54 protein-coding genes, 1 pseudogene and 1 riboswitch (1 of these 56 cut by a window edge) are annotated in these 57,052 nt (G+C 60.2%); of the genes and pseudogenes, 35 read left to right on the top strand and 20 right to left on the bottom strand.

What is annotated here, in order from left to right:
* Window positions 1–594, bottom strand: the 5' end (the start) of a protein-coding gene (gene thiC, locus PYR65_RS19485) for a phosphomethylpyrimidine synthase ThiC (protein ID WP_276119157.1). It extends 1,242 nt beyond the left edge of the window; only the first 594 of its 1,836 coding nucleotides appear in the window; the start codon lies at window positions 592–594; its stop codon lies beyond the left edge, outside the window.
* Between the two features lie 87 nt (window positions 595–681).
* A riboswitch (TPP riboswitch) is annotated at window positions 682–820 on the bottom strand.
* Window positions 821–972: 152 nt separating this feature from the next.
* Between thiC and PYR65_RS19480 the strand changes: the two genes are divergently transcribed.
* From PYR65_RS19480 to PYR65_RS19450, 7 genes and pseudogenes are all read left to right on the top strand, one after another.
* Window positions 973–1,641 carry a GntR family transcriptional regulator gene (locus PYR65_RS19480; RefSeq protein ID WP_113316222.1) on the top strand — a complete coding sequence of 223 codons (669 nt, stop codon included), beginning with the start codon at window positions 973–975 and terminating at the stop codon, window positions 1,639–1,641.
* Between the two features lie 283 nt (window positions 1,642–1,924).
* A pseudogene (gene bioB / locus PYR65_RS19475) lies at window positions 1,925–2,845 on the top strand (biotin synthase BioB); the annotation flags it as partial.
* The gene (locus tag PYR65_RS19470; protein ID WP_276119156.1) at window positions 2,842–3,987 is read left to right on the top strand and encodes an 8-amino-7-oxononanoate synthase; all 1,146 of its coding nucleotides are present in this window, start codon (window positions 2,842–2,844) and stop codon (window positions 3,985–3,987) included. The pseudogene bioB and the gene PYR65_RS19470, both read left to right, overlap by 4 nt.
* Complete coding sequence (gene bioD / locus PYR65_RS19465) at window positions 3,984–4,619, top strand: dethiobiotin synthase (RefSeq protein WP_276119155.1); 636 nt, start codon at window positions 3,984–3,986, stop codon at window positions 4,617–4,619. The genes PYR65_RS19470 and bioD overlap by 4 nt, the downstream gene beginning before the upstream one ends.
* On the top strand, window positions 4,616–5,881 hold the full coding sequence (locus PYR65_RS19460) for an adenosylmethionine--8-amino-7-oxononanoate transaminase (protein ID WP_276119154.1): 1,266 nt from the start codon (window positions 4,616–4,618) through the stop codon (window positions 5,879–5,881). The genes bioD and PYR65_RS19460 overlap by 4 nt, the downstream gene beginning before the upstream one ends.
* On the top strand, window positions 5,878–6,867 hold the full coding sequence (locus tag PYR65_RS19455) for a beta-ketoacyl-ACP synthase III (RefSeq protein ID WP_276119153.1): 990 nt from the start codon (window positions 5,878–5,880) through the stop codon (window positions 6,865–6,867). Before PYR65_RS19460 ends, PYR65_RS19455 begins: the two co-directional genes overlap by 4 nt.
* Before the next feature lie 114 nt (window positions 6,868–6,981).
* Entirely contained in the window at window positions 6,982–7,206 is a 225-nt protein-coding gene (locus PYR65_RS19450; RefSeq protein WP_276119152.1) for a hypothetical protein, read from the top strand.
* A 50-nt stretch (window positions 7,207–7,256) separates the two neighbouring features.
* Here PYR65_RS19450 and PYR65_RS19445 read toward each other — a convergent pair whose 3' ends face one another.
* The 9 genes from PYR65_RS19445 to PYR65_RS19405 form a co-directional block, all read right to left on the bottom strand.
* Window positions 7,257–9,611 (bottom strand): polysaccharide biosynthesis tyrosine autokinase, encoded by a 2,355-nt coding sequence (locus PYR65_RS19445; RefSeq protein WP_407951339.1) that lies wholly within the window; start codon window positions 9,609–9,611, stop codon window positions 7,257–7,259.
* Between the two features lie 91 nt (window positions 9,612–9,702).
* Window positions 9,703–10,608 (bottom strand): UTP--glucose-1-phosphate uridylyltransferase, encoded by a 906-nt coding sequence (locus PYR65_RS19440; protein ID WP_276119150.1) that lies wholly within the window; start codon window positions 10,606–10,608, stop codon window positions 9,703–9,705.
* A gap of 4 nt (window positions 10,609–10,612) precedes the next feature.
* A complete protein-coding gene (locus PYR65_RS19435; protein WP_276119149.1) occupies window positions 10,613–11,632 on the bottom strand; it encodes a glycosyltransferase family 2 protein in 1,020 nt (339 codons plus the stop codon).
* Window positions 11,632–12,555: a glycosyltransferase gene (locus PYR65_RS19430; protein WP_276119148.1), complete on the bottom strand. Its 924-nt coding sequence runs from the start codon at window positions 12,553–12,555 to the stop codon at window positions 11,632–11,634. The genes PYR65_RS19435 and PYR65_RS19430 overlap by 1 nt, the downstream gene beginning before the upstream one ends.
* An 8-nt stretch (window positions 12,556–12,563) precedes the next feature.
* Complete coding sequence (locus tag PYR65_RS19425) at window positions 12,564–13,562, bottom strand: glycosyltransferase family 2 protein (protein WP_276119147.1); 999 nt, start codon at window positions 13,560–13,562, stop codon at window positions 12,564–12,566.
* Entirely contained in the window at window positions 13,559–14,758 is a 1,200-nt protein-coding gene (locus PYR65_RS19420; protein WP_276119146.1) for a glycosyltransferase family protein, read from the bottom strand. Before PYR65_RS19420 ends, PYR65_RS19425 begins: the two co-directional genes overlap by 4 nt.
* A gap of 88 nt (window positions 14,759–14,846) precedes the next feature.
* Window positions 14,847–15,629 carry an endo-1,3-1,4-beta-glycanase ExoK gene (gene exoK / locus PYR65_RS19415; protein ID WP_276119145.1) on the bottom strand — a complete coding sequence of 261 codons (783 nt, stop codon included), beginning with the start codon at window positions 15,627–15,629 and terminating at the stop codon, window positions 14,847–14,849.
* Complete coding sequence (locus tag PYR65_RS19410; protein WP_276119144.1) at window positions 15,626–16,738, bottom strand: acyltransferase family protein; 1,113 nt, start codon at window positions 16,736–16,738, stop codon at window positions 15,626–15,628. The genes exoK and PYR65_RS19410 overlap by 4 nt, the downstream gene beginning before the upstream one ends.
* Window positions 16,739–17,203: 465 nt before the next feature.
* Entirely contained in the window at window positions 17,204–18,661 is a 1,458-nt protein-coding gene (locus PYR65_RS19405) for a lipopolysaccharide biosynthesis protein (protein ID WP_276119143.1), read from the bottom strand.
* A gap of 121 nt (window positions 18,662–18,782) precedes the next feature.
* Here PYR65_RS19405 and PYR65_RS19400 point away from each other — a divergent pair, with 121 nt between their 5' ends.
* Window positions 18,783–19,742, top strand: a complete 960-nt coding sequence (locus PYR65_RS19400; RefSeq protein ID WP_276119142.1) for a glycosyltransferase family 2 protein — start codon at window positions 18,783–18,785, stop codon at window positions 19,740–19,742.
* A gap of 100 nt (window positions 19,743–19,842) precedes the next feature.
* Window positions 19,843–20,793, top strand: a complete 951-nt coding sequence (locus PYR65_RS19395; protein ID WP_276119141.1) for a polysaccharide pyruvyl transferase family protein — start codon at window positions 19,843–19,845, stop codon at window positions 20,791–20,793.
* A gap of 39 nt (window positions 20,794–20,832) precedes the next feature.
* Here the strand turns inward: PYR65_RS19395 and PYR65_RS19390 are convergent, their stop codons facing one another.
* Both PYR65_RS19390 and exoX read right to left on the bottom strand, forming a co-directional pair.
* Entirely contained in the window at window positions 20,833–21,846 is a 1,014-nt protein-coding gene (locus tag PYR65_RS19390) for a glycosyltransferase family 2 protein (protein ID WP_276119140.1), read from the bottom strand.
* A 150-nt stretch (window positions 21,847–21,996) separates the two neighbouring features.
* On the bottom strand, window positions 21,997–22,284 hold the full coding sequence (exoX, locus tag PYR65_RS19385) for an exopolysaccharide production repressor ExoX (RefSeq protein ID WP_276119139.1): 288 nt from the start codon (window positions 22,282–22,284) through the stop codon (window positions 21,997–21,999).
* A gap of 804 nt (window positions 22,285–23,088) precedes the next feature.
* Between exoX and PYR65_RS19380 the strand changes: the two genes are divergently transcribed.
* From PYR65_RS19380 to PYR65_RS19370, 3 genes are all read left to right on the top strand, one after another.
* The gene (locus PYR65_RS19380) at window positions 23,089–23,769 is read left to right on the top strand and encodes a sugar transferase (protein ID WP_060636060.1); all 681 of its coding nucleotides are present in this window, start codon (window positions 23,089–23,091) and stop codon (window positions 23,767–23,769) included.
* 70 nt (window positions 23,770–23,839) lie between these two features.
* Window positions 23,840–25,114, top strand: a complete 1,275-nt coding sequence (locus PYR65_RS19375; RefSeq protein ID WP_276119138.1) for a polysaccharide biosynthesis/export family protein — start codon at window positions 23,840–23,842, stop codon at window positions 25,112–25,114.
* 10 nt (window positions 25,115–25,124) lie between these two features.
* Window positions 25,125–26,429, top strand: a complete 1,305-nt coding sequence (locus tag PYR65_RS19370; RefSeq protein ID WP_276119137.1) for an O-antigen ligase family protein — start codon at window positions 25,125–25,127, stop codon at window positions 26,427–26,429.
* A gap of 3 nt (window positions 26,430–26,432) precedes the next feature.
* Here the strand turns inward: PYR65_RS19370 and PYR65_RS19365 are convergent, their stop codons facing one another.
* On the bottom strand, window positions 26,433–27,653 hold the full coding sequence (locus tag PYR65_RS19365; RefSeq protein WP_407951253.1) for an adenylate/guanylate cyclase domain-containing protein: 1,221 nt from the start codon (window positions 27,651–27,653) through the stop codon (window positions 26,433–26,435).
* Between the two features lie 230 nt (window positions 27,654–27,883).
* Window positions 27,884–28,924 (bottom strand): glutamine synthetase beta-grasp domain-containing protein, encoded by a 1,041-nt coding sequence (locus PYR65_RS19360; RefSeq protein ID WP_060636057.1) that lies wholly within the window; start codon window positions 28,922–28,924, stop codon window positions 27,884–27,886.
* A 114-nt stretch (window positions 28,925–29,038) separates the two neighbouring features.
* On the opposite strand from PYR65_RS19360, the gene PYR65_RS19355 reads away from it, so the two are divergent.
* Both PYR65_RS19355 and PYR65_RS19350 read left to right on the top strand, forming a co-directional pair.
* On the top strand, window positions 29,039–29,182 hold the full coding sequence (locus PYR65_RS19355; protein ID WP_276119136.1) for a hypothetical protein: 144 nt from the start codon (window positions 29,039–29,041) through the stop codon (window positions 29,180–29,182).
* Between the two features lie 238 nt (window positions 29,183–29,420).
* On the top strand, window positions 29,421–29,612 hold the full coding sequence (locus tag PYR65_RS19350; RefSeq protein WP_276119135.1) for a DUF2735 domain-containing protein: 192 nt from the start codon (window positions 29,421–29,423) through the stop codon (window positions 29,610–29,612).
* A 1,227-nt stretch (window positions 29,613–30,839) separates the two neighbouring features.
* Here PYR65_RS19350 and PYR65_RS19345 read toward each other — a convergent pair.
* The 5 genes from PYR65_RS19345 to rhaI form a co-directional block, all read right to left on the bottom strand.
* Window positions 30,840–31,229 carry a DUF930 domain-containing protein gene (locus tag PYR65_RS19345; protein WP_060636055.1) on the bottom strand — a complete coding sequence of 130 codons (390 nt, stop codon included), beginning with the start codon at window positions 31,227–31,229 and terminating at the stop codon, window positions 30,840–30,842.
* A gap of 136 nt (window positions 31,230–31,365) precedes the next feature.
* Complete coding sequence (locus tag PYR65_RS19340) at window positions 31,366–31,827, bottom strand: YbaK/EbsC family protein (RefSeq protein ID WP_276119134.1); 462 nt, start codon at window positions 31,825–31,827, stop codon at window positions 31,366–31,368.
* Window positions 31,828–31,899: 72 nt separating this feature from the next.
* Window positions 31,900–32,088 carry a hypothetical protein gene (locus PYR65_RS19335; protein ID WP_060636053.1) on the bottom strand — a complete coding sequence of 63 codons (189 nt, stop codon included), beginning with the start codon at window positions 32,086–32,088 and terminating at the stop codon, window positions 31,900–31,902.
* A gap of 95 nt (window positions 32,089–32,183) precedes the next feature.
* Window positions 32,184–32,438 (bottom strand): GlsB/YeaQ/YmgE family stress response membrane protein, encoded by a 255-nt coding sequence (locus tag PYR65_RS19330; RefSeq protein ID WP_060636052.1) that lies wholly within the window; start codon window positions 32,436–32,438, stop codon window positions 32,184–32,186.
* 198 nt (window positions 32,439–32,636) lie between these two features.
* The gene (rhaI, locus tag PYR65_RS19325) at window positions 32,637–33,932 is read right to left on the bottom strand and encodes an L-rhamnose catabolism isomerase (protein ID WP_276119133.1); all 1,296 of its coding nucleotides are present in this window, start codon (window positions 33,930–33,932) and stop codon (window positions 32,637–32,639) included.
* A 77-nt stretch (window positions 33,933–34,009) separates the two neighbouring features.
* On the opposite strand from rhaI, the gene PYR65_RS19320 reads away from it, so the two are divergent.
* The gene (locus PYR65_RS19320) at window positions 34,010–34,168 is read left to right on the top strand and encodes a YqaE/Pmp3 family membrane protein (RefSeq protein WP_082546579.1); all 159 of its coding nucleotides are present in this window, start codon (window positions 34,010–34,012) and stop codon (window positions 34,166–34,168) included.
* Here the strand turns inward: PYR65_RS19320 and PYR65_RS19315 are convergent, their stop codons facing one another.
* A complete protein-coding gene (locus PYR65_RS19315; RefSeq protein WP_276119132.1) occupies window positions 34,169–36,268 on the bottom strand; it encodes a bifunctional rhamnulose-1-phosphate aldolase/short-chain dehydrogenase in 2,100 nt (699 codons plus the stop codon).
* Window positions 36,269–36,481: 213 nt separating this feature from the next.
* Between PYR65_RS19315 and PYR65_RS19310 the strand changes: the two genes are divergently transcribed.
* The 20 genes from PYR65_RS19310 to fliF all read left to right on the top strand — a co-directional run bounded on the left by PYR65_RS19310 (window position 36,482) and on the right by fliF (window position 56,653).
* Window positions 36,482–37,294 (top strand): DeoR/GlpR family DNA-binding transcription regulator, encoded by an 813-nt coding sequence (locus PYR65_RS19310; RefSeq protein WP_060636049.1) that lies wholly within the window; start codon window positions 36,482–36,484, stop codon window positions 37,292–37,294.
* Window positions 37,295–37,415: 121 nt separating this feature from the next.
* Complete coding sequence (gene rhaS / locus PYR65_RS19305) at window positions 37,416–38,405, top strand: rhamnose ABC transporter substrate-binding protein (protein WP_060636048.1); 990 nt, start codon at window positions 37,416–37,418, stop codon at window positions 38,403–38,405.
* Between the two features lie 220 nt (window positions 38,406–38,625).
* The gene (locus tag PYR65_RS19300; RefSeq protein ID WP_276121111.1) at window positions 38,626–40,122 is read left to right on the top strand and encodes a sugar ABC transporter ATP-binding protein; all 1,497 of its coding nucleotides are present in this window, start codon (window positions 38,626–38,628) and stop codon (window positions 40,120–40,122) included.
* Window positions 40,119–41,099, top strand: a complete 981-nt coding sequence (locus tag PYR65_RS19295; RefSeq protein ID WP_276121110.1) for an ABC transporter permease — start codon at window positions 40,119–40,121, stop codon at window positions 41,097–41,099. Before PYR65_RS19300 ends, PYR65_RS19295 begins: the two co-directional genes overlap by 4 nt.
* A complete protein-coding gene (locus PYR65_RS19290) occupies window positions 41,099–42,100 on the top strand; it encodes an ABC transporter permease (protein WP_060636045.1) in 1,002 nt (333 codons plus the stop codon). Before PYR65_RS19295 ends, PYR65_RS19290 begins: the two co-directional genes overlap by 1 nt.
* 8 nt (window positions 42,101–42,108) lie before the next feature.
* Entirely contained in the window at window positions 42,109–42,423 is a 315-nt protein-coding gene (locus tag PYR65_RS19285) for an L-rhamnose mutarotase (RefSeq protein ID WP_276119131.1), read from the top strand.
* 4 nt (window positions 42,424–42,427) lie between these two features.
* Entirely contained in the window at window positions 42,428–43,825 is a 1,398-nt protein-coding gene (locus PYR65_RS19280) for an FGGY-family carbohydrate kinase (RefSeq protein ID WP_276119130.1), read from the top strand.
* A gap of 891 nt (window positions 43,826–44,716) precedes the next feature.
* Window positions 44,717–46,351, top strand: coding sequence for a globin-coupled sensor protein (locus PYR65_RS19275; RefSeq protein ID WP_276119129.1), 1,635 nt, complete (start codon window positions 44,717–44,719; stop codon window positions 46,349–46,351).
* A gap of 148 nt (window positions 46,352–46,499) precedes the next feature.
* On the top strand, window positions 46,500–46,793 hold the full coding sequence (locus tag PYR65_RS19270; RefSeq protein ID WP_060636041.1) for an STAS domain-containing protein: 294 nt from the start codon (window positions 46,500–46,502) through the stop codon (window positions 46,791–46,793).
* Window positions 46,794–46,796: 3 nt separating this feature from the next.
* Window positions 46,797–47,162, top strand: coding sequence for a chemotaxis response regulator CheY1 (cheY1, locus tag PYR65_RS19265; RefSeq protein WP_056329642.1), 366 nt, complete (start codon window positions 46,797–46,799; stop codon window positions 47,160–47,162).
* 16 nt (window positions 47,163–47,178) lie between these two features.
* A complete protein-coding gene (locus PYR65_RS19260) occupies window positions 47,179–49,452 on the top strand; it encodes a chemotaxis protein CheA (RefSeq protein WP_276119128.1) in 2,274 nt (757 codons plus the stop codon).
* A gap of 4 nt (window positions 49,453–49,456) precedes the next feature.
* Window positions 49,457–49,924, top strand: coding sequence for a chemotaxis protein CheW (locus PYR65_RS19255; protein WP_060636039.1), 468 nt, complete (start codon window positions 49,457–49,459; stop codon window positions 49,922–49,924).
* The gene (cheR, locus tag PYR65_RS19250) at window positions 49,921–50,829 is read left to right on the top strand and encodes a protein-glutamate O-methyltransferase CheR (RefSeq protein ID WP_060636038.1); all 909 of its coding nucleotides are present in this window, start codon (window positions 49,921–49,923) and stop codon (window positions 50,827–50,829) included. The genes PYR65_RS19255 and cheR overlap by 4 nt, the downstream gene beginning before the upstream one ends.
* A gap of 38 nt (window positions 50,830–50,867) precedes the next feature.
* Entirely contained in the window at window positions 50,868–51,881 is a 1,014-nt protein-coding gene (gene cheB / locus PYR65_RS19245) for a protein-glutamate O-methylesterase CheB (RefSeq protein WP_060636245.1), read from the top strand.
* Complete coding sequence (locus PYR65_RS19240; protein WP_037105534.1) at window positions 51,882–52,271, top strand: response regulator; 390 nt, start codon at window positions 51,882–51,884, stop codon at window positions 52,269–52,271.
* Window positions 52,268–52,822, top strand: coding sequence for a chemoreceptor glutamine deamidase CheD (gene cheD / locus PYR65_RS19235; RefSeq protein ID WP_060636037.1), 555 nt, complete (start codon window positions 52,268–52,270; stop codon window positions 52,820–52,822). Before PYR65_RS19240 ends, cheD begins: the two co-directional genes overlap by 4 nt.
* A 106-nt stretch (window positions 52,823–52,928) precedes the next feature.
* Window positions 52,929–53,321 carry a chemotaxis protein CheT gene (cheT, locus tag PYR65_RS19230; protein ID WP_060500261.1) on the top strand — a complete coding sequence of 131 codons (393 nt, stop codon included), beginning with the start codon at window positions 52,929–52,931 and terminating at the stop codon, window positions 53,319–53,321.
* A 380-nt stretch (window positions 53,322–53,701) separates the two neighbouring features.
* On the top strand, window positions 53,702–54,022 hold the full coding sequence (locus PYR65_RS19225) for a PepSY domain-containing protein (RefSeq protein ID WP_060636036.1): 321 nt from the start codon (window positions 53,702–53,704) through the stop codon (window positions 54,020–54,022).
* A 46-nt stretch (window positions 54,023–54,068) separates the two neighbouring features.
* Complete coding sequence (locus PYR65_RS19220) at window positions 54,069–54,674, top strand: general stress protein (RefSeq protein ID WP_060636035.1); 606 nt, start codon at window positions 54,069–54,071, stop codon at window positions 54,672–54,674.
* A 290-nt stretch (window positions 54,675–54,964) separates the two neighbouring features.
* Window positions 54,965–56,653, top strand: coding sequence for a flagellar basal-body MS-ring/collar protein FliF (fliF, locus tag PYR65_RS19215; protein WP_276119127.1), 1,689 nt, complete (start codon window positions 54,965–54,967; stop codon window positions 56,651–56,653).
* Window positions 56,654–57,052 lie beyond the last annotated feature (399 nt).

Raw genomic sequence — 57,052 nt, 5'->3', positions numbered from 1 at the left:
GGGATGGTTGATATTGGCGGGGATGACGGCGCGGCCGCGGGCAATTTCCTGGCGGACGAATTCCGGGGTCACGTGATCGGGAATGCTGGCGCCGAAATTCTCGCCGTCGCGGATCAATGCACCGTTGGGCGGCTTGCGGCCGAGATTTTCGCGGATGGCGATATATTCCATTTCCGGTGTGATGATACCGGCGCGGGCATAGGCGATCTGGGTTACGGCCTTGCCGTTTCTGGCGCGCAGAGGCTGATTGCGGATCGGAAATTCCGGCGTCAGCCGCTCGCCGGCGGCAAAGCCGTTATCCTCCGGTTTGACATGGCGGCCGTCATAGGCCTCGACGTCGCCGCGTGCGGTGACCCAGTTTTGGCGCTGCCGGGGCAGGCCGGCATCGATCGAGACGAGATGCGCCGGATCCGTATAGGGGCCGGAGGGATCGTAGACGGACACGGGCGGTTCACCGGAGGTCGGGTGCACGGCAATTTCGCGCATGGGAACGCGGATATCCGGATAGAGTTCGCCGGGAATATGCACCTTGCGCGATGCCGGCAGCGGGCCAGTGGTGACTGTGGGGGTAATGTTCTGTGCGGCAATAGTCATGGTTGAGGCTCCAAAGTTGGAGACCCAGTCATCAGAGCCGGAATGATGAAAAGACGCCGACGCGAATCCGCGAACGGAATCCGAATCTCAGCAGCGCTTGCACCGTCCCTACGCCAGTATGAACTGGATCAGGTTCAACGGGTCACTGCGCTGCTTGAGGGTGGCAAAGCCACCTGTCATGCCAGCAGAATCTCAGCCCCTTGTCGGGACCCCCCTGGTGAATACGCCAATCTAGGCACAGTTTTGGACGAAGCGTCAAGGGCCGTTTGGCGCGGTAGCCGCCACGCAACCCGCTTGAACGGCCGCAAGACTGTGAAGATATCCAATGATTACAATCGCGCCCTCGACAGCGTCGCCCCGGCAAATTATCTATAAAACATGACCTCAGCGAGCGAAGACACGATTGCCAGCCGCATCAGCCGCATCCTTGCCGACAGGATCGTGACCGGACAATTGGACCCGGGCACGAAGCTGCGCCAGGACCATATTGCCGAGGAGTTCGGCACCAGTCATGTGCCCGTACGCGAGGCTTTCCGCCGGCTGGAAGCGCAGGGTCTGGCGGTCAGCGAGCCGCGCCGTGGCGTGCGGGTCGCCTCCTTCGATCTGAAGGAAGTGCGCGAAGTGGCGCAGATGCGCGCAGCCCTTGAGGTTCTGGCGCTTCGCCACGCGGCCCCGCATCTGACGGCCGCCATCCTCGACCAGGCCGAAGAGGCGACCGTTGCCGGCGACAATTCCCATGATGTCCGCTCCTGGGAGGAGGCAAACCGGCGCTTCCACACGCTGATTCTCACCCCTTGCGGCATGCCGCGCCTGTTGGCCGCCATCAGCGATCTGCATGCGGCCAGCGCCCGTTTCCTGTTCGCCAGCTGGCGGTCCGAATGGGAAGTGCGCACTGATCACGATCACCGCGCCATCCTGACATTTCTGCGCCAGGGCAATATCGAAAACGCCGCACCTGTTCTCGAACGTCATGTGCAGTGGATCGGCCAGAAACCCGTCCGCAACGCGTCTGGCGCCACGCGCGACGCCTTTGCGATCGTCGGCTGACGATTTTTTCCAGTTTTCTTTCTCGCTGATTTAACCAGCTTGCGGCGCGTGTTGCGGCCGCTCGACGGCGCGCGATGCGCGACTTTATCCGCCTCCAATCAAAAAGGCTCTTGCGATTTTCCACTCTTAGAGAAATTATAGATAATTATTATTTTTAATCTATTGAAGGATGCGTTGAATGCTGAGAGACGAAGATCCGACCGATTTCACGGCGGAAATGCCTGTTGAAGCCGGAGTTCACCCTGCAAACGGTTCAGGTAAACCGCGATTTTCACTCGACGATGCTAAAATTATCTATAATTTTCCATTCAACGATCTGCTCTTTCAGGCGCAGTCCGTTCACCGGCAAAATTTCGATCCCAATGCGGTCCAGATCAGCCGGCTTTTGTCGATCAAGACCGGCGGATGTGCCGAGGATTGCGGCTATTGCAGCCAGTCGGCGCGCTCGCCCACAGGGCTGAAGGCCTCCAGGCTGATGATGGTGGAAAAGGTGCTGGCGGAGGCCCGCAAGGCCAAGGCCGAAGGGGCCAGCCGCTATTGCATGGGGGCCGCCTGGCGCAGCCCCAAGGACCGCGACATGGACACGCTGGTGGATATGGTGGCAGGCGTGAAGGCGCTGGGGCTGGAAACCTGCATGACGCTCGGCATGCTGACGCCGGAGCAGGCCGGAACGTTGGCCGGCGCCGGGCTCGATTATTACAATCACAACATCGATACGTCGGAAGAATTCTATCCGCAGGTCATCACCACCCGCACCTTTGCCGACCGGCTGGAAACGCTGGCCAATGTCCGCGATGCCGGCATGAAGGTCTGCGCCGGCGGCATTCTCGGCATGGGCGAGACCACGGATGATCGCATCTCGATGCTGGTCACGCTCGCCAATCTGCCGGAGCCGCCGGAAAGCGTGCCGGTCAATATGCTGATCCCGATCCCCGGATCGCGGCTTGCCAATGCCGAACCGGTCGATCCGATCGAATTCGTCCGGACCATCGCGCTCGCCCGCATCCTGATGCCGCGCGCGCATGTGCGCCTCTCGGCCGGGCGCACCCAGATGAGCGACGAGATGCAGGCACTCTGTTTCTTCGCCGGCGCCAATTCGATCTTTTCCGGCGATACGCTGCTGACGGCGGACAATCCGGGCGAGGATCATGACACCGCCCTGTTTCGCCGTCTTGGCCTGAAGCCGATGGACCTGCCGCAATGATGTCTTCAGGGCTTACCCGCTACGAGACCACGCTGGCGGGCCTGGAGCGTAAGGGCAGGCGGCGTGTCCTGATCGACCGGGCCGGGGCCGATTTCAGTTCCAACGATTATCTGGCGCTGGCCGGATCGGAGCGTCTGGCTGCAGCGATTGCATCCGCCGTTCAGCGCGGCGTGCCGGCCGGTGCCGGTGGGTCGAGGCTTCTGCGCGGCAATCATCCGGAGCATGAGGCGCTGGAGGCGGAGGCCGCCGCGTTCTTTGCAGCCGAGCGTGTGCTTTATTTCGGCAGCGGTTATGCCGCCAACACCGCCCTGTTCTCCACCCTGCCGCAAAGGGGAGATCTCGTCATCTATGATGCGCTGGTGCACGCCAGTGCGCATGAGGGCATTCTGGCCGGCAAGGCGCAGGCGGTGGCCGCCGCCCATAACGATGCCGCATCCTTCGAACACGCGATTAAGCGCTGGCGGGCCAACGGCGGAACGGGCCATCCCTGGATCGCGGTTGAAAGCCTCTATTCGATGGATGGCGACCGCGCACCCTTGACGGCGCTTGCCGCAGTCGCTGAAAGGCATGACGGTTTCCTGGTGATCGACGAGGCGCATGCAACCGGCGTTTTCGGCCGGGATGGCCGCGGTTTTGCAGCGGACTTGAAAAACCGCGCCAATGTCATCGTGCTGCATACCTGCGGCAAGGCGCTCGGCGTGTCCGGTGCGTTGCTGGGTGCCAGTGCAGTACTCTGCGATTATCTCGTCAACCGGGCACGCGGTTTCATCTATTCCACTGCACCATCGCCATTGATGGCGGCAGCGGTTCGCCAAGCCTTGGCGATGCTCGTGGACGAGCCGCAGCGCCGTACCGATTTCGACACGTTGCGCCGTTTTGCCAATAGTGAACTGACAGAAAAACTCGGCGTCGCCGGCAGCGGATCGCAAATCCTGCCGGTGCTGATCGGCGATAACAGCCGGGCCGTGCGGATTGCCGCGCGCATGCGAGAGGCAGGCTTTGATATCCGCGCTATCCGGCCGCCAACGGTGCCGGAGGGCACCGCAAGGCTGCGGATCGCCATCACGCTGAATGTCGATCGGGCAACGATATCCCGCATGTTCACCAGGCTGGCAGCCATTATTAATGAGGAAAAACCATGATGCGCTTCGTGGTGACGGGTACCGATACCGGCATCGGCAAGACGATCTTTTCGGCTGCCCTGGCGTCAGCACTTGGCGGTTCCTACTGGAAACCGGTGCAATCAGGGCTGGACGAGGAGACCGACAGCCAGGCCGTCCACCGGCTCGGCCGCCTGCCGCCAGAGCGTATCTTCCCGGAAGCCTACCGTTTGCGCACACCGGCTTCGCCGCATCTCGCCGCGCGGATCGATCATGTGGCGATCGGCACCTCACAATTGACCCCACCTTTGACGGACGCGCCGCTCGTCATCGAGGGTGCCGGCGGCTTGCTGGTGCCGCTCACGGAAACGGAGGTCTTTGCCGATGTCTTCGCACGCTGGCAGATCCCGGTCATCCTTTGCGCCCGCACCGGGCTCGGCACGATCAACCACACGCTGCTGTCGCTCGAAGCACTGCGCCACCGCGCCATTCCGGTTTTCGGCATTGCCTTCATCGGCGATGAACAGACGGAAACCCAACGGATCATCGCGTCGATGGGGCAGGACCGCATTCTCGGCCGCCTGCCACGTCTCGATCCGTTGACGCCGGAAAACCTCAGTCAGGCCTTTCTGGAAAACTTCCCGCTGTCCTCGTTCACCGGGAGCACGCCATGAACTCGCCCGTCTGGCACCCCTTCACCCAGCATGCACTCGAACCGGCGATGCGGCGGATCGTCGAGACCGGCGGCGCCTGCCTGATCGATGACGGCGGATCGCGCATTCTCGATGCCATTTCCTCCTGGTGGGTGATCACGCATGGCCACCGCCATCCAGCGATCATGGCGGCGATCCAGGCCGCATGCGACCGCTACGACCAGATCATTTTTGCCGAATATACCCATGAACCGGCCGAGGAACTGGCGCACGGCCTGTTGCGGATCGCTCCGCCGGGGCTTGCGCATGTGTTTTATTCCGACAGCGGATCGACCTGCGTCGAAGTCGCGCTGAAAATGGCGCTCGGCTTCTTCCACAATTCCGGCACCCCGCGCCGGCGCATCTGCGTTCTGGAACACGGTTATCACGGCGACACGATCGGAACGATGTCGGCCGGGCAACGCGGCGTCTTCAACGCTGCCTATGAGCCGATGCTGTTCGGCGTCGACCGCCTGCCGTTTCCGCATGCTGGCCATGAGCAGGAGACGCTGGATGCCTTCGAGCGGTTCTGCGCTTCCGGCGACGTCGCGGCCCTGCTGATCGAGCCGCTCATCCTCGGGGCAGGCGGCATGCTCATCTATTCACCAGACGTCCTCACCGCGCTGAAACGCATCGCCGAACGGCACGGCACGCTGCTGATCGCCGATGAGGTGATGACCGGCTGGGGCCGCACCGGCAGCGTCTTTGCCTGCGAACAGGCCGGGTTGGCGCCCGATATTCTGTGCACATCCAAAGGCTTGACCGGTGGCACCCTGCCGCTTGCCGCTACCCTTTGCACGGCCGAAATCTTCCAGGCGCATCTGTCGGGCGACCGCCGCAAGACGTTTTTTCATTCCAGTTCCTACACCGCCAATCCGATTGCCTGCGCCGCCGCCGTCGCCAATCTGGCCGTCTGGGAAAACGAACCGGTGCGCGAACGCATCGGCGCATTGGAGGCCATGCAGGCCGAACGCTTGCAGCACTTTGAGGCGGATCCCCGCTTTGGCAATGTCCGCCGGATCGGCACGATCACGGCCCTGGATCTCACGGTGCAGAGCGCGGGCTATCTGGCAGATGTCGGGCCGAAGCTGAGAGCGTTCTTCCGCGAGAGAAGACTGCTGATCCGGCCGCTCGGCAATATCCTCTATCTGATGCCACCCTATTGCGTGACGGCAGGCGAACTCGACCGCGCCTATGATGCGATCGACGAGGCAGCGGACTGGTTTACGGCGGGACGCCTGTGAGGCGCGTGCGTTCCTCCCGCCTTGCCGGTTTCGGCCATAGCGTGCCGGGTCGCTGTGTCGAAAATGCCGAGATCGAGGCGAGGCTCGGCCTTGAGCCGGGATGGATCGAACGCCGGACCGGCATCCGGAGCCGCTATTGGGCTGGGCCTGGCGATACGCTGTCTGCGCTTGCGGCACGGGCGGGGGAGGCGGCGATCGGCAATGCGGGCGTCGATCGTGCGGATATCGCGCTGACGCTGCTTGCCACCTCGACACCCGATCATCTGCTTCCGCCGTCAGCGCCGCTGCTCGCCCATCATCTCGGATTGGCCAATTCCGGTGCCGTCGATCTCGCCGGGGCCTGTTCCGGCTTTCTCTATGCGCTGACGCTCGCCGATGGTTTCGTGCGTACGCAAGGGCGGCCGGTGCTGGTGGTTGCCGCCAATATTCTGAGCCGCCGCATCAATCCCGTCGAGCGGGCAAGCTCGGTCCTGTTCGCCGACGCTGCCGGCGCAGTTGTCCTCATGCCGTCCGAAGACGAGGATACCGGATTGCTGGGCGTCGATCTCGCCGCCGACGGCAGCCGCTATGACCTCATTTCTATCCCCGCCGGCGGCAGCAGTCGTCCCTTTGCAGCCGGTATCGCGGCAGAACAGTGCCTGATGACGATGCGCGACGGGCGCGACATGTTCACCCAGGCTGTCCGGATGATGAGCGATTGCGCCCGCCGGGCTCTGGACCATGCAGAGATCGGCGCCATGGAGATCGACCGGTTCGTTCCGCATCAGGCCAACGCCCGGATCTTCGATGCCGTCTGCAGCGATCTCGGGATCGCACCGGAAAGAACTGTCCGCACGATCGATACCTATGGAAACTCGTCTGCGGCAACGATTCCGTTGTCGCTCTCGCTTGCCCATCAGGCCTCTCCATTCGTATCCGGGGAGAAATTGCTGTTGACGGCTGCTGGTGCCGGATTGACGGGCGGCGCCTGCGTCATCGGTATGTAAGTATAAACTTACGTTATATCATCCGTGATCAGGCGATTTCGCGCACCTGTATCAGTTGCGCCGCACCATCATCTTTGGTAAATTTTGTGTAAAGATTGATGGAGCCATCATCCCATGTCGGGCATTACGCAGCGTTTCGAAAGTTACATGAGAAACGGCATGGGTGGCTGGGCGCGGTCTCAGCCGGTTTTCATCCGGGCGCGGCTGTTCCTGCCGTGCTTTGTGGAATATCTGTTGGTCTATGCGCTTACGGCCCTTGCCATCGTGGCCGTGGTTATACTCATGGCGCTTGTGGCCATCTTCCGGCTGGACGCGGAGCGCCAGCCCGGCCTGCGCTGAAAAAATCGTCAGCGCAAGCGTTGAAGCTCCCGTATCTGGGCCTTCAACATCTAGGCCTTCAACGGTTTCTCGATATAGTAGCTTTCATAGCTCTTGCGGTATTTTTCCGCCGCGCCGAAATCGCTGTATTTCCCAAGCTCGTCCATATCCGTCTTGTTGAGCATCACACCGAGGATCTTGGCGTTGAATTGCGGATCGGAATTCAACACGTCGCGGACCAGGCGGGCAGGGGTCTTGCCCCATTCGATCACCATCAGGAACCCGTCGGCAAAGGGCGAGAACGCCTTGGCATCGATGACCGGCGCCAGCGGCGCCAGATCGACGATGACATAATCGAAATTCTTGCGGGCATTGGCAATCAGGGTTTCCATGCCCTGCGAGGCCAGCAGCTCGTTGGTGTGGTAGAGATGTTCGCGCGGCGCGATCGGCAGGATTGCCAGCCGCGTCTGCGGATCGACCCTCAAGCCGGCGGTCCAGTCCTCTTCACCCAGAACGGCTTCCACCAGTCCGGTTTTCGGCGCCGGCGAAATCATCCGGCTGATGGCCGGATTACGGATATCGGCATCAATCAGCAATGTCCGCTTGCCGCTGGCGGCCAGAAGCCCGGCAAAATTCGCAGCAATGGTCGATTTGCCCTCGCCAGGCAGCGCCGAGACGACGCCGATCACCCGGTTGGGGCGTCCCTGAAGGATCACGTCACTGGCAAGCTTGGCATTGCGCAACGTTTCGGCAAATGCCGATCGCGGCGCATCGACGGCAATCCGGGTCATGCGCGTCAGCGGCATGTCGGCTTCCGGCGGCTGCCCGGCCTTGTCCGCTTCCGGTTTGGAAAGCCGCTCGCGCGTCTTGCTCCACATGCTCACCGTCTTCTTGCCGATCAGCGGCAGGTAGCCCAGCGATTTATGGCCAAGGACGGAGCGGATATCTTCTTCCAGCCGGAAGAACCGCTCGCGAAACTCCTGAAGGCCGGCAATGACGGCGCCCAGCATGAAGCCGAGCACGATGGACAGCGCCAGCACCATCGTCCGCTTCGGGCTGGAGGGCGAGACGGGAACGCCGGCATCCGAAATGATGCGGGCCTTTGCGATCGGGAACGAGCGCTGTTGGGCGGCCTCCTCGAAGCGTCCGAGATAGGATTCGTAGAGCGTCTTCAGCGCGGTCGCGCGCTGTTCCAGCCCGCGCAGTTGGACGAGCGACCGGTTGGCCTGCGAATTGTTGCCGACCACGCCTTCGATACTCTTGCGCAGAGATGCCTCGCGCGATTTGGCGACTTCCATTTCGTTGCGGTAGCTGCCGGTGATCTGCTGCAGCTCCCTGAAGATCTGGCCGGCCAGTTCCGTCTTTTCCGCTCTTAGACTCACGGCCTGGGGGTGATCGGCGCTGAAATTCTGGGTCACGGCCTGTTCGCGCTTGCTGACGGCAAGGTAGCGCGTGCGCAAATCCTGGATGACCGAATTGTCGGTCTGGTTGGACGAAATCGTTGCATTGTTGACGGCGTTTTCAGCGCCCTGATCGATGATCGACTGAAACTGGTTGTAGCGGGCCGACGCGCTGGCGCTATCGGCCTGCGCGACGATCAGCTGGCTGTTGAGGTCGGAGAGCTGCTGTTCCGACATCAACTCGCCGCGCGTCGACGTGAGCCCGTTTTCCGCCTTGAATTTCTCCGCCTCAAGCGAGGCCGCCTGCGCGCGCTGGCCAAGGTCGGTCAGGCGTTCCTGCAGCCAGACCGAAGCGCGCTCGGTGGCATCGAAATTGGCGTTCAGCTGGTCGGTCAGATAAGCATTGGCATAGGCGCGGGTAATGGTCGCGGCCAATTTCGGATCGGTCGATTTGTAGGAAACGGCAACGACCGAGCTGCGTGCCACCCGCTCGACCGTCAGCCCTTGCTGGATATAGGCGGCGGCCGTTTCCCGCTTACCGTTGCGCGCCGCCGCTTCCGAAATTTCCGGCCGGGAACCAAAGAGGCCGGTCACAGATTTGACCGCCCCTTTCACCATCGACATCAAGGACTGCGGCGGATTGAGAACGGTCTCGTTCTCACCGAGATTTTCCGCATCGGTGACGCGCAGCGCCAGTTCGCCGGATTTCAGAATTTCGACCGCGCTGGAAAGCTGGGTGTCTGCCTGCTGGGCGCTCTGCGGCGAGGGGGCTTCCTCCGCATATTTGGACAGGTTTTCGTCAAGCAGAATCTGCGTTTGCGAGGTATAGACCGGCGTTGCAAACAGGAGATAGAGCCCGCCGAGCAGGAAGCAGAGGAGAACGCAGACGGCAACGACCCTTGAACGGCGAAGCGCGATTGCGGTCAGCCGGTTCAGATCGATGAACGTGTCGGACTCATCGCTTTTCAGCGATGGGACTGTGTTCAACGGAAGAGGTCTCTGATTCATGGGCCGTCTGGTCTCCAGGTCTATGTGTGTGGCCGGTTCTCACCCCAAAAGGCGGCAGGGGTGAGACCGGATTTTTCGGCGGCATCAAGCCGTTGAGAAGCTAGGATTTTCAGGCAGCCCGCATGGCCTGCTCGTGCGACAGAACCATCTCGCGAACGGACTCGAACACGAGATTGCCGATATCGGCCCGCGCCAGCGCGAAGGCGACGTTAGCCTCGATAAAGCCCTGCTTGGAGCCGCAATCAAAGGTCCGGCCTTCATAGGGATGCGCGTGGAACGGCTGGTCGGCCGACAGGCGCAGCATGCCGTCGGTCAGCTGGATCTCGTTGCCGGCGCCGCGCTGCTGATGCGCCAAAATCGAGAAGATTTCCGGCTGAAGGATATAGCGGCCGTTGAGATAAAAGGTGGACGGTGCCTCGGCAACCGGCGGCTTTTCCACCATCGCGGTCACTTCGAACCCGTGCCGGGTTTTCTCGCCCATGCCGACGATGCCGTATTTCGGCGTGTCCTCGATGGCGCATTGTTCGACGGCGACGACATTGCCGCCGACATCGTTATAGAGGTCCGTCAGACCGGCCATGCAGCCGCGCGCGCCGTAGGAGATCATGTCGGGCAAAAGCAGCGCAAACGGCTCGTCGCCGATCAGGTCGCGGGCGCACCAGACCGCGTGGCCAAGGCCAAGCGGCGCCTGCTGGCGGGTGAAGCTGACGGAGCCTGCGGTCGGCAGCATGCGCGCGAGTTCCGAAAGCTGGGCATCCTTGCCCGAGCGCGTCAAGGACGAGATCAACTCCGGCACATCGTCGAAATGGTCTTCGATCGCCTGCTTGTTACGGCCGGTGACGAAGACGATATGCTCGATGCCGGCCTGCATGGCTTCCTCGACGGCATATTGCACGACCGGTCTATCGACGATGGTCAGCATTTCCTTCGGCATGGCCTTGGTCGCGGGCAGAAACCGCGTGCCGTTGCCGGCGACGGGAATAACGGCTTTGCGAACGGGTCTGATAGGAGCCATAGAACTATCCTTTGCTCTTGTGCGGGCGATTGCCCGGGGTGGTTCCATTCATCCTTTTCGGCGGGGAACCAAAAGGCTGAATAACAGTGAACGGCGCGATCAGGCGCCGCAGTCTGACGGCAATGGGCATGCGCAGATGCCGGACTGCCGCCGGATTCTTCCACGCGGTCTTCACCGCGCCGGACAGGGAGCCTGCCTTGATCTGATCGACCAGGATGATGAAGGCGCGCGCATCTTCCATGCTGCGGTGACGCTCGCTCTGTGCCGCGATCGATGCCGCATCCAACCGGTTATTCTTCAGGAATGCGGCGTCCGCAGCCAGCATTGCATCGACCTGATGCAGCTTCAGCACGCGCGAGATCGATCCGCTGCGGATGTAATAGGTATAACCGGCGGCAGGATCGACGGCGCAGCGCCCGCCCTTCGCCAGGGCCGAAGCCAAAAGCAGGTAGTCCTCGCCGATCGGCAGGCTTTCGTCGAAGCGCAGCCCATGCTCCTCAAGCAGGCGGCGCTCGAAGACCGGCTTCATATAGCCGTAATTGTGCTCGGACTTGAACAGCACGTTGGAGCCGATGAAGGCTGGAAGCGTCAGCGTTTCAAGCGCTGCCAGATGCGCCGCGTCAAACATCCGCCTGACCGGCCCGTCCAGCGGCACGACATCGACATTATCGACGACGATCTGCGCGTTCGAGGCTTTCGCCCGCGCGATCATCCGCGCCGTGCGATCCGGTGATACCGCATCGTCGGAATCCAGAATGACGATCCAGTCGCCGCGCGCAGCCGCAAGCCCGGCATTGCGCGCCCCACCGGGGCCACGGTTCTTGTCGAGCCGGATCAGCCTGACGCGTGGATCGGTATAGGCATCGACGATCGAGGCGGTGTCATCCGGCGAGCAGTCGTCGATGACGATAATCTCGACATTGACGCCGGTCTGGGCAAGCGCGCTGTCAATGGCGCGCTCGATCGTGTCCTGCGCCTTGAACGCCGCGATGATGAACGTTGCCTGTGGTTGCTGCTGTTGCATCAGGACGTCCTTGCCTTAGCTGCGCCATACTGCTCGATCTCCCGGATGCCGAGGAGCCCGACGACGGCGCCGGCATGCAGGCACGCGCGCAGGAAATGGCGGTTGCGGCGAACGGGCGAAAAAAAGAAGAGGGCGGCGGCCAGCGCACAGACGCCACATTTGGCTGCAGCGAGCGTGAGCGGGCGGATCTTGCCGGCAATACCAGTCCCTGCATCCAGCAACCGGCCATGGGTCTGGCCGAACCGGAACTTGCGCTTGGCAAGCCAGGAAAAGTCGGCGCGTTTGGCCGGCACCGGCTCTTCGGCCCAGGCCTGCGGCGCATAGGCAATCTGTCCGCCCATCCGGTGCATATGGGTAAAGAACTCGGTGTCCTCGCCGCCACTGCGGCCAAGCGCCAGACTGAAGCGGCGCCCGGCCAGCGAAGGAGCGGCCAGCCGCAGAAGCACATTGCAGGTATAGCCGGTGATTATCCGCTCGCCGACCCAGACGGGGAATGTCGAGTGAAAGTCACCACGCTGCATCCAGCCCGGCGCCTCGCGTGCATAGATCGCCTTGACCGGGCCGAGCACCGCATCGGCAGCGGTCGCCTGCGCCGTCCCGATCAGCTCAGTGATCCAGTCCTCGCTCGCCGTCTCGTCATCGTCGATAAAGGCCAGGAAATCTCCCGTGGCATTGTCGAGGCAGGCATTGCGGGCAATCGAGATATTGGACGATGGGCAATGCACGTAGACGATGCGGTGCGGCACGGAAGCGCGCAGACTGTCCACGCAGCCTTTGGCGCTCGGGGTGTCGTCATTATCGGCAACGATGATGCGGATATCCACATTGCCGGGAACGTTCAGCTTTGCCAGCGAGCGCAGCGTCTGTTCCAGCTCCGGGCGCCGGTAGGTGCAGACGCCGATATCGATACGGATGCGATCCATGCCAGTCCTCATGAGGCAGCCCGGCGGTTACGGAAATCGAGCAGTTCGCGCCAGAAGCCGGCCGACCAGGCAAAATGCATCACCATGGCAGAGACGGCAGCCAGCGGTCCGTAAGGGTTCTTTTCCCCCACCGCCATCCACACGCCGTAGCCAAGGCAGGCGATGGCCCAAACGCCGAAAGGGATGACTGCGGCCCAGCTGACGATCGCAAGAAGCGCCCCCACGGCGACCGGAACGACGGCAAGCGGCAGCATCTGGCGAATGCTCGGCATGGCGCGATGTTTCAGGAAGTTTTTCGCCCGGCCGCGGCCATAGCCGAAATACTGTCGGAAAAGCGTGCGCGCGGTGCTGCGCGGATAGTAGATCATGCTGGTCTTGTCGGTCATCCAGATCCGGTAGCCGGCCTTGTTGAGACGGTAGTCGAACTCGGCGTCCTCGTTATGGCTGAACATCTCGTCATAGCCGCCGACCGCCTGAAACGCGGCAATCCGCATCAGCGCATGATGGCCGTGATCGGCCCAATGGCCGGCGGAGCCCGTGCGATGCTTGGAGCCGCCATTGCCAAGCTTGGAATTCTGCGCATAGGCCGTGGCTTTCTGGAACGTGCTGAAACCAACGGTCTGCATGGCGACCACAATCGAATCCGCACCGGTCGCGATGGCGTCTTCCATCAGGCGCTGGCAATAGTCGTCGGGATATTCGCCATGCGCATCGATGCGGATCATGTATTCATAGTCAGCGCCGAGCGTTCCGACCGCCAGATTGACGGCGGCGCTCTGAATCCTCTTCGGATTGTCGAGCAACCGCACTTTCGGATTGACGGTGGCGATCCGCTCGACGATCTCGCGCGTGCCATCGGTGCTGCCGCCATCGACCACGACCAGATCGGCACTGAGATCGCGCATCGCGCCGCCCAGCTTGATGATCAGGGCTTCGATATATTTGGCCTCGTTCAGGCAGGGAATGACAATCAGGCTGCGGGCATGCTTGAAATCATCGGTGTTCATAGCAGTCCACCCTTGTTGCTGTGCGTTTGGGAAAGTTCGGGGATAGGCGCGGCGTGGGCATCGCTGGCGCGCAACGCCGCAAGCCGGTTCACCAGCCGCTGGCAATCGGCCCGGTCGAAAACCCAAGTGGACGTGCCGGTGGCTGCGACCTTGCCGAATTCGGCAAAATAGCGTTCCCGCGTCATGCCGGAAAACAGATCGGCAAGAGCAGCACTGTCTGCCCGCTCGAGCACGAGACCGATGTTCTTTGCATGGATGAATCGCGCCGTCTCCGTGCCCTGCATGGCAATCGGGACGGCATTGTAACGGCATCCCTCATAGAGCCGGTTCGGCAGCAGCCAGCTGGAGTTCAAGCCTTCCTCGAAAAAGTCGATGCCCCAGGAAAACTGGACATCGTCGTAAATCCGGGCAAGGTCCTCGGGATTTTTGTAGGCGCCGTGAAAGCGCATGAACGGCTCGTTTTCCACAAACCCGTCGAAATCGTCGAATTCCGAATAGGCCGGGCGGCCGCGCAGCACCACTTCGAACGTTCCATCCATCGCGCGCGTGAAGTCTGACAGCAGTTTCAAGGATTTGCGGCAGCGCAGGGCACCGAACCAGCCGATCTTCCAAGGCTCGCCGGGCTGCGGCGGGCGCGGCCGCGCAGTCTGCATGGCGGCGGCATCTTCCAGGTCGATCACCTGGTTTTCGAGCAGCATGACCGGGGCTTTGAGGCGCGACAGCGGCCGGAAATAATTGTCGATGAAGGCGGGCGAGCTGGTGATCAGCAGGCTGACATTGCGTCCGAGATAATGCTCGGCAGCCCGCAGCGCCCGTCCGGCGATATCCTGACGCAGCAGAAGCCGGTGGATATCAAGGCATTCATAAACGATCGGCACGTCGCCGCCGAAAATCGCATTGGCCCTGTTTGCCAGCGCCAGCATTTCGAGGTTCCGGGCCATGATGATGCCGGGTTTCCGGACACCGCGAAGCTTGGCTCCAAGCGCCATCGCCGCCTTGCTGACCGCAGCAATCCGCTGGCCGAAACGGCCATCGCTGGTCACGCCAAGCTCCAGAACGCCGTCGGTAAGGGGCGTATCAGCGCCACGCCGGAAGCCTGCGACCGTGACATTGGCGCCGCCCGCTTCCAGCATCAGGGTTCTACGCCTGATGGCAGGGTCTGCCACATCATGGGCCAGGTATAAGACGTCCAGCATGAAAACTTCCCGTTTTCCGCCCAGCTTTCGCCAAGCCTAATTTAGTTTTTTGTGCATCGCAACATGCTTGCTGCGAATGCGAACAACTTCAGTTGAGCGTGCAGGTAATGGAGTCCGGAAACTGGCATTTATCGCCGGGTGCGGTGTAGGCGACGCGGTCGATCTGCATTTTTGCCGGAGCCTGGTAGTCGAACTTGCCCATCCAGCTGCTCAGAGTGTCGGTTCCCCAGAGGCTGAAGAAGATTTTCTGGTCGTTGGCTGGGATTTTCGAGGGATCGGCCACCTCCTGCACCAGCGTGCCGTTCAGGTAGTAGCGCAGCCGGTCCTTTTCCCAGACGAAGGCGTAGTCGTTGAAATCGGTATTGGCGCCGCCTTCGACATCGACGAGCTTCTCGTTTCCACCCTTGGCGGAAATATACTGGTTGACCTGAACTTTGCCCGAATCCTTGCCCAGCACCTCGAAATCGATTTCGTCATGCGGTTTCTTGTCGGTCGGGCCGATATAGGTGAAGAAGGCCGAGTTCAGCCCGGAGCCATCCGCCGTCTTGATGCGGGCCTCATAGGTTCCGTAGCTGAAGCGTTTGCGGGTCTGGATCTCGCCACAGGCGTAATCTCTCTTGCCCGCCTTGCGCTGTTCGAAGGTGAGTTCGAGCACGCCGTTTTCAACCTTGACCTGGTCTTTCGACCAGGTGCAGTTCTGATGCGCGCCATTGTCCCAGCCGTCGGAAATGTACCAGGTCTTGCGATCGATCCTGTCGAAGTTATCGACGAAGGATGTGCCGTTCTTGGCGCCTTGCGCCAAAGCCGGTGCGCAGAACGCTGCGGAAACGGCCGAAAGGACGAGGAGGGTTTTTGAGATCGATTGGGTCATCGTGTCGCTTTTTCCTTTGGGGAATAGGTGTCTGACCAGCCCTTTTGATGAGCGCCTTTGTCCGGCGCATGCTTTTCTACGACGCGCGAACGGCCCGCCCGGCTGCCGGTCAAAACCGCATGCAGCCCGGGCACCAGGTGCCTGGCGCCCTTGTGCAAGGCGACCAGGATGAGAAGAGCGAGAACCGGCGTCGCGAAGTAGAACAGCGGATAAAGGCCGGGATGGGCGCTGCGGTTCCAGATCATCCAGAACGCGATCAGCAGTGGATAATGGGCGCAGAATATGAAGAAGCTCAGGCCCTCCGACCGGGAGAGCCGCTCGGCGAGCCACGATCGGATCAGGATCGCTGAAAGCGCCCAGGATCCGATGATGCCGCCAATCGCCGTCAGGCTGCGTAGCATGTCGATCCAGACGGGATAGTCCGGTCCGGTATAGTAGAGCGCTGTCGCCAGAAGGATGGTCACCGCCAGAAACAGCGCGGATATCAAGACAGCATGCCGGTCGAGCGCGCGGATATCGATCTGGTGGAGGCTGACATAGATGCCGAAGCTGAAGCCGAACAGGATCGATTTCTTCAGGAAGATGCCGCTGGGCACCGGCAGAACCGCATAGGCGAAAAAGAGCGAAAGGACGACCAGCGGATATCGCTTGATCAGGATGCCGAGAACCGGCGCCAGCAGGATGCACAAGAGCAGATCGCGCAGGAAATAGAGCGGAACATTGATCGGCAGGCCCTCGATGGCGAAAGCCAGCGTTGCTAGGTCGCGTGGGTTCGCATTCAGAGCATCGGGGAGATAGCCAAAGCCGATGCCGCCTTTCTGGGCTACAAGAACCAGTGCCAGAAAGGACAGGTTCCAGATCAGGAAAGGCAACAGCACGGTGCGGGCCTTGGAGCGCAGGGTCTTGCCGTAGTCGAAGGCGTCGAGCCCGCGGCGGAACATCAGATAGCCGGAAATCGCGCTGAGGCACGGCACGCCAACCCTGAAAAGGCTGTCGCCGAGAAAGACCCTGACCCAATCGATAAAGCCATTGGCACCGAGAAAAGGGCTGGTCTGCGGATCAAAAGGAACGTGTACGAAGACAATTCCCGAGATGAGCACGATGCGCATCAGATTGATCCGCGATGATATATTCGCGTCGATAACCAAGACGACATCCCCTGTTGGGCCACTCCCCCCGAAGCGGCGTTTCAACCAGAGCAGACTTGAACCTGCATCTCGAAGATAAGGCAGTGTCTCTCGAAAAATATGGCGCTGCAGCAGAAAATTTGATCGCAATGCTGCAATGCACGCGTTTTGGGAGAGGAAAAACCGGCCATAAAAACTGTCCGGCTTTTCTCTGCGGGCCCGTAAAAAGACGCGAGGGTAGGGTGTTGGCTAATATCAGTATATCTTCATATACATTCCGCGCTGGCGCTTGCGGAGCCTGAAAATTAGATTTGAAAATGGGCAAATCCACACGCCAAGGTTTGCAAAATCCTCGTCATCCAGAGGTGCCTGTTCCGAAATAAGGCGCAGGTGCAACCAATCCGGCATGATGTTCCAATGTTCGCGCCGGAGTGTTTTGGCCGTGCCTTATCCCCGCCGGTTTTTGACGAGCTGGTAGATTTTCGCCAGAAGCGGGCGCTCGGAGATGAGCACGAGCAGACCATAGATCACGCCGCCGATTGCAGCACCGGCAAGGATCTGCAGGACCGGGTTCGGCATTACCGAACCGAATGTCTCCAGCAGATAGCGAACGGCGAGCGCCATCACCAAAGCCATCAGCATCGGCCGGCTGCTGACATACAACCCCTTGAAGAATGGCGTGCCATCCGCCTTGAAGACGGCCCAGGAATAGCCGATCAGCGTCACGGTGTTGACGATGCACAGCCAGATCATCGCCTCGATCAGCGAACCCGTGCTTGCGCCATAGGCGACGGCGGCGCAGGTGACGATGGCGCGGATGATCGCCGACCAGAACAGCGCCCGGCCATGGCCGACACCCTTGAGATAGGGAATGAAGGTGCTGCAAGGCGTGAGAATGCCTTTCGACAGCGCCAAAAGTCCAAGCACCGGCCAGGCATAGGCCCATTGCGAACCGAAAAGCACGCGCATGGCCGGTTCCGCCAGCGCCCAGAGCCCGAACATCATCGGCGCAAGCAGCACAGTCGTCACCTGCGTGCTGAACATCAGCGCCTGCGAACGGCGCTCCTTGTCGTCCATCATGCCGCTGAAAGCCGGAAAGAGCACGCCCATGACGGCCGATAGCACCACCTGATTGGGAATGCTGGCAAAACGGTTGGCGGCCGAATAGGCACCGGCATCGGCAAGGCCGAGATAGCGCGAGATGATCACCATCGGCGACTGGAAGGTGATGAAGTTGGCGACTTCCGAGCCCATCATGCCCAGGCTGAACCGGCTGAGCCCGATGACGCGCCTCGGGTGGAAGACGAAGCGCGGCATATAATGCGAGACGGCGTAAAGACCGCAGAGCCGCACCAGCGCCGAGACGAAAAGCTGCGCCATCAACGCCCACACGCCCCATCCAAACAGCGCCAGGACGACGGCGACGATCGCCCCGAGCGATTCGGAAATCATGCTCCAGACCGCATCCTTGCTGAAGTTCATCCGCCGCGCGAGCAGCGAATAGGCGACGTCGCCGCCCAGCTGGAGAGGAATGAGAAAGCTCATAATTTTCAACAGGTAGGCAGCTTCGGGAGCCCCGAGCAGCGCCGCGAAAAAGTCCGCCCAGATGAAAAGGCCGAGCGCCATCAGACAGGAAATCGCAAGATTGGCCCAGAACACGGAATGGACGGTTTCCATCTCTTCCTCGCGCTGGATCACCAGCGCCGAGGTCAATCCGGCTCCGCCGATCATTGCCAGAAACTGGACAACAGTCAGCGCCACGGCGACGGCGCCGAACTCTTCCGGGGTGAGGATACGGGCCAAAATAGGCACCGTGACAAACTTAAGCCCGAATGTGCTTGTCTTGGATAAAACGCTCCAACCGACATTGCTCGTGACGGATTTGACGTTAACTGTAGGGGGCATGGCGTAAATCCTGTGTGGCAATGGGGGAGATCAAGGGCAGAGGAGACGCGCTCGACACGCAGCCGCAACCTGATGGGAGGAACCAGGAAGCACCTTCTAGGAAAACCGCAGGGGCAAAAAGATGGCGAAGTTTACAGTTGTTATTCCGTACTACCAGAAACAGGCAGGAATTCTGAGCCGGGCCTTGGGCTCCGTCTTTGCACAGACCTACCAGGATTTCGATATCGTCATCGTTGACGACCAGTCGCCTTTCCCGATCGAAACCGATCTTGAAACCCTGAGCGAAGAACAGCGGGCGCGCATCCGCGTCATCAAGCAGGACAATGCCGGCCCAGGCGGCGCGCGCAACACCGGTCTCGACAACGTCACGGCGCAGACCGATTTTGTTGCCTTTCTCGATTCCGACGACCTGTGGACACCGGACCACCTGCAGAATGCGCAGATGACAATGACGCGCTTTTCGGCCGATTGCTACTGGGCGTCGATCACCGGCGGCGATGCCTTCTACTATCATTTCGACATGGCCGAGCTGGAAAAGACCGAAAAAGTCACCCGGCTTTCCGAAAAGCCCTTGGTTCTGGAAGTGCCCGAGTTTTCGCAGGTCATGCTGCGCAACTGGAGCTTCCTGCACCTGTCGTGCATGGTGATCGGGCGCAATCTGTTTGAGACCGTGCGTTTCGAGGCCGAGCTGCGCCTGGCGGCCGAAGATGTGCTGTTCTTTTGCGATTGCGCGATTGCGGCAGACCGCATCGTGCTTTGCAACGAGCCGGGTGCGGTGCGCGGTGAAGGTGTCAACATCTTCCACAGCATCGATAGCGATTCTCCGCAGTTCCTGTCGCAGCAGTTCAACACCTGGGTTGCGCTCGATACGCTGGAGGGACGCTTTTTGCGCAAGCCCGCAGAAATCGCGTCCATCCATTCGTATAAGCATACCGCGCGCCGGCAGGCTCTCTGGAGCCAGGCCCGGCTGATCAAGCGGCGCAAGATGCCGCAGTTCAATCTGCTTGCCCGCTGGGCCTGGCGTGATCCGAAGCTTCTGCAAAGCGCGCTTCAGCTTGCCGTGGGCAAGTTATCACGCTAGCCTTCGCAGGTGCAGCATTTTTTGCCGCGCCCATTGACGCGCCTGGCGGCCGGCCCGCCACGCATCCGCAATTCCTTGCAAACGCATGTAGGAGACAGTCATGGACCCGTATTATTGGGAATCCGCTCACGGAAATTTCGGCGACGATCTCAACCTCTGGCTCTGGGATTTTCTCATTCCGGGATTTCGCGATGTTCGTCCAGAAACCCTTCTTGTCGGGGTCGGCACGGTCCTGAACCGCGCGCTTTTGCCAAAGGAGCGGCACAAGCTGGTGCTCGGCAGCGGCTTTGGCTACGGCTCCCTGCCTGAAATGGCCGACAGCAGCGAATGGGACATCCGCTGCGTCCGTGGACCGTTGACGGCGCAAAAAGTCGGCGTTGATCCCAAGCTCGGCATTATCGATCCGGCCGTCATGGTCGCCGAGATGCCCGAGTTCAAAGGCTTGCCGAAGCTCTACAAGAAAAGCTTCGTGCCCCATTGGGAATCGGCGATTGCCGGCATGTGGCCCTCCATCTGCCAGACGGTCGGCCTGCATTACATCGATCCGCGCGGCGAGGCGAAGGATGTCATCCGCCAGATTGCCCAGTCGGAGATGATCGTGGCGGAATCGATGCACGGCGCGATCCTGGCCGATGCTTTTCGCGTGCCGTGGGTGGCGGTGACCACCTCCAGCAGCATCAACAGCTTCAAATGGAACGATTGGGCCCATACGGTCGGCGTCGTCTACCGTCCGCGCCATGTTCCGGTGTCCAGCCGGGCCGAAGCCATCATCAAGGGCGCAAAATTCTGGGGTGTCGATTTCGACGCGCACCAGCCGGCGCTCGATGATCCGAACAAGCGTGAGATCGACGAAAGCGTCATGGTCGCTGTGCGCGATCCCAAGCAGACCTCGCTGCGGGTTGCCGCCAAACAGGTTTTGGCCGCGCCCTCGACCCTGTCTCTCTGGCAGGCGGCACGCGCCACTCCGCAGCTGAGCGCCGATCACGCTCTGTCGGAGCGCAAGGAACGCTTTGTCGAGGTTCTCGATGGCGTGCGCCGCGATTACTTCTAGGGTTTCGATCGCGCCCCGTACCGCGCCATCAGGCCTGCCCTAACGGGCGTCTGATGGCGGTTGCAGCAGATAGCGAAGTCCCCCTGAGCCGCCCAGCGCCACCGGCGCTGCATCTGGTTTCTGCCGGAAGCGCTCTGTCTTGTCGGCAAAGATCCCGCTGGCGATGGCCCCAATGGCGGCGGGACGGCCAAGCGCATGCAGTAGCGCCGCTTTTGCGCCGGACTGCCGCTTGATGTCGAGAAATTCCCTCAGTTCATAGCGCCCGCGAATATGCTGTTCGTGCTGGGCAATCAGCGCCCTTGCCTGTGGGGGGAGGTCCGCCTCGGCAAGAATCGCCCGGTCGGCCTCATAAAGCCGCTTCAGGTCGATCGTGCGGTGACTGCCGCTCAGAGAATCGCCGCGCACGACGGCGCCGTACCCGACGCTGTGGATGATCTTGTAGCGCGCGCCTTTGGTCAGCGCGCGGGCATAGAGATCGTAATCCTCGCCCAGCCTGAGGCTTTCCTGATAGCGGAGCTGATGTGTATCGAGAAATTCGCGCCGCATCAGCGGTTTCAGAAATCCGATCTCCCCACGCCGCACACCGCGCTGGGAGATATTGCCTTCGATGAATTCGCCAAGCGTCAAGATACGCGGTGCCGCAGCAAAGCTTTCCAGCCGCAGATGCGCCTCCCGCGCCGTCTCCTCATCGACAAAAGCAATATTGTCGGCAACGAAATCCCAATCCGTCTGCGCCAGAAGCTGGCTCAGCCGCCCGGGAAAGAAGAAATCATCCGCATCGAGAATAGCCAGTACCGGGGCCTTGGAGATTGCAATGGCATGGTTGCGCGCCGCAGCCGGCCCTTTGTTGATCTCGAACCGGGCGACTGTCAGCCGGCCGCTGCCATCGCTGGCAGCCCTGGAGGCATCGGCGGTGCCGTCGCTGGAGCCATCATCAACGACGATGACCTCGGCGGTTTCCGGCTCTGCAAGCGCCGACATGATGGCCCGCCCGATCGTTGCGGCCGCGTTCTTCGCGGCGATGATGACGCAGACATCGGCATTCGGTTTCATGATCGCATTCCTTCATCGCTGTGGCGCCGAACCTAGTTCGGGAGAGCACAGGCGGCAAGGCGCGATATTGCAGGTGCGAAGAAGGGAGGGCTTGCAGAAAGAAATGCAGGATCAGTGGAACCGAGGAAAAACGCTCCGTCGAGGCGCCAATCAGGAATTGAAATGACCGTGATTGTTGGTGACGCGAATGGTCTTCGGTTCCTTGTCTTCGACGGGCAACGCAGAAGCAGGCGACGGGCGCTGCGCCGCGTTGCGGCGGTCGCGGGCTTCCTTGGACACCAGAAACAGGACGGCAACAAAATATCCGGCTTGCACAAGCACCGCACAGACCAGCGTTTGCCAGGCTGTCGTCCAGGCTGAACCGGTCAGGATGAAGGTCACGATGGCAAAAACGGCCAACGCCCCGATCATGCTGACGAACACCCGCGGTGCAAACATCAGATTATCCTCAATATTCTGTCTTGATTTGCGGATGTCATTGAAAAATTCACCTTATCCTCATAGGCATTTATTAACATATCGAACATGCATTGCCGGTTCAATCGTGCAACGGCACCTTATTTCATTACAATTACGTCATTTAACGCGGGAATTCTTAGCCCGCATTTAAAATCATCTATCGATTGCTGAGCAACCTGAACATTTTTGGGGAGATAGAGCCTAATTTGGCCGTAGGTACCCGGCATTTTTGATGCGACAAAGGCAGGCGCCGGGGTTCGGCCACATTTGGAGATGCATTGCCATATGATTGCGCTCATGGGATGTATTTCGCCATGAGCCTATCCGCTGGTGGTGGATAAGCTCCGCTTCGCAATCAACTTTTGTTACAAAATTAGCGATTTCGAATGAAATGAGGTGCAGTGCAAAATTAATGCTGCGCTGCAATATTTTTACCGCGGGGAAAATAAAATCCGCATTTTTTCCTCTTGATAAGCTTTTCCAAATATCGGGCCCGTCAGCCTTATGTCTATAAATCGCCTGATGCCGCAGATGAACTGAAGATTTCCAGTGTAAATCGATTTATTCCCATTTTTTTGTTTCGAGATTTTATACATTAGCGGGTTCTTCAGTAACCGAAAATGTGTCCTTGGCGTTGATCTTGGCCGCAGTTGCCTTGCACCGCCCGGCCGGGGCGAAAGTTGCCTTTAAAAATCTCATTCTCCCTCTACACTCTCACATGAAATTGATCCCGGTTCGCACTGGGAACCCGACCAATCGCCAACCCGAATGGAGTTTTCTCCCATGAAGTCTGCGACCAGATCGGCAAGCTCGCCGTATTTTACGACTATCCAATCCGGGGGACACCGGCCGATAGGGGGAATATCCAAAAGAGGTTTCGACATCTTCGCCGCATCCATGGCGCTCATCATCTTCAGCCCGCTCTTTCTGCTTTTGATGGCGCTGGTGAAGTTTTCCGATGGCGGCAAGGTGTTTTACGGACATCGCCGCGTCGGCCATAACGGCCGTTTCTTCCATTGCCTCAAGTTCCGGACGATGGCGCCGGATGCCGACAAGATCCTGCAGGACCATCTGCACAAGAATCCCAAGGCCTATGAGGAGTGGCAGGCAACACGCAAACTCCAGGACGATCCCCGCGTCACAGTCGTGGGCAGCGTCCTGCGCAAGCTGAGCCTTGATGAGCTGCCGCAGCTCCTCAATATCATTCGCGGTGAAATGAGCGTTGTCGGTCCGCGTCCGGTCGTTGAAGACGAGCTCGAGCTTTACGAACACTCCGCCGTCTTCTATCTGAAGTCGCGCCCCGGTCTGACGGGTCTGTGGCAGGTCAGCGGCCGCAACGACGTGTCCTATGCCGCCCGTATCGCCTTCGATACGCATTATGTGACCAACTGGTCGCTGCTCAACGATGTGGTCATCGTTGCCAAGACAATTCCTGCTGTCTGCCTGTCCAAGGGCAGTTACTGATCACAGTCATCAGCGTGAATGCCGCTTCCGTCGTCATGCCGGGATCGGCCTTGTTAAGTGAGGAAATTTCATGAACAGAAGTCTTTGCAAGGGACTTCCAGCCCTCGGCCGAAAAGCCCGGGGTGCTGTGCGTCTTTCCGCACTCGTCATCGCCATCGGCGTTTCAGGCATCCATGCAGCCATCGCCGGCGATTATACGCTTGGTGCCATGGATAAGCTGCGGATCCGCGTTGCGGAATGGCAGACGGCGGAAGGAACCGTTCGGGATTGGTCGGCGATCAGCGGCGACTATACGGTCGGCGCATCCGGCGGCATCTCGCTGCCGTTCCTCGGCACGATGCCGGCGTCCGGCAAGACCACATCGGAGATTGCCGACGAAGTCGGATTGCAGTTGCAAAAGCTGTTCGGCCTGCCCGATCGCCCGTCCGCTTCCGTCGAGCTTGCGCAATACCGGCCGATCTATCTTGCAGGTGAGGTCCAAACGCCGGGTGAATATCCGTTCGCGCCCGATATGACGGTCCTCAAGGCCGTCAGCCTGGGTGGTGGCCTGCGCCGGGCCGAAAATGGCCAGCGGTTTGCGCGCGATTTCATCAATGCGCAGGGTGACTCCTCGGTGCGGATCACCGAACGGAACCGGCTTCTCGTGCGCCGTGCCCGCTTGCAGGCCGAGATTGCCGAAAAGAGTGACATCGCCATGCCCGCCGAGTTGAAGGGCGTCACCGAAGCCGCCGCTCTGCTGGAAAGCGAAAAGGCATTGATGGTGTCGCGCGACAAGCGGCAGAAGCTGCAGCTCACGGCGCTCGCCGAACTGAAATCCTTGCTGCAGAATGAAATCGACGCGCTCGGCAAAAAGTCGGTCACGCAGACCCGGCAGCTGGACCTCGTTGTCGAGGACAAAGGCCGTGTCGATGTGCTGGCGGAAAAGGGCCTGGCGCTCAGCGCCCGCAAGCTTGCCGTCGAGCAGCGGATCGCGGACCTGCAGGCAGCCTTGCTCGATATCGATACCGCGTCGCTGAAAGCGAAGCAGGATGTCAGCAAGGCGAGCCAGGACGAAACCAATCTGCGCAACGACTGGGACGCACAGCTCGCCCAGGAACTGCAGAATACCGAAGCGGAACTGGACACGCTGGCGCTGAAGCTGGTGACCAGCCGCGACCTGATGACGGAAGCGCTGGTGCAGTCGGCCGATGCATCCCTGACGCCCAAGCCGGGCAGCGCCGTCGATATCAATTATTCCATCATCCGCCAGAAGGACGGCAAGTCCAAGAGGATTGCGGCCGACGAAGGCACGCCCGTGCAGCCCGGTGATGTGGTGAAGGTCGAACCGTCCCTCAATACGCAATAGGGCGGTCGGGATGAAGATTGCCAAGGCCAGTCTGGTGAAATCGGGCGAAAACCTCCTCTATGGGGTTTTCGCCCTGACAGTTTCCTATTTCGTCTTCGCCTATTCCGGGCGTTTCGGCCAAATCTCGATCCTGCTCTATTATGCCGTCTGGCTGCCCCTGGTGCTGGTCGATTACCGGCGTGCACTCGGAAATTACGTCAAATATGTCTGGATCTTCGCCTTCGCGATTTTTGCCCTGCTCTCGGTCTTCTGGTCGGCAGCGCCAGGCACCACGGCAAGAGCGGGGGTGCAATATCTCACCCATGTGATCTGCGCGCTGATTGCCATGCGGGCGCTGGATGTGAAAACCTTGACGCTCGGCTCGGTTACGGGTGCCGGGGTTGTACTCGCCTATTCCATGCTGTTTGGCGTTTATCATTTCGATCCGCTGGATGGGACCGTCAGTTTCGTCGGGGCGTTTGATTCCAAGAACCAGCTGGGTTTTTATGCGTCGCTCGCGGTGTTCTTCTGTTTTGCCGCCGTCATCCTGCTCAAACAGCGGAGGGTCTGGCTCCCGGTCTGCAGCGTCGTCGGCCTGCTGGCCGCCTATTGTCTCTATGCGTCCCAGTCGGCCACTTCGGTTCTCACGACGGCCGCAGTCCTGGGGTTGACCGTCGGCATGCAGGTATTTTCGCTGCTGCCGCCCAAAAGCCGCAAGCTGCTGTTCATCGCTGCCACCATATTCGGGACCATCACCGTAATCGCAGCTATCTATGGCGGCGCAATCGACAGCGTTCTCGGTGCATTCGGCAAGGATTCGACGCTGACCGGCCGGACCTATCTCTGGCAGCAGGGGATCGAGGCCGCGCGTGCCTCGCCGGTGATCGGAATCGGCTATCAGGCCTATTGGGTACGGGGTTTTTCAGAGGCCGAACGGCTATGGGAAGAGTTTTTCATCGGCTCGCGCGGCGGCTTTCATTTCCACAATACCTACATCGAAACCATGGTAGAACTGGGCGCGGTCGGCCTGCTTCTGTTGACCGGCCTGTTTCTCTCCGGCCTGTTCGGTCATTTGAAAAGGGTCTTGACCCAACAGCACGGTTATGAATCGCTTGTCCTGTTCGGTATTTCCGCGCTTTTGTTCGTGCGGTCCTTTGCCGAAATCGACGTCATCTTTCCCTATCAGATCGGTTCGTTCCTGCTCTATATCACTGCTGGAAAGCTGACCTTGCCGGCGCCGCAGAGCGCGTCAACACCATCCCCGGTGTTTTCAGGGGATGCCGTGCAGTCATTGGCGCATCCGCTGGCTGCCGGTTCCGTCTATCCTTACCGATAGCATTCAGAAGGCGAAGACGTCGATCGGTTCACTGAGACCCCGCAGAAGGTGGGAGCCGACATTTTCCATCTTGGCTTCGCATCCGGCGATCTCAACGAAGGCCCGCGACAAGAGGACTGGCCGCTTGATCTCCTTGGTGAGGCTTTCAAGCCGTGAGGCGACGTTGACCGTCGGGCCGATGACCGTGAAATCGAGACGGCTGCGCGACCCGATATTGCCATACATCACATCGCCCACATGCACGCCGATGCCGTAACCCAACGGCTCGTGGCCTTTCTTGACGTTTTCTTCATTCAGCGCCGCCATCGCGGTCTGCGCCTCGCGGATTGCCGCAAGCAGATCGCGGCTGGCGTTCGTGTTGCTGAGCGGGAAGATCGCCAGCAGGCCGTCGCCCATGAATTTCAGGATTTCGCCACCATGCCGCTCGATCGGCTCGGCCATCGCATCGAAATAGCCATTGAGCAGTTCGATGACATCGTCGCGCGGCCACATGTCGGAAATGCCGGTGAAGTCGCGAAGATCGCAGATCAGGATTGCCGCACCCACCGTCACGCCGCTGCCGCGGGTGGTGGCGCCGGCCAGAATCTGTTCGCTGGCATGCGGGCCGACATAGGTTTCAAGCAGGGTGCGGGCAAGCCGGTTCTTCAGGCGGATTTCGCTCACCAGCGCGAAGGCGGGCAAAAGATCGGACAGCGCGGCAATATCGTCATCGCTGAACCCGCCGGGCCTGTCGCTGCCAAAGGTGATGATATGCTGCTTGCCCAGCGTGTGCTTAAGCGGCCAGGCAATGTAATCCGTATGGCCTTGCGCGCGCAATTCGTCATAGAGCGTGTAGGGCGGGGCGTTGACGGAGAATGCGGGCTCCAGCCGCTGGCGAACGATCTGCGCGCCGGAATGGATCTCGTTGACCGGACGGTTGCGGTACCGGTCGCTGTCTTCAATGGCAAAGCCGAAGGTCTGGATATCCCCCTCCTTCATGCCCCGCTGCCAAAGGATGCGGGCACCCAGCCATTGCGGGTGAAGGATGCGGAAATGCAGCGTGCCCCGCGAGACCGGGATGCCGGCCCGGTTGAGCCTTTCGCACATTTCGACAAAGATATTGTCGATGAAACGATCGTCGCGCGTCTCTGTCATCAGCCATTCGATGACGCCGCTGCTATCGCCAAGTGGTGCATCGGCGGCTTCTTGGTGCAGGCCGGCAGTGGCGCTGGATGGAACTTGCATGAATACACCCCGTCAGGATCTTCGGCGCTCTCAGCCGTACACTTAGTCACGGCCCGGCTGGAATACCAGTGCGGGAATTGGCCTATTGCATCTGCGGTAGACGGCACCAGGGTCGCGGCGACAGCCTTCATCCGGTTAGGGAGAGCCGGAAAACCCGCCGCCAGATATGATCATGGCGCCGCCCGTGTGGGGCGGCGCCATGACTGTGCACTTGGGCGAAGATATCGATCTTAAGCGGCGGCGGAAACGCTGCCTGCAGCCGGAACTTCGGCAATCGTCTTCAGGATCTGCGAAGCGATCTGGTAGGGGCAGCCCTGGCTGTTCGGGCGGCGGTCTTCCAGATAGCCCTTGTAGCCGTTGTTGACGAAGGAATGCGGAACGCGGATCGAAGCACCACGGTCAGCAACGCCGTAGGAGAACTTGTTCCACGGTGCAGTTTCATGTTTGCCGGTCAGGCGCTTGTCGTTGTCCGGGCCGTAAACGGCGATATGGTCGAGAAGGTTCTTTTCGAAAGCAGCCATCAGCGCCTCGAAATATTCCTTGCCGCCGACTTCGCGCATGTACTTGGTCGAGAAGTTGGCATGCATGCCCGAGCCGTTCCAGTCGGTATCGCCAAGCGGCTTGCAATGGAATTCGATGTCGATGCCGTATTTTTCCGTCAGGCGCTGCAGGAGATAGCGGGCCATCCAGATTTCGTCGGCGGCGCGCTTGGAGCCCTTGCCGAAAATCTGGAATTCCCACTGGCCCTTGGCCACTTCGGCATTGATGCCTTCATGGTTGATGCCGGCGGCAAGGCAGAGATCGAGATGCTCTTCGACGATCTTGCGGGCGATATCGCCAACGCTCGAATAGCCGACGCCGGTGTAATACGGACCCTGCGGAGCCGGATAACCGGTTTCCGGGAAGCCGAGCGGGCGGCCGTTCTTGTAGAAGAAATATTCCTGCTCGAAGCCGAACCATGTACCTTCGTCGTCGAGGATGGTGGCGCGGCTGTTGGAGGAGTGCGGGGTGACGCCATCGGGCATCATCACTTCGCACATGACGAGCGCGCCGTTGGTGCGGGCCGGATCGGGATAGATCGCAACGGGCTTCAGCACGCAATCGGAGCTGCGGCCTTCGGCCTGCAGCGTCGAGGAGCCGTCAAAACCCCAGAGCGGCAGCTGCTCGAGCGCCGGAAATGCGTCAAATTCCTTGACCTGTGTCTTACCGCGAAGGTTCGGGACCGGGGTATATCCGTCGAGCCAGATATACTCGAGCTTAAATTTCGTCATTTCTAACCTCTCATGGGTTGATGATGCACAGCCTGTTGAAATCCAACCGCGCCATGCCGCCAACGGCTGCCATCTCATATGCATGGGGCATGCCAGTTTGAGACGGATGCAGACATGACAGCCGATTTTCTTGAGAAAAGTGCCTCCGCGACGATTGGACGGCATGCGGGGCCGCAGATACCCGGAAAAGCTGAAGTGACTGGCGCTATTGATCTTTTCGACCCTGATATCAACATTCTTGCAGTGTTTTCGGCCTGATTTCAGACGGTACTGGCCGGTTTTGTCCAAAAAACGCGCAGAACTTGCGACAATTTGACTTGAGTGCACACGCACAAAATTTATCTCGAAAAATCCCCGAAAAACACCGTGCCTAAAAAATAGCCTATTTTTTAGGCTTATTGATTTTTTTTTAATCAGTCCGCGCAAATCGCGCGCAAGTCTGCTATGATGTCGTCAAGCAGTCCTGTGGAGGGCCGCTGAAAAGGAAAAAGACGCTATGGCAACGATGTCTTCGGCCGGTACGGCCACAATCTACGAGTTCCCCGCCGGTGGGCGGAAATTGGGTGGCCGCCGCTTCGAGCAGTCCGCCACGGTCGCCGATATCCGGCCCAAACAGGTCCTCACGGTCGATTATAGCGGTTGGTATCATGACGAAGCCATGCGCGAAGACCAGAAACCGAAATCCTGAATTGGCAACAGGCTGACAACCCGATAACCGCGTTGCGCGGATGCCCCCGCCTATGTGGCGCTGATACGGTGCGTTGACATTGTCCGCACCTTCGAAGTGACTGGCTGGCCGCCAGCTCCCGATAAGCTTTCCAGCACCTTGTCCTGATGCAGATCGCTCCGTCTCCGGTGTTCTCTTTTTCGAAGAAGCATCGGGTTTCGCGCCAAGCACAGGATTCGGCTGCCACACCAATGGTTAATGAATTCCACCATTTCCGAAACAGGATATGACGTTATTTTAACCTTTGCGGCGCAAATATGAGCATAATCGCTTTTTTGAGTGCACCCAAATCGCTTGCTGGTGCGTTACTCGATGAAAGATTGGCGCAATCGGCGGAATGGTTCTGCTGAAGCGGGCGAAGATCACCGCTGGCGGGGACCCATAAGGCCCCGGCATTTCCTGCGGATTAAGGGAGGCGCGGCATGACGGATCATATCATGAAGACGCTCTTGAACATCATGGCTGCGCTATCATTCGCCGCCATCATGATCCTCTACCTCGTCCTGTGGCAGTAGAACCGCTGCTGGCGCAACGTGCGAACCCACACGCTGCAAGTTCAGGTGTCGGCGAGTTCGTGCTGGACGATAAAGTGCAGGTAGCGAGGCTGCAGCGTGACGGACGCAATATTCCCGAAACCATGCAAGGCAATCGCACACAGGCCGTCGGCGTCCTCCCTCTTCTCCCCAGCGGGGAGAAGGTGCCCGAAGGGCGGATGAGGGGGCCAAACGCTCAGATTATGCCGAACCGCCCCCTCATCGCCTCGCATGCGCTCGGCACTTCTCCCCGCTGGGGAGAAGGGGGAGATCGCCGCAAAGCCTGCATTCTGTAAGCGATAGTCCCGCAATCGGGAGCGACCGAGAGAATGAGGTGAACGTGCCGCCTCGCCTTTGCAGATCAAGAACTGTTGTGGTTTAGCCCGTCTGTTGATCATTCAGGCATCTCCTACCTCATCGGGCAGAAAAATCGCACACAGGCCGTCGGCGTTCTCCCTCTTCTCCCCAGCGGGGAGAAGGTGCCCGAAGGGCGGATGAGGGGGCGGCACGCTCTGAACTCGCGGAAAGACCCCCTTTATCGCCTCGCATGCGCTCGGCACTTCTCCCCGCTGGGGGAAAGGGGAGATCATTGAAATGCCCTCACTCCATTTCAGATAGCAAAGAAAATTCAGGCTCCACTGAAGTCTATCAAGGCTCAAGGATAAAGATAATGGGCGTCCCATTCGTCGCGCGGAATGAGGTCGCCGATCTTATAGTTGAATGACAGGACCTCGATATGATCCGGCCCCGTGCTGCATTTGAATTTGAGCTTGTACCATTCGCCCTTGCTGCGAAACACCGCTCCTGGCGCCCGCATATCGTTATCTTCGACGATCGGATCGGCAAATGTATAGGCAATGACCTTGTCCGGTTTGAACGACGTTCCATCGGAATTGATCTTCCACATCGCTTCCGTATCGCAGCGTTGCTCCAGCCGGGTCTGCGGGTCGAGTTTTTCAAATTGCTTGACCAGTGACTGATCCATGGCTGCCGCTGGTGCCGCAATGGCAACTGCCAGCAAGAGCGGGCAAACAAGCCTGTTCATTGCGCCGTCAACTCCTCGTCATTTTAGAAACTGTCATTTCAGACGGTAAAAATGGCAAAAGGCGCTTCCGTGCGAAGCGCCGCCATATCCTCTTAACTTCAAGGAAACCTTTGTGTCCATTCGAAGGCACGAAAGGTCAAACGTCGGAGACGTCGATCCATTCGGCGCAAGCAAGTTCGGCCATCCGTTCGGGGCTGATCCGCACCGCCGCATGCGGAGCGCCTGCTGCGGGCACCACTTCGTCATAGGCCTTCAGCGAGATGTCGCAATAGACCTTGTGCGGCTTGGCAAGCCCAAACGGGCACACGCCGCCGACGGGATGGCCGGTTTCTTCCTCGACCTCGTCGAACCCGAGCATACGGGCCTTGGTGGAAAACCGCGCCTTGTATTTCTTGTTGTCCAGCCGCGCATCGCCGCGCGTGACGATCAGGATGACATCATCTGCCACCCGCAGGGCCAGCGTCTTGGCAATTTGAGCAGGCTCCACCCCATGTCCCTGCGCCGCCAGCGCCACGGTCGCGGTGCTTTGCGGGAGTTCGATCACGGCGATATCGGGGGCGTGTTCGGCAAAGAAGGTCTTGACGGAAGCGATGCTCATCGGATTGCGCGGCTTTTCTGAAGAGGCGCCGTCCGGATGGCCCGGACGGTGGACTGACTTATCGCGATCTTTTCAGTCGTCGTTGGATGCGTCAAGATTTTCCGGGCGCGTGCCTTCCTGGTCGTGCGGCAGGTAGCCATGGCTGGTGAACCAGTTGATCAGGATCGCGGTCACGGCCTCTTCGCGGGTATGCATGCCGGGATGATCGGAAATGAAGGATTGGATCGCTTGTTCGATCCGCGAATCATAAGTGTCGGACATGATATCTCCAGAATGGATGCCGTGCCGGCCGCAAATGGCGGACCGGCACGATACCAGGATGCGTCAAGCCTGTGGTCAGGCCTGCCAGACCAGCGTCAGGCTTGCTTGACGATACGGATCAGCACGAGGAGGATGACCGCGCCGATGGTCGAGTGGATGATGGCGGCGAGGATGCCGCTGCCGATGCTGACGCCCAGATAGGGAAACAGCCAACCAGCAATGAAGGCGCCGATAATGCCGATGACGATATTCCCGACGAGGCCAAAGCCGAAACCGGAAACGATCAAGCCTGCAAGCCAGCCGGCAATGGCGCCGACGATCAAAAAGACGATAATGCTCTCGATACCCATGGATGGTTCCTTTCCGTTGTATCTTCAAAAGAAACTAGGGCAAGAACCGGTTTTCGATAAGGGGAGAATTGTAAAAAATATCGGCCTTTTCAACGCCTGGGCGCAAAATCATGGAATGCGCCTCTCCCCGCAGACGGGGAAAGGCAATGTATGAGTTTGCCGGGCCGTTAGTCCCCCCATTTCAATGGGGAGAGTGGCTTAGACGATCCCGCCGCCGCCGCTCTTTGACGCCGGGCGCTCGCCCGAAACCTTGGCGCGGTAACCGCTGGCGCGGTAGGCGGAAACCGGTGAAATCGCGCCGCCGGCCTCGTAGCGGGACATGGCCAGGATCGGTTCCACATGGGTGCGGAAGGCCGCCTTCAATGTCTCGGTCGCCATCAGCGCGTCATTGCTATCCTGATATCCTTCCAGCGCCTGACGATCGACCAGCAGTGCCTGCGCATAGGCGCGGCTGACCTCGGTTGCCGAGTTCATCAGGCTTTCGATCGGGTCGGTGACATTGTGGCTCTGGTCGAGCATATGCATCGGCGCAAAACCGTCCGCTTGCCGCGTTTCGGCGTCCACCAGTTCGTTGAAGACAAGGAACAGCCGGTAAGGGTCGATCGAGCCGGTATCCAGATCGTCGTCGCCATATTTGGAATCGTTGAAATGGAAACCGCCGAGCTTCTTGAACTGGATCAACCGGGCGACGATCATCTCGATATTGACGTTCGGCGCATGGTGGCCGAGATCGACCAGGCAATGGGCCTTGGGTCCGAGTTCCTGGGCGATCAGATAGTTGGTGCCCCAATCCTGCACGACCGTCGAATAGAAGGCCGGCTCGAACATCTTGTGCTCGGAAAAGATCTTCCAGTCGCCCGGCAGACCTTTATAAATGGCCTTCATCGCATCGAGATAACGCTCGAAACTCCTGGTGAAGTTCACCTGTCCGGGAAAGTTCGAGCCATCGCCGATCCAGACGGTGAGCGCCTTGGACCCCAGCGCCGTGCCGATGGCGATGCATTCGAGATTATGGTCGATAGCCTGTTGGCGCGTTGCCGCATCCGCATGGCTGAGCGAGCCGAACTTGTAGGAGTGCGCCTGATCTTCCGCATCGGAGAAGGTGTTGGAGTTCATCGCGTCGAAGCCGAGCCCCAGCGCGTTGCCCTTTTCCTTCAGTTCCGCAAGATCGTCCACCTTGTCCCAGGGAATATGCAGCGACACGGTGGGCGTCGCCTTGGTCAATTGCTGGATGACCGAGCAATCCTCGATCTTGTCGAAGATATGCCGCGGCTCGCCGGTGCCGGGAAAGCGGGCAAAGCGCGTTCCGCCGGTGCCGACGCCCCAGGACGGGACGGCAACTCCGTAAGCAGATACTTTCGCTTTGACGGCTTCGATATCGATGCCGCGCCGGGCCAACTGCGCGCCGAGATGATCGTAGTCCGCCTTGATATCGGCGATGCGCGCCTCGTTATCCCTAGCGACGATGTCAGGCCCGATGATGAATTCGCTCATGTTTTCTCCCAGCATTTGAACTTTTCTGCGCTGTCCGCGTTACGGCGTCTCGATTGTTGAACCCCTCGGAGGCCATTTTGGACATCGTCCGTATTCTTCTTTCCATTCTTCTGCCGCCCGTCGGCGTCTTCCTGCAGGTCGGCATCGGCCTGCAGTTTTGGCTGAATATTCTCTTGACGCTGTGCGGCTATATCCCCGGCATCATCCATGCCATCTGGATTATTTTGCGCCGATAATCAGCGTGTGAACGACTGGGCATTGCCCGCATCGACATTGATGATGTTGCCGGTGGATTTGGCCGACATGTCGGAGGCGAGGAAGTAGATGGCCTCGGCGATGTCCTCCGGGAAGACGCTGAGTTTCAGCATCGAGCGCTCGCGGTACATCGCTTCCAGCCCTTCCATATCCGTCTTGTAGACGGCGGCGCGCTGTTCCTTCCACTCGCCTGACCAGATCTTCGAGCCGCGCAGAACCGCATCCGGGTTGACGACGTTGACGCGGATCTGCGCGGATGCACCTTCAAGCGCCAGGCAGCGGGCAAGGTGGATTTCGGCGGCCTTCGCCGTGCAGTAGGCCGATGCGCCGGGCGAGGCGGCAAGGCCGTTCTTGGAGGCGACGAAGACGACATTGCCGCCGGCCTTCTGGTTGCGGAAGATGCGGAAGGCTTCGCGCGACACCAGGAAATATCCGGTCGCCAAGATATCCATGTTCTTGTTCCAGAGCGACAGCGTCGTGTCCTCGATCGGCGCCGAGGACGCCAATCCCGCATTGGAAACCAGAATGTCGAGACCGCCAAATTCCAGCAGCGTATCGGCAAAGCTCTTCTCGACGGCAGCCTCATCGGTAACGTTCATGGTGACGGCGCGGACGAAATCCTTGCCGTAGCGGCCGCCGAGTTCGCTCAAGGCCGAGGCAAGGGCCGTTTCGTCGATATCGGCAAGCACTACGCAGGCGCCTTCCTGCATCAGGCGATGCGCCGTCGCCTTGCCGATGCCGCCGGCGCCGCCGGTGACGAGCGCAATCTTGCCGGCCAGCATTTTCGGCTTCGGCATGCGCTGCAGCTTGGCTTCCTCAAGCAGCCAGTATTCGATGTCGAAGGCTTCCTGTTCCGGCAGCCCGACATAGGTCGAGACGCCGGATGCACCGCGCATGACATTGATGGCGTTGACGTAGAATTCCCCGGAAATGCGCGCCGTCGCCTTGTCCTTGGCAAAGGTGATCATGCCGACGCCCGGAATGAGATAGACGACCGCGTTTGGGTCGCGCATCGCCGGGCTGTTGGCGCGCTTGCAGCGCTCGTAATAGGCGGCATAACCGGCGCGGTATTCGGCGATTGCGGCCTCAAGGCCGGCGAGTGTCGTGTCGATATCCGGGTTGGCCGGATCGAAATCGATCACCAGCGGGCGGATCTTGGTGCGCAGGAAATGGTCGGGGCAGGATGTGCCGAGTGCCGCCAGCGGTTCGAGGTTCTTCGACGTGACGAAATCGAGAACGGCCTCGCTGTCGTCGAAATGCCCGAGCTTGCGCTCGTCCGCGCTGATCATGCCGCGAATGACCGGCATCAGCTTTTGCGCAACGGCGTGGCGCTCGGCGGCAGGCAGAACCGGCTTGACCGCACCGCCGAAGGCCGGAGCGGTGTTTTCCGTTTCAAACCAGGCAATCGCCTTGTTGATGATCTCGACCGTGGTCTCGTAGGCTTCCTTCGCCGTATCGCCCCAGGTGAAGAGACCGTGGCTTTCCAGGATCAGTCCGCGTGCGTTCGGACTTTCCGCGCAGAATTTCGACAGCCAGAGGCCGAGCTCGAAGCCGGGACGCTTCCAGGGCAGCCAGCCGATATCGCCGCCGAAGATTGTCTGCGTCAGTTCGCGGCTATTGCTGGAGGCGGCAATGGCGATGATCGCGTCCGGATGCATGTGATCGACATGCTTGCGGGGCACATAGGCGTGTAAGGGCGTATCGATCGAGGCTGCGCGCGGATTGAGGTTGAAGGTGCAATGGGGGAGGTAGCCGACCATTTCGTCTTCATGTTCGAGCCCGCGATACAGGCCCTTCAGCGCTTCGAGCTTCTCCATATAGAGTGTCGAAAAGCCGTCCATCTTGATCGTGCCGACGTCGCCGCCGGAACCCTTGACCCAGAGCACCTCGACAATGCCGCCGCCAAGCGGATCCTTTTCCATGACCTTGGCGGACGTATTGCCGCCGCCATAATTGGTGATGCGCTTGTCGGAACCGAGCAGGTTGGAGCGGTAGAGCAGCCGCTCGGCTTCGCTCATCGCGTCTGCCTTGGCGTCGTCCCACAGATTGGCAAGGCGCGAGCCTTGTTGCTTGTCGAGCATCGATCATTCCTCCCGGTCAATTCTGCGCCGGCCCGGTCGATTTTTCGGGACAAAGAGCGCATTCGTTGCGATCAGATCACACAAAGATCGGCGAGATGTCAATCAGAAACGATCAAAATCAATCATATTGCACTGCACAATGAAAAAATATGATTGTTTGTGATTGACATTGCGCGGTCGTGATGGAAGCATGGAAACCATTGGAGGAGCCGGATGCACGAGAAAGAGCGACACAGGATCATTCTGTCAGCGGTCCAGGACAAGCCGGTGATCACCGTGCCTGAACTGGTCGATCTGACCGATAGTTCTGAAGCGACGATCCGCAGGGATATCGCGGCGCTGCATGTGCAAAAGCGCCTGCGCCGGGTGCGCGGCGGCGCGGAAGCCATCAATCCTCCGCAGTTCGTCGGTCTTGCCGGGCGTCCCTTCAGCGTCAATGAAGGCTTGCATGCCCGCCAGAAGCAGGCAATCGCCAAGGAGGCGGTGGCGCTCTGCCAGGATGGCGAGCCGATCATCATCAATGGCGGCACCACGACATTCCAGATGGTGCATTTTCTCGCCAATCGCCGCATGCAGGTGTTCACCAATTCGTTCCCGATCGCCGAGCACCTGCTCAAGCACTCGAAGAACACCGTGATGCTGTCCGGCGGCACGATCTACCGCGAGCAGAACATCATCCTTAGCCCTTTCGACAATGACGTGACCCGCAATTTCTATGCGCGCCGCATGTTCATGGGCGCGCAGGGGCTGGGTCCGCTCGGGCTGATGGAGGGCGATCCATTGCTGATCCAGGCCGAACAGAAGCTGATCGACCAGGCTGACGAACTCGTCGTGTTGATCGACTCGTCGAAATTTCACAAACGCTCCAGCCTCATTCTGTGCGGGCTGAAGCGCATCACCACGGTGATCACGGATCAGGGCATCGAGGACCGGCATGTCCAGATGCTCGAAGATGCCGGCGTCGGTCTGGTGATCGCCAATACGCGGTCAGGCATCGTTGAAGAGAATGCTTCCTCGTCGGCGTGAGGCCGGCGGGAGGAGGGGAGTGGGAAGCGCCTATGGCTCCACGCCCATAGGCAGAGTTTGAGAGCATACAGCCGAACGAACGCGATCATTGTGACCGCGCGGCTTCTGGGAGGAGAACGTCATGAAAATTCTGAAGGCATTGATGGTCACGACAGCGGTTTCGCTGGCACTGATGGCAAACGCCGCGCATGCGGAAAACAAGAAGATTGCGTTGGTTGTCAAGGCGCTCGGCATCGGCTTCTTTGAAGCCGCCAACAAGGGCGCGCAGGAAGCCGCCAAGGAACTCGGCGATGTCGAGGTGATCTATACCGGCCCGACGACGACGACGGCCGAAGGCCAGATCGAAGTCATCAATTCGCTGATCGCCCAGAAGGTCGATGCGATTGCGGTCTCCGCCAACGATACGGACGCGCTGGTTCCGGCCCTTAAAAAGGCAATGGACCGCGGCATCAAGGTGATTTCCTGGGATTCCGGCGTCGCCAAGGACGGCCGCCTGATGCATCTCAACCCATCGTCCAGCCCGCTGATCGGCAACATGATCATCAAGCTCGCCGCCGACCAGCTGCCGGATGGCGGCGATGTCGCCGTTCTCTCGGCAACCGCCACCTCGACCAACCAGAATGTCTGGATCGAGGAAATGAAGAAGGTCCAGGGCAACTACAAGGGCATCAACGTCGTAGCCACCGTCTACGGCGACGACCTTGCCGACAAGTCCTACCGCGAGACGCAGGGCCTGATCCAGTCCTACCCGAACCTGAAAGCGATCATCGCGCCGACTTCCGTGGGAATCGTTGCCGCAGCGCAAGCCGTCGAAGACGCCGGCAAGGTCGGCCAGATCAACGTCACCGGTCTCGGCCTTCCCTCGGAAATGGCCGGTCACGTCAAGGCCGGCTCGTCGAAGTCCTTCGCCATCTGGAACCCGATCGACCTCGGCTATTCCGCCACCATGATCGCCTATGACCTGATCGGCGGCGCCGAAGCAAAGCCGGGCGCCGAACTGAAGATGGGCCGCATGGGCACCGTCAAGCTCGACGACAACAACGAAGGCGCCATGGCCGACCCGTTCGTCTATGACGCCAAGAACGTCGAAGAGTTCGCCAAGATCTTCTAAGTTGAAGGTTCTCTCCTCCCCAGCGGGGAGAAGTGCCGAGTGAAACGAGGCGATGAGGGGGTGGTGCGGCATATGCTGACGATGCCGCTGGCCCCCTCATCCGACCCTTCGGGCCACCTTATCCCTGCTGGGGAGAAGAGGGAGGTCGCCGAGCCCCCGCTATTCCAATCAAACCCAAACGGTGGATTGCCTCTTGCTGCAGGAAACGACCACATCGCGGATGAAGCCCGCCGTTGCTCTTGAGGGCATATCCAAGTCCTTTCCGGGCGTGAAAGCGCTGTCCGGGGTCTCGCTCGCTCTCTATCCCGGTTCCGTCACGGCGCTGATCGGCGAAAATGGTGCGGGTAAGTCGACCCTCGTCAAGATCCTCACCGGCATCTACCAGCCGGACGGCGGCACGATCCGTGTCGCTGGCACAGAAACCCATTTTCCCACCGCCCTGTCTGCGGCCCATGCCGGCGTCACCGCCATCCATCAGGAAACGGTGCTGTTCGACGAATTGTCGGTCGCTGAAAACATCTTTCTCGGCCACGCTCCACGCGGCCGTTTCGGCCTGATCGACTGGACGAAACTCAACAATAATGCCCGAGACCTGCTCGCCCGCGTCGGCGCAAACATCGATCCGACCATCCGGCTGCGCGATCTCGGCATCGCCAACAAGCATATGGTGGCGATTGCCCGCGCCCTGTCGATCGATGCCAGCGTCGTGATCATGGATGAGCCGACGGCGGCCCTGTCGCACAAGGAAATCCACGAGCTTTATGAGCTGATCGACCGGCTGAAGGCGGATGGCAAGGCGATCCTGTTCATCAGCCACAAGTTCGATGAGATCTTCCGCATCGCCGACCGCTACACCGTGTGTCGCGATGGCGGCATGGTTGGCGAGGGGCTGATTGCCGATGTGAACCAGGATCAGCTGGTCAAGATGATGGTCGGCCGCGATGTCGGCCAGGTCTTCCCCAAGGTCGATGTTGCCATCGGCGAGCCGGTCCTGACGGTTTCGGGCTATCGCCATCCGACCGAATTTGAAGACATCAATTTCGAACTGCGGCGCGGCGAAATCCTCGGCTTCTACGGGCTGATCGGTGCCGGCCGTTCCGAATTCATGCAGTCGCTGATCGGCATCACAAGGCCATCAGCCGGGGCGATCAAGTTGAATGGCGACGTCCTCGTCATCCGCTCTCCGGCCGAAGCGATCGAGGCCGGTATCGTCTATGTGCCGGAAGAGCGCGGCCGTCAGGGCGCCATTATCGGCCTGCCGATCTTCCAGAACGTCACGCTGCCCTCGCTGCAGAAAACATCCCGCTCCGGCTTCCTCAAGCTTGCCAATGAATTTGCCCTGGCGCGCGAATATACGCAGCGCCTCGACCTGCGCGCCGCCTCGCTCGATCAGGATGTCGGCACGCTGTCGGGCGGCAACCAGCAGAAGGTTGTCATCGCCAAATGGCTGGCGACGCAGCCGAAGGTGATCATTCTGGATGAGCCGACCAAGGGCATCGATATCGGCTCCAAGGCTGCGGTGCATGCCTTCATGAGCGAGCTGGCAGGGCAGGGGTTGAGCGTCATCATGGTCTCCTCCGAAATCCCCGAAATCATGGGCATGGCCGACCGCGTCATCGTCATGCGCGAAGGCCGCATCGCCGGGCGTTTCGAACGCACCGAGCTGACGGCGGAAAAGCTGGTCCGGGCCGCCGCCGGCATCGGGGAGGCCGCATAATGGCAAAGCTGCTGAAGAACCGCGAAATCCTTCTGGTCATCGCCATCATCGCACTGGTCTTCCTGATCGCGCTGCGCTTCCCGGGTTTCGTGGCCCCCGCCAATCTGGCGCGCGTCTATAATGACACCTCGATCCTCATCATCCTGGCGCTCGGCCAGATGGCGGTCATCCTGACGCGCTGCATCGATCTGTCGATGGCCGCCAATCTGGCGTTGTCAGGCATGGTCGCGGCAATGGTCAATGCCGCCTTTCCGGGCATACCGATCCCGCTGGTCATCCTCGCCGTGGTCGCGCTCGGCGCCGCACTCGGCTCGATCAACGGCCTGCTGGTCTGGAAGCTCGACATTCCGCCGATCGTCGTGACGCTCGGCACGCTGACCATATTCCGGGGCACGATCTTTCTCTTGAGCAAGGGCGCCTGGATCAATGCCCATCAGATGAGCGATGCGTTCAAGGCCCTGCCGCGCGCGCCGCTCATCGGCTTTCCGGTCCTGTCCTGGCTTTCGGTTCTCGCCATCGCCACCGTCTATATCCTGATGACGCGCACGCCGGTCGGCCGCGCCTTCTTTGCCGTCGGTGGAAATCCGCATGCCGCCGTCTACGCCGGCATCGATGTCGGCCGCACGCGGTTCTTCGCCTATTGCCTGTCGGGCGGTCTTGCCGGGCTTTCCGGATATCTCTGGGTGTCACGCTATGCGGTCGCCTATGTCGATATCGCCGCCGGCTTCGAACTCGATATCATCGCGGCCTGCGTCATCGGCGGCATCTCGATTGCCGGTGGCATCGGTTCCGTTGGCGGTGCCGTGCTCGGCAGCCTGTTTCTCGGGGTCATCAAGAATGCGCTGCCGGTCATCAATATCTCGCCCTTTACCCAGCTGGCGATTTCCGGAACGGTGATCATCATCGCGGTCGCGGTCAATGCCCGGACCGAGAAGCGCAAGGGCCGTGTCATTTTGAAGAAAGCGGAGGCGGTCTGATGGCGGAAACGCATCTTTCACCGAGGATCATTCCGGACCGGCTGCAGAGCCGGGGCAGCCGTGCGCTGAAGAGCTGGGAAAGCCTGCTGCTGGTCGTGGCGATCCTGATCTTTGCCATCAACTCGTTTGCCTCGCCCTATTTCCTCGATCCTTGGAACCTCTCCGACGCGACATTCAATTTCACTGAAAAGGCGCTGATCGCCTTTGCCATGGCGCTGGTGATCATTTCCGGCGAGATCGACCTCTCCGTCGCCTCGATCATCGCCCTGTCGTCGACAGCCATGGGGCTTGCCGTCACCATGGGCGCCGATACGCCGATGCTCGTCGTCGTCGGCCTTGGCACCGGTCTCGTCTGCGGCGCGGTCAACGGCCTTTTGATCACGGGGCTTGGCCTGCCCTCGATCGTCGTCACGATTGGCACGATGAGCCTGTTTCGCGGCCTGTCCTTCATCATCCTCGGGGATAAGGCCTATACGGGCTATCCGGCGAGTTTTGCCTATTTCGGCCAGGGCTATGTCTGGTGGGTGTTCTCGTTCGAATTCGCGCTGTTCGTGTTCTTCGCCATCATTTACAGCGTGCTGCTGCACAAGACCAATTTCGGCCGCGCCGTCTACGCCATCGGCAACAACCAGACGGCAGCGCTGTTTTCCGGCGTCCGCGTCGGCCGCGTCAAGTTCATCCTGTTCCTGCTCACGGGCCTGATGGCCGGCATCGCCTCGATCTGCCTGACCTCGCGCCTCGGCTCCACCCGCCCGTCGATTGCGCTCGGCGTCGAGCTGGAAGTGGTGACGATGGTGGTGCTTGGCGGCGTTAGCATCCTTGGCGGCTCCGGCACCATTCCGGGCGTGGTGCTGGCCGCATTCATCATGGGCATGGTCACCTTCGGCTTCGGGCTCCTGAACGTGCCGGGTATCGTCATGTCGATCTTCATCGGCGTGCTGTTGATTTCCGTCATCGCATTGCCGATCCTGTGGTCGCGCGCCCGCCGCCGGGCGCATTGAGGATACCCATGGAAAAATATGCGTTCCGCATGCGGCTCAATCCGGGCATGGCCGGGGAATACAAGGCCCGCCATGATGCGATCTGGCCGGAACTGGCAGCACTTCTGACCGATGCCGGTGTTTCCGACTATTCAATCCATCTCGACGAGGAAACCGGCCTTCTGTTCGGCGTTCTCTGGCGGCGCGATGACCACACCATGGCCGATCTTCCGAACCATCCGGTGATGCAGAAATGGTGGGCCCATATGGCTGATATCATGGAGGTGAAGGCCGATAACGAGCCTGTCGCCGTGCCGCTGACAACCGTCTTTCACATGAAGTAATGCCATGAAAACCATCGCTGTCATCGATATCGGCAAGACGAATGCCAAGGTCGCTTTGGTCGATCTCGACCGGTTCGAGGAAACGGCCGTGCGCAAGACCGCAAACAGCGTCGTCTCCGAAGGCCTCTACCCGCATTTCGACGTCGAGCGCCTGTACCGCTTCATCACGCAGAGCCTCGCTGCGCTGTATGAAGAGACACCGTTCGATGCGATCTCGGTCACCACCCATGGCGCAACCGCCGTCCTGCTCGACAAGAACGGCGATCTTGCCCTGCCGCTGCTCGATTATGAATTCACCGGCCCCGACACGCTGGCGGAAGCCTATGAAAAGGTGCGCCCGCCCTTTGCCGAAACCGGTGCCGCCAGATTGCCGATGGGGCTGAATATCGGCGCCCAGATCTACTGGCAGGAACAGACCTATCCCGACCTTTTCGCTAAGGTCGCCAGTATCCTCACCTATGCGCAATACTGGTCCTACCGCCTGACCGGCGTTCGCTCGACGGAACTGACCTCGCTCGGCTGCCATACCGATCTGTGGAATCCTTATACGGCAGACTTTTCCACCATGGTCGATGCCCGTGGCTGGCGTCCGCTGTTTGCGCCGGTGCGCCGCGCCAGCGATATTCTCGGCGGCTTGACGCCGCAGGCCGCACAGGATGCCAGCCTGCCGGTGGGGCTGCCGGTCTATTGCGGTATCCACGATTCCAACTCCTCGCTCTTGCCGCATGTGCTGACGCGGGCGGCACCCTTTTCTGTCGTATCCACCGGCACCTGGGTGGTGATGATGGCGATGGGCGCGCGCAAGGTGGCGCTCGATGAGGCGCGCGACACGCTGATCAATGTCAATGCGCTCGGCGATCCCGTTCCCTCCGCTCGTTTCATGGGCGGACGGGCATTCTCGACCCTGATCCCCGACGCAACGGTCGAGGTATCCGAAGAGATGGAGGCGCAGGTTGCCGCCGCACAGTGGATGCTGTTGCCCTCGGTGCCCGAAGGCTCCGGGCCATTCCCGCATGCAAGCGCGCGCTGGACCTGTGACGAGGGTTCCCTCACGGGCCCGCAACGGCTTGCCGTCGTCTCCTTCCACCTGGCGATGATGACGGCGAGTTCCCTGGACCTGATCGGCGCCGAAGGCGAGGTCGTCGTCGAGGGTCCGTTCGCGGTCAATTCAAGCTATCTGCGCATGCTGAAAGCCGCAACCGGGCGTCCGGTGCTGATCGGCAGCCAGAGCGCCACCGGCACCAGCCTGGGCGCCGCGTGCCTTGGCGACGGCAGCCGGGCGCAGGCGCATACTGTGGAATTCGAGGGTGAGGTTTCGCAAGCTTATGCGGCCTATGCGGCCCGCTGGGCGCAGCTCGTTCAGGCTTTGTCGTCCAAGCCTGCGCCATCCGCTCCGCATTGAAGATCGCCGGCAACAGTCTCCGTAAACCGCGCCTCTGGATCATCTTGCCGCAGGCACATATAAATGACACGGCTTTCCCGCCGCTGCCGGATCACGCAAACATGCGCCGCCTGCAAGGCGTCAATGCTTGCCAGCGCAAGTGCGGTTCAACTATTTCCTAGAAAATCCGGGCGTTCAATGACTTACGGTCATGCTCGATATTGAGGAGGATGGAGACCGCTGCCAGTGTAAGGGTGGCGATAAGCGTAGCGCTTAGTCCCAGAACAATCATTGCCCGTTCCTTCTACGTCATCATCATGATGCCGCTTCACTTAGTCCGGCTATGCTTGCGCATGGCTTACGCCGGTCAGAATAGGCAGTAGTTAATGGCGGGGTCTGCCAAGATCAACTCTCAAGTTTTACCATTGAAAACCTGTTGTTTCTCCAGCCGCCGCAAACCCCCATTTTATAGGAGGTTGCGCCGGGTCGAGGCAATATGCGCGCAATCTTATTGAAAGAAGATACGGACGATCAACCGTTAACCTTCAAGCAAGGAATTAACCATAAACATGGTCGTACACGTTGGAGTGGGAAAATCTACTTCCCCGCAAGGCATGACGCCGTACCGACGAACCGGTTCTGATCCGGTATGCACTTTCACCGGATATTTCTAGGGAACGCAGCGGCCGATCGCCGTGGCGAGGCGGCATTGCGGCCTTTGCCACGTGTGTCTTGCAAGGCGGCACGCTTGGGCAACGCCCCTTGAAACCATCCGTTGGGAAACCATCCGTTGGCGAGTGGATGCGCCGTGCGCCCATCGCTGCGCGGACATGCTGCAAGAGTTTGATTTTCTACAGAATATTTCTGAGAGCCATGGGGTTTCCAGAAGCGAATACCGGACCGGGGAAAAGCGTGAGGCAGGAAACATCGCCAGATCAGACCAGGAAGGCTCAGGCAGGCAGTCTGCTGGAGCGCTTGCGTTTTGCCGGGCTCGATGAAGACCAGACTGACGTTCTGCGCAAGCATCGCCAGTCGCTGGGTGCAGAGGTCGAGCTGGCATTGCGCGACCTGTTCCAGCGCCTGCAGACCTTCCCCGATGCCGCCCGCCATTTCACCAGCGACCGCCAGATCGACAGGCTGCACGACCTGCAGGCATCACATTGGAGCGTGCTGACCGACGCCCGGTTCGACAGTCTCTACGCCGAGCGCGTCAAGGTTCTGTCGGATACTGAGAGCAAGATGGGTCTCGACCCGCGCTGGCAGATCGCCGGTCATGCCGTGGTGCTCGAACGCCTGATTGGTGCGATGATCGAGCAGTTCTGGCCGAAAGCGATGCTGTCGCTCGGCAAGGCAAACAGGAAGGAGTTGACCGACCTCGTCGCCGCTCTGGTTCGCACTGTTTTTGTCGATACCGAAATTTCCGTTTCCCTGCGCTTCAACGAACAGCGCCACAGCCACCAGCGCCAGCTTGCCGAACAGCGCAAGGCGGGCGAGGCCGAGGCGCTTGCCCTGTTTGGCGGCGTCACACAGGCGCTTGGCCGGGGTGATCTGTCTGTCCGTACCGCCAACGAGGTGCCTGCGGCCTATCAGCCGCTGGCCATGGAATTGAACGGCGCGCTCGATGTCATCCAGAACGAGTTTATCGGCCTTTCCGATCGCGCCACGGCGATGGAAACCTCCTCGCGCGATCTCACCGGCCAGACCGCGCAGTTTGCCCAGCGCGCCAAGGACCAGTCCGAAGTGCTCGGCGAGACCGTCATGTCGCTCGGTGCCATCGTCGACCGGGTCCGGCACAATGCCGGCCAGACGCGGGCCGCCGAAAAGAGCGTCGCTGTGACCCGGCAGTCGGCCGAAAAGAGCGGTGAGATTGCGGGACAAGCCATATCCGCCATGGCCGATATCGAAGCGTCCGCCGAAAAGATCGGCCAGATCATCGGCGTTATCGATGAAATTGCCTTCCAGACCAATCTTCTGGCGCTGAATGCCGGCATCGAGGCGGCGCGCGCCGGCGAAAGCGGCCGTGGCTTTGCCGTCGTCGCCCAGGAAGTCCGCGCTTTGGCGCAGCGCTCGGGCGACGCCGCGCGGGAAATCAAGCAGCTGGTCTCCAGCACCAAATCCCAGGTCGAGGCGGGCGTCGAACGCGTCGGCCGCACGCAGGATGCCATCAGCAATATTGTCGAGCAGGTGCGGGGCATCAACGATGCCATCGCCGGCATTGCCGAGGAAACGGCCGGGCAGGTCACCGGTCTGCAGTCCGCGACCGCCGATCTCGGCCGGATCGGCGCCGAAATCGGCGACAGTGCCGATCAGGCCGCCGGTGCCAGGGAAACCTGCGCCGACCTGCACAGCGTCATTCTCGAACTCGGCCAGACGATCCGCCAGTTCCATGTCCAGCGCCAGGCGCCCAAGACCGCGTTCGCACCGTCCTATCAGGCACCCGCCATTCCGGCGCCAGCCGGCCGGCCGGGTAACGCTGTGGATGAGAGCAGCGACGGCGCCGATGACATCCACGGCCTTCAGGGCCGCCTTGCCGGGTGGGCGCGCTGATGCAGAGCCGGCATAAACACACATTGCTAAGGCAGGCGGGGCCAAGGCAGGCGGGTCTCGAGGCGCAGCGCGTGCGAGCGCATGGCCGCGCCGAAAGCCAGCCGAACCATCCGTGTAAATTACTCTCAGCCAGACAAGGAAAGTAGAGATGGCAGCCAAGAAAGCCGCCCGGAAAAGTTTGAGCCTCGCGCCGGTTCTCGATCTGAACGAGGCCAGCGCTTTGCACGGCAAGCTGATGGCTCTGCGCGGCAACCCGGTCGCGATCGACGCATCTGCGGTCGAGCGTGTCGGCGCGCTCTGCGTTCAGGTCCTGATGGCCGGGGCAAAAAGCTGGGAAGAGGATAATCAGTCTTTCACCTTCGCCAAGGTGTCGGACGCATTTACGAAAACGACACAGCTCATCGGGGTCAATATCGACCACCTGATGGCAAAGGAGATTTGAGACATGAAAAAGAAAGTTCTCACCGTCGATGATTCCAGAACCATCCGGAACATGCTTCTCGTGACGCTGAACAATGCCGGTTTCGAAACGATCCAGGCGGAAGACGGCATCGAGGGGCTGGAAGTTCTGGAAGACGCCAATCCGGATGTCATCGTCACCGACATCAATATGCCGCGTCTCGATGGCTTCGGCTTCATCGAGGGCGTGCGCAGAAACGAGAAATTCCGGGCAATCCCGATCCTGGTCCTGACGACCGAAAGCGACGCGGAAAAGAAGAACCGTGCACGCCAGGCAGGCGCAACCGGCTGGATCGTCAAGCCGTTCGATCCGACCAAGCTGATCGATGCCATCGAGCGCGTAACCGCCTAACGCCAGGATTTCCCCCATGGATATGAACGAAATCAAAGAGATTTTCTTTCAGGAATGCGAGGAGCAGCTCGCTGAACTGGAATCCGGTCTCCTGAGGCTCAATGACGGCGACCGTGATCCGGAAACGGTGAATGCGGTTTTCCGTGCGGTCCACTCCATCAAGGGTGGTGCCGGAGCGTTCGGGCTGGATGATCTGGTCTCTTTCGCGCACGTGTTCGAGACCACGCTTGATTGCGTTCGTTCCAACAAGCTGGAACCCAACCAGGATGTCCTGAAGGTCATGCTGAAATCGGCCGATGTGCTGGCCGACTTGACCAATGTCGCGCGCGACGGCGGCAGTGTCGATCAGGCACGCTCGGCGCAGCTGATCCGCGAGCTGGAAGCTTTGGCCAAGGGCGAAGCGCCGCCTGCCGCCGTTCCGGTCGCAGCGGTCCCGAAGGCAGCTCCGGTTGCCGCCGCCGCCGCACCAGCCGTCAATGACGAAGGTTTCGTTCCCGTCGCCTTCTCCTTCGATGATTTCGGTGACGACGAGGAACCAGCCGATCTGCCGTCCTATGAGATCGTCTTCAAGCCGAAGTCGGAACTCTATACCAAGGGCAACGAGGCGACGCTGCTCCTGCGCGATCTCTCGCGCCTGGGCGAAATGAGCATCCATTGCAACATGGATAGTCTGCCATCGCTCGACCAGATGGATCCGGAAACCGCCTATTTCTCCTGGAAGGCGTCGATCAAGACCGACAAGGGCGAAGACGCCGTGCGTTCGGTGTTCGAATTTGCCGAATGGGACTGCGACCTCGAGGTCACCGCGCTCGACACCGGCGCCGCCGCAGACGATGGCGGTGACGAACTGCCGATGCAGCCGGTTCCGTTCGATCTCTCCGCGCTCGATGACGAGCCCGATGCGCCGCTTGGCGTGGTCGAGGAAGAAGAACAGATCGCCGCCGTGCAGCAGGCTGTCGCCGCCGCCGAAGCCGCGTCCAACGTCGTCCAGATGGCCGCGACCGCGTCGCGAACGGCAGCCGGTGACAAGGGTGCCGTCGCAGCGGCTGCCCAGAACAATGCCCAGCAGGCCGCATCCGCCGCCGCCCCGACCATCCGCGTCGATCTCGATCGTGTGGACCGGCTGATCAACCTCGTCGGCGAACTCGTCATCAACCAGGCCATGCTGTCGCAGAGCGTTATCGAGAACGATTCGAATGGCGTCTCCTCGATCAACATGGGTCTGGAAGAGCTGCAGCAGCTGACCCGCGAGATCCAGGATTCGGTCATGGCGATCCGCGCGCAGCCGGTCAAGCCGGTGTTCCAGCGCATGGCCCGCACGGTCCGGGAAATTGCAGATATTACCGGCAAGTCTGTCCGCCTCGTCACCGAAGGTGAAAACACCGAAGTCGACAAGACGGTCATCGACAAGCTGGCCGAGCCTTTGACCCACATGATCCGCAACGCGGTCGATCACGGCCTCGAAATGCCGGAAAAGCGCATTGCAGCCGGCAAGAATGCCGAAGGCACGGTCAAGCTAACCGCCAAGCATCGCTCCGGCCGCATCGTCATCGAACTGTCCGACGACGGCGCCGGCATCAACCGCGAGAAGGTCCGCCAGAAGGCGATCGACAACGACCTGATCGCCGCCGATGCCAACCTGTCGGACGAGGAAATCGACAACCTGATCTTCCACGCCGGCTTCTCCACCGCCGACAAGGTCTCCGACCTTTCCGGACGCGGCGTCGGCATGGACGTCGTCAAGCGCTCGATCCAGGCGCTCGGCGGCCGCATCAATATCTCGTCGAAGCCCGGCCATGGTTCCGTCTTCACCATGAGCCTGCCGCTGACGCTGGCCGTCCTCGACGGCATGGTCGTTACCGTGGCCGGCCAGACGCTGGTCGTGCCTTTGACGGCAATCGTCGAAACCCTGCAGCCGGATGCGGCAGCGATCCATTCCTTCGGTGCGACGCAGCGGCTGATCTCGATCCGCAACTCGTTCTGCCCGCTGGTTGATGTCGGCCGCATCCTCAATTTCCGCGCAACCCAGGCCAATCCGGTCGAAGGCGTGGCGCTTCTGGTGGAATCCGAAGGCGGCGGCCAGCGTGCCCTGATGGTCGATGCCATCCAGGGCCAGCGTCAGGTCGTCATCAAGAGCCTGGAGGCCAACTATACCCACGTGCCGGGCATTGCCGCCGCCACCATTCTCGGTGATGGCCGCGTCGCTCTCATCCTGGACGTCGATGCTGTCGTTGCAGCCTCGCGCGGCCAGTCCCTGCAACTCGAATCATCGCTGGCCGCCGCAGGGTAGGACTATGACGTATCTGGCCACAAATCTTTCCAATGGCAGGCGCGAGTTGATCGCGTTCCGTATCGGAAACCAGGAATTCTGCGTCAACGTCATGTCCGTGCGGGAAATCCGCGGCTGGACGCCGGCGACGCCGATGCCGCATGCGCCACAATATGTTTTAGGCGTCATCAACCTGCGCGGCGCGGTGCTGCCGATCATCGATCTGTCGGCGCGCCTCGGCATGAAGCCGGCCGAGCCGACGGTGCGCCATGTCATTATCGTGACGCAGGTCAAGAACAGGGTCGTCGGCCTCCTCGTCGAGGCGGTCTCCGACATCCTGACGATCAAGGACGAGGATATCCAGCCGACGCCGGATATGACGTCCGAGTTCGAGCGGACATTTGCCCGCGGCATCCTGGCGATCGAAGGGCGGATGATCTGCCTGATCGAACTGGAAGCCGTGTTTCCTCATACCGAAAGTGAAGCTGCATGAGCATGCCAGCCGCCTTTGACAGCAAGCTGCCTCCGGACGAGTGCCTGGCAAGCGGAGAATATCCGCTGACCCGCCGCGACCTCGTGGAGATCGCTGCCATGATTTATGCAGATGCCGGCATCTATCTCAACGAATCCAAGGCTTCGCTCGTCTACTCCAGGCTTTCCAAGCATATCCGCAATATCGGCCTGAAGGGCTTTCGCGAATATTGCCAGCTGGTCTCCTCGCCGGCCGGTGCTGCCGAACGCCGCGATATGCTCTCGCATCTGACCACGAATTTCACCCGCTTCTTCCGCGAGAACCATCATTTCGAACATCTGAAAACCGACGTCCTGCCGGAACTTATCGCCCGCGCGAAGAATGGCGGCCGGGTGCGCATCTGGTCTGCGGCCTGCTCGGACGGTCAGGAGCCCTATTCGATCGCGCTCACGGTCCTGTCGATGCTGCCGAATGCGGCCGATTACGATTTCCGCATCCTTGCCACCGATATCGACCCGAAGATCCTGGCGCTGGCAAGGGCCGGCTCCTATGACGCGACTGCGCTTGAAACCGTCAGCCCGGCGATGCGCAAGCAATGGTTCATCGAATCCGCGGTCAACGGCCGCCAGAAATGGCAGGTCGATGACCGGGTGAAGCGGCTCATCACTTTCAATGAACTCAACCTGATGGCTCAGTGGCCGTTCAAGGGCCAGTTCGACGTGATCTTCTGCCGCAACGTCGTCATCTATTTCGACGAGCCGACCCAGATGAAGATTTGGTCGCGCTTTGCCGGCATGCTCAACCCCAAGGGCCATCTCTATATCGGCCATTCCGAACGCGTCTCGGGCGATGCCAAAACGGTCTTCGACAATATCGGCATCACCACCTATCGCTATACCGGCAAGCCACAGGGAGGCCGCTCGTGAGTGTTGCGCGCGTTCTTGTCGTTGACGATTCAGCCACGATGCGCGGGCTGATCACGGCCATTTTGAGCAGCGACCCCGAAGTCAAGGTCATCGGCCAGGCAGCCGACGCCATGCAGGCGCGCCAGGCGATCAAGGATCTCGATCCCGACGTCATCACGCTCGATATCGAGATGCCCAACATGAACGGGCTGGATTTCCTCGAAAAGATCATGCGCCTGCGCCCCATGCCGGTGATCATGGTCTCGACCCTGACGCACAAGGGCGCGGAAGCCTCGCTGGCAGCGCTGGAAATCGGTGCTTTCGATTGCGTCGGCAAGCCGCTGCCCGGAGATCCCCATCCGTTCCGCGATCTCGCTGAAAAGGTGAAGGCGGCCGCCCGCTCGCAGCGCAAGTTCATCATTTCGAGCAACAAGGTCGCGGCCCCCAGCGCTGCCAATGCCAATACGGCTTCCGATTACCGGGCAGGCCGCAAGATCATCGCGATCGGATCGTCCACCGGCGGCGTCGAGGCCCTGATCGCTGTCTTGCAGAAATTCCCGGCCAATTGCCCGCCGACGGTGATCACGCAGCATATGCCGCACACTTTCACTAAGAGCTTTGCCGAACGCCTCAACCGCATCTGCGCGCCAACGGTCGCGGAAGCAACGGATGGGGCGCGGCTGGAGATCGGCAAGATCTATCTGGCGCCAGGGGGCGAGCGCCATCTACAGGTGGTCAACCCGGCGTCGCCCAGCTGCCGCCTGCTCGACCGCGAACCGGTCAACGGCCATCGCCCGTCCGTCGATGTGCTGTTTGATTCCGTGGCCGAACTTGCCGGCCGCAATGCCGTCGGTGTGATCCTCACCGGGATGGGCCGCGATGGCGCATCCGGTCTCTTGAAAATGCGCCACGCAGGTGCCCGCACATTCGGTCAGAATGAAAAGACCTGCGTTGTCTATGGAATGCCGAGGGTTGCCTACGAACTAGGTGCCGTCGAAACACAACTCCCCCTCGGCTCAATCGGGGAAGAAGTCCTGAAAAGCACTGCCGCCCGAAGAGAAGGAAGCGAATAAATGTCCCTAGCGGAAAAAATCAAAGTTCTGATCGTCGATGATCAGGTCACCAGCCGCCTCTTGCTGGGCGATGCCCTGCAACAGCTTGGTTTCAAGCAGATCACCGTTGCCGGTGATGGCGAGCAGGGGGCCAAGATCATGGCGGCGCAGCCGCATCACCTGGTGATTTCCGATTTCAACATGCCCAAGATGGATGGCCTTGGCCTGCTTGCTGCCGTGCGCAACAATCCGGCCACCAAGAAAGCCGCCTTCATCATGCTGACGGCCCAGGGCGACCGTGCATTGGTGACCAAGGCTGCGGCGCTCGGAGCCAACAACGTGCTCGCCAAGCCTTTCACCATCGAAAAGATGAAAGCTGCAATCGAAGCCGTATTTGGGGCATTGAAATGATCAACGAGGCTGCGACCAGGCGTGTGCATGTCATCCAGGGCGAATGGAAGGTGGTCAGCGATCCCGATGTGGTGCTTTCAACCATCCTCGGCTCCTGCGTGGCTGCCTGCATGCGCGATCCGGTCGCGGGCGTCGGTGGCATGAACCATTTCCTCCTGCCGGGTTCGGCGGATGCGATTTCGTCTGGCGGCGATGCGACGCGCTATGGCGTGCATCTGATGGAATTGCTGATCAACGGGCTCCTGAAGAAGGGGGCCCGCCGCGATCGGCTGGAGGCGAAAATCTTTGGCGGTGCCAAGACGATCGCGCGCTTTTCCAATGTCGGCGAGCAGAATGCGCTGTTTGCCCGCCAGTTCCTGATGGACGAGGGCATCCAGGTGGTTGGCGAAAGCACCGGCGGCGATCATGGGCGCAAGCTCGAATATTGGCCGCTGAGCGGCCGTGCCCGGCAATATGCGCTGACGGGCGTGGAAGCGCAGAAGGCCGTGGCTCAGGAACAGCGTCCAAGACCGGTGCCGAAGCCGGTGGATAATGCGATCGAGTTTTTCTAGCGCCTCAGCCGCCTTCCGGAACAGACCGGAGTGGGCTTTGGCAAGGTGTTGAGCGGTGCTGTCCGGTGGGCCCGGACGGAGTTTGTTGCCAGCGTGAGGGCGTGTAATGCTGACTGAAATGAAGAGCCATATGCCTCACGTCGATGAGGCGCTTCCGGATGTGATGATGCGCATCGTCTCGGAACTCTATGATGTGGCTTACCTCATCGAGCGGATCGAACCGATGCTCAGCGATATCCATGGCGAGGCCGTGCTGGAATCGCCGGACCGGATCAAGGTCCTGCAGGGCATCGACCTGGCCGTCCAGAAGACACGCGGCCTGGCGGAGTTTATCGACACGGTCACGGCGGCCATCCCGCAATCCTGGCTGGTCGATGTGACGACGGCGCTCAATCTGGTCAAGCTTGCCGATATGCAGAAATCGCTCGGCAACGGCATGCTCCGTCACGGCCACTCCCAGCCGCTGACCGAAGCCGCCGGAGATTTTGAGGCTTTTTAGAAAACAGCAAATCTTTCCCTGCGTTATTTAACCGCCGCCTCGACAGACGTCGTGAGCGGCGGTTTTGTTTTTTAGCCGGTCTCAACTCCGGCCGTTTTGCGCCATGAGCACTCTGTGCTCGCTACTCTGCAAAACCCCCGATCCTCCAAGCCTTACAGCGGCGTCCATCGTGGCGCCAGGCCCGGCATTTCAGGCAATCGCGGCCGGTTTCCGAGGTCCCGGACGGGCGTAGAATTCGTCAGGAAGATTTGCGCCGCAGATCACTAATGTAGCGGAATCATTACAGTTTTTTCTGCCAAATTGTCAAAAGACGAGGGAACTTAATGGTCCTTGGATGGTTGTCTGGCCGAGGATCACTTCAGCATCCCAAGGAGAACCAAATGAACAAGTTTATCATCGCATCGGCGATCGTCGCCCTGTCCGCATCGTCCGTTTTCGCTCAGACAGCAACGCCGCCAGCTAATCCCGATGGCGACACGCCGGCAGTTGCAACGCCTTCCGAGCAGAACACGACGGCACCGGTTGAAGGCGCCAACAGCTTCACCGAAGGCCAGGCCAAGGACCGTATCGTTGAAGGCGGATATGCAGACGTGACCGAGCTGAAGCTTGATGACAAGGGCGTCTGGCAGGCGAAGGCCACCAAGGACGGCAAGCCGGTGATGGTCTCCCTGGATTACCAGGGCAATATCGTCGCCAAGTAAGCGCCGCGAACCATATAAACCACACATAAACACACGGAGAAACACCATGACAAAGACCGTAACCGGACTGTTCGATGACTATTCCGATGCCACTGCCGCTGTTGATCAGCTGAAGGCTGCCGGCATTTCCGATAGCGATATCAGCATTGTTTCCAACAACGCCGATGGCCGCCACAAGGGTGACAATGATGTCGCCGAAGACGCAGGCACAGGTGCCGGCATTGGTGCCGCCGTCGGTGGTGTCGGTGGCCTGTTGACCGGCCTTGGCATCATGGCGATCCCGGGCGTTGGCCCCGTCGTCGCCGCAGGCTGGCTTGCTGCAACGGCAGCTGGCGCAGTTGCCGGTGCCGTGGTCGGCGGTGCCGCTGGCGGTATCATCGGGGCGCTGACGGATTCCGGCGTCGATGAGCGCGATGCGCATGTCTATGCTGAAGGTGTGCGCCGTGGCGGCACGCTGGTGACGGCCAAGGTGGACGAATCGCGCGCCGCAGAAGCCGAAGCGATCTTGAAGCGCTCGAACTGGGTGGATGTACCGGCGCGCCGGACTGCCTATGAAGGTCAGGGTTGGACGAGCTTCGATGACACGTCCAAGCCCTATTCCCAGGCTGAAATCGATGCGGACCGGGCCCGTTATACGGACCGCACTCTCTAATCCGCTGATAAATACCGGAATATCCAGCGGGGCCGTCGAAAGATGGCCCCGTTTTTTGCGTGGTCCGTAAAGCCGGAAACAGGGCCAGCACGTCAAGGGAGGACAGCTTCAAGACAAGTTCGCGCAAGTTTCGTTTTCTAGTGTGCCAATCGGGACTGGTCGATTTGCGCGTGATGTGACGAAGCGCATGTGTCAAATCCGTCAGAAACCCGAATGTTTGGATCTGCTCATGTTCACTCCCCAGGCGATGTTGTCTGAACGGAACATGCGCCACTGGGTGCGGAAACAGAATGAATCTGTTGGATCAACTTTCATCGGTCACGAAGAACCTGGCCGGTCTGGGGCAAGGCAAGATTATCGCGCTGATCTCAGCCGGTGTCGTTGCGGTTGCGATCGTTCTCGCTGCCGGGCTCTACGTCAACAAGCCCTCCTTTGAAACGCTCTATGTCGGCCTTGAAAGCAACGACCTCAATCAGGTCAGTGTTGCTCTTGCCGAAGCCAACATCAACTTTGAAACCGGAACCGACGGCGCAAGCATCCAGGTTCCCGTTGGAATGACCGGCAAGGCAAGGCTCTATCTCGCCGAGCGCGGCCTGCCCAACAGTGCCAATGCCGGCTACGAACTGTTCGACAATGTCGGTTCGCTCGGCCTCACCTCCTTCATGCAGGAAGTCACCCGCGTCCGTGCTCTTGAAGGCGAGATCGCCCGCACCATCCAGCAGATTTCCGGAATTTCCGCTGCCCGCGTCCACATCGTCATGGCCGATCGCGGCAGCTTCAGAAAAGCCGAGCAGAACCCAACGGCATCGGTGATGATCCGCGCCAGCGCCAATATCGGCCGCAATGCCGCAGCCTCGATCCGCCATCTGGTGGCGTCGTCCGTTCCGGGGCTTGGCATCGACGACGTGACGATCCTCGATTCCACCGGCCAGCTCCTGGCCTCCGGCGACGATCCGGCCAACAGCGCCATGAACCAGTCGCTCGGCATCATCCAGAACGTCCAGAAGGAAGTCGAAAACAATATCGACAAGGCGCTGACACCTTTCCTTGGCATGGACAATTTCCGCTCCAGCGTCACCGCCAAGCTGAACACCGATACCCAGCAGATCCAGGAAACGGTCTTCGATCCGGAATCGCGCGTCGAGCGCTCCACCCGCGTGACCAAGGAAGAGCAGAAATCCAGCCAGCAGCAGGCCGATAATGCGGCCACGGTTCAGCAGAACGTGCCGCAGGCAGCGCCAACAGGCGGGGCTGCAGGCCCTCAGTCAAACGACCAGACCGAAAAGAAGGAAGAGCAGACCAACTACGAGATCAACTCGAAGACCGTCGCCACCGTCAAGAACAGCTATACGCTCGAAAAGCTCTCGGTCGCCGTCGTGGTCAATCGCGGCCGCATCGCCGCCATGATCGGCGAAGGCGCCGACCAGCCGAAGATCGACGCCTATATCCAGGAAATGCAGAAGATCGTCGCCTCGGCCGTTGGCCTTGATCCGGCACGCGGCGACATGATCACGCTGACAGCGATGGATTTCGTCAACACCCAGCTCCTCGATGAAGCGGTCGCCGGCCCCGGCATCATGGAAACGCTCACGCGCAATCTCGGCGGCATCATCAATGCGCTCGCCTTCATCGTGGTTGCCTTCCTGGTGGTCTGGATGGGCATGCGTCCCCTGGCCCGGTCGCTGGGCCTCGGCGGCCCGGGTGTGGCGCTCAATGACAATGAACCGGTTGGCCTTGAACTGCCCGACTTCTCGCCTGCCGCAAATGGCGGTGCCGGCGGCGCCTTGATGGAAGGCTTCGGTTCCGACTTCGGCTTCGACAGCACCGACGACCTGCTCAGCCTCGGCGACGACAGCGAGGGCGGCTTCAACCGGCGCGTCAAGGAAGGTCCTGAACGCAGGCTCGCCCGCATGGTCGAAATCAGCGAAGAGCGCGCTGCCAAGATCCTGCGCAAATGGGTCGCCGACAAAGCAGCCTGAAAACGCATCCCAGCCACCACAGCAAAACCCGCCCACCCGGCGGGTTTTTCCGTTGAGACGATCGGCGGCCAAACGTATTTCGTCGGTTCACCGAGAAAATTTTATCGGGACGCGAACAGGCGGGTGTCTCTCGCCTCTCTGCACACCCTCGGCAGCCCGCAAGAGCATTCCCTCCCAAAAAGCTAGAGGCAGCGTCTTTTGCTGTATTGCCTTCCTGCGTGTGCAAGGTTGCAAGAATCGGGTGCGGCTCCGGCGATGTAACCCGACGCTTCGCGATTCGTTATATTTAACAAACCGTTAATTTTTCTCTGGGGAAAAGCGCGCTTGTCTGGCGTTTTGCGTGCACCTGCTCAGGTATTGATTCTCCGCGTCAGTAGTAATTCAGTTTGATTAAAATAT

Source organism: Pararhizobium qamdonense (assembly GCF_029277445.1).
Classification (GTDB): domain Bacteria; phylum Pseudomonadota; class Alphaproteobacteria; order Rhizobiales; family Rhizobiaceae; genus Pararhizobium; species Pararhizobium qamdonense.
Note: the sequence above shows the minus strand (reverse complement) of the source record. Positions and strands in the feature narration are given on the sequence as shown.

Bases quoted from the DNA above. Each gene is read 5' to 3' on its own strand.
- PYR65_RS19480 (WP_113316222.1), top strand. From the start codon at position 973: ATGACCTCAGCGAGCGAAGACACGATTGCCAGCCGCATCAGCCGCATC.
- PYR65_RS19470 (WP_276119156.1), top strand. From the start codon at position 2,842: ATGATGTCTTCAGGGCTTACCCGCTACGAGACCACGCTGGCGGGCCTG.
- bioD (WP_276119155.1), top strand. From the start codon at position 3,984: ATGATGCGCTTCGTGGTGACGGGTACCGATACCGGCATCGGCAAGACG.
- PYR65_RS19460 (WP_276119154.1), top strand. From the start codon at position 4,616: ATGAACTCGCCCGTCTGGCACCCCTTCACCCAGCATGCACTCGAACCG.
- PYR65_RS19450 (WP_276119152.1), top strand. From the start codon at position 6,982: ATGTCGGGCATTACGCAGCGTTTCGAAAGTTACATGAGAAACGGCATG.
- PYR65_RS19440 (WP_276119150.1), bottom strand. From the start codon at position 10,608: ATGGCTCCTATCAGACCCGTTCGCAAAGCCGTTATTCCCGTCGCCGGC.
- PYR65_RS19435 (WP_276119149.1), bottom strand. From the start codon at position 11,632: ATGCAACAGCAGCAACCACAGGCAACGTTCATCATCGCGGCGTTCAAG.
- PYR65_RS19430 (WP_276119148.1), bottom strand. From the start codon at position 12,555: ATGGATCGCATCCGTATCGATATCGGCGTCTGCACCTACCGGCGCCCG.
- PYR65_RS19425 (WP_276119147.1), bottom strand. From the start codon at position 13,562: ATGAACACCGATGATTTCAAGCATGCCCGCAGCCTGATTGTCATTCCC.
- PYR65_RS19420 (WP_276119146.1), bottom strand. From the start codon at position 14,758: ATGCTGGACGTCTTATACCTGGCCCATGATGTGGCAGACCCTGCCATC.
- exoK (WP_276119145.1), bottom strand. From the start codon at position 15,629: ATGACCCAATCGATCTCAAAAACCCTCCTCGTCCTTTCGGCCGTTTCC.
- PYR65_RS19410 (WP_276119144.1), bottom strand. From the start codon at position 16,738: ATGCGCATCGTGCTCATCTCGGGAATTGTCTTCGTACACGTTCCTTTT.
- PYR65_RS19405 (WP_276119143.1), bottom strand. From the start codon at position 18,661: ATGCCCCCTACAGTTAACGTCAAATCCGTCACGAGCAATGTCGGTTGG.
- PYR65_RS19400 (WP_276119142.1), top strand. From the start codon at position 18,783: ATGGCGAAGTTTACAGTTGTTATTCCGTACTACCAGAAACAGGCAGGA.
- PYR65_RS19395 (WP_276119141.1), top strand. From the start codon at position 19,843: ATGGACCCGTATTATTGGGAATCCGCTCACGGAAATTTCGGCGACGAT.
- PYR65_RS19390 (WP_276119140.1), bottom strand. From the start codon at position 21,846: ATGAAACCGAATGCCGATGTCTGCGTCATCATCGCCGCGAAGAACGCG.
- exoX (WP_276119139.1), bottom strand. From the start codon at position 22,284: ATGTTTGCACCGCGGGTGTTCGTCAGCATGATCGGGGCGTTGGCCGTT.
- PYR65_RS19380 (WP_060636060.1), top strand. From the start codon at position 23,089: ATGAAGTCTGCGACCAGATCGGCAAGCTCGCCGTATTTTACGACTATC.
- PYR65_RS19375 (WP_276119138.1), top strand. From the start codon at position 23,840: ATGAACAGAAGTCTTTGCAAGGGACTTCCAGCCCTCGGCCGAAAAGCC.
- PYR65_RS19370 (WP_276119137.1), top strand. From the start codon at position 25,125: ATGAAGATTGCCAAGGCCAGTCTGGTGAAATCGGGCGAAAACCTCCTC.
- PYR65_RS19365 (WP_407951253.1), bottom strand. From the start codon at position 27,653: ATGCAAGTTCCATCCAGCGCCACTGCCGGCCTGCACCAAGAAGCCGCC.
- PYR65_RS19360 (WP_060636057.1), bottom strand. From the start codon at position 28,924: ATGACGAAATTTAAGCTCGAGTATATCTGGCTCGACGGATATACCCCG.
- PYR65_RS19355 (WP_276119136.1), top strand. From the start codon at position 29,039: ATGACAGCCGATTTTCTTGAGAAAAGTGCCTCCGCGACGATTGGACGG.
- PYR65_RS19350 (WP_276119135.1), top strand. From the start codon at position 29,421: ATGGCAACGATGTCTTCGGCCGGTACGGCCACAATCTACGAGTTCCCC.
- PYR65_RS19345 (WP_060636055.1), bottom strand. From the start codon at position 31,229: ATGAACAGGCTTGTTTGCCCGCTCTTGCTGGCAGTTGCCATTGCGGCA.
- PYR65_RS19340 (WP_276119134.1), bottom strand. From the start codon at position 31,827: ATGAGCATCGCTTCCGTCAAGACCTTCTTTGCCGAACACGCCCCCGAT.
- PYR65_RS19335 (WP_060636053.1), bottom strand. From the start codon at position 32,088: ATGTCCGACACTTATGATTCGCGGATCGAACAAGCGATCCAATCCTTC.
- PYR65_RS19330 (WP_060636052.1), bottom strand. From the start codon at position 32,438: ATGGGTATCGAGAGCATTATCGTCTTTTTGATCGTCGGCGCCATTGCC.
- rhaI (WP_276119133.1), bottom strand. From the start codon at position 33,932: ATGAGCGAATTCATCATCGGGCCTGACATCGTCGCTAGGGATAACGAG.
- PYR65_RS19315 (WP_276119132.1), bottom strand. From the start codon at position 36,268: ATGCTCGACAAGCAACAAGGCTCGCGCCTTGCCAATCTGTGGGACGAC.
- PYR65_RS19310 (WP_060636049.1), top strand. From the start codon at position 36,482: ATGCACGAGAAAGAGCGACACAGGATCATTCTGTCAGCGGTCCAGGAC.
- rhaS (WP_060636048.1), top strand. From the start codon at position 37,416: ATGAAAATTCTGAAGGCATTGATGGTCACGACAGCGGTTTCGCTGGCA.
- PYR65_RS19300 (WP_276121111.1), top strand. From the start codon at position 38,626: ATGAAGCCCGCCGTTGCTCTTGAGGGCATATCCAAGTCCTTTCCGGGC.
- PYR65_RS19290 (WP_060636045.1), top strand. From the start codon at position 41,099: ATGGCGGAAACGCATCTTTCACCGAGGATCATTCCGGACCGGCTGCAG.
- PYR65_RS19285 (WP_276119131.1), top strand. From the start codon at position 42,109: ATGGAAAAATATGCGTTCCGCATGCGGCTCAATCCGGGCATGGCCGGG.
- PYR65_RS19280 (WP_276119130.1), top strand. From the start codon at position 42,428: ATGAAAACCATCGCTGTCATCGATATCGGCAAGACGAATGCCAAGGTC.
- PYR65_RS19270 (WP_060636041.1), top strand. From the start codon at position 46,500: ATGGCAGCCAAGAAAGCCGCCCGGAAAAGTTTGAGCCTCGCGCCGGTT.
- cheY1 (WP_056329642.1), top strand. From the start codon at position 46,797: ATGAAAAAGAAAGTTCTCACCGTCGATGATTCCAGAACCATCCGGAAC.
- PYR65_RS19260 (WP_276119128.1), top strand. From the start codon at position 47,179: ATGGATATGAACGAAATCAAAGAGATTTTCTTTCAGGAATGCGAGGAG.
- PYR65_RS19255 (WP_060636039.1), top strand. From the start codon at position 49,457: ATGACGTATCTGGCCACAAATCTTTCCAATGGCAGGCGCGAGTTGATC.
- cheR (WP_060636038.1), top strand. From the start codon at position 49,921: ATGAGCATGCCAGCCGCCTTTGACAGCAAGCTGCCTCCGGACGAGTGC.
- cheB (WP_060636245.1), top strand. From the start codon at position 50,868: ATGCGCGGGCTGATCACGGCCATTTTGAGCAGCGACCCCGAAGTCAAG.
- PYR65_RS19240 (WP_037105534.1), top strand. From the start codon at position 51,882: ATGTCCCTAGCGGAAAAAATCAAAGTTCTGATCGTCGATGATCAGGTC.
- cheD (WP_060636037.1), top strand. From the start codon at position 52,268: ATGATCAACGAGGCTGCGACCAGGCGTGTGCATGTCATCCAGGGCGAA.
- cheT (WP_060500261.1), top strand. From the start codon at position 52,929: ATGCTGACTGAAATGAAGAGCCATATGCCTCACGTCGATGAGGCGCTT.
- PYR65_RS19225 (WP_060636036.1), top strand. From the start codon at position 53,702: ATGAACAAGTTTATCATCGCATCGGCGATCGTCGCCCTGTCCGCATCG.
- PYR65_RS19220 (WP_060636035.1), top strand. From the start codon at position 54,069: ATGACAAAGACCGTAACCGGACTGTTCGATGACTATTCCGATGCCACT.
- fliF (WP_276119127.1), top strand. From the start codon at position 54,965: ATGAATCTGTTGGATCAACTTTCATCGGTCACGAAGAACCTGGCCGGT.